At 68.7% G+C, this 56,718-nt stretch carries 53 protein-coding genes and 2 pseudogenes (1 of these 55 running past the window's edge); 30 read left to right on the top strand and 25 right to left on the bottom strand.

Features of this window, described 5'->3' with window-relative positions; translation table 11 throughout:
• The 10 genes from SPOPO_RS27230 to SPOPO_RS0102280 form a co-directional block, all read right to left on the bottom strand.
• Positions 1–557: the 5' portion of a TerC family protein gene (locus SPOPO_RS27230; protein ID WP_033384872.1), read on the bottom strand. The gene continues 478 nt to the left of window position 1, outside the view; only the first 557 of its 1,035 coding nucleotides appear in the window; it begins with the start codon at positions 555–557; its stop codon lies off the left edge, out of view.
• Positions 554–1,096, bottom strand: coding sequence for a LemA family protein (locus tag SPOPO_RS33490; protein ID WP_084671623.1), 543 nt, complete (start codon positions 1,094–1,096; stop codon positions 554–556). The genes SPOPO_RS27230 and SPOPO_RS33490 overlap by 4 nt, the downstream gene beginning before the upstream one ends.
• Positions 1,097–1,306: 210 nt before the next feature.
• A complete protein-coding gene (locus SPOPO_RS0102315) occupies positions 1,307–2,938 on the bottom strand; it encodes an ABC transporter permease (protein ID WP_019873168.1) in 1,632 nt (543 codons plus the stop codon).
• Positions 2,935–3,639: an ATP-binding cassette domain-containing protein gene (locus SPOPO_RS0102310; protein WP_019873167.1), complete on the bottom strand. Its 705-nt coding sequence runs from the start codon at positions 3,637–3,639 to the stop codon at positions 2,935–2,937. The genes SPOPO_RS0102315 and SPOPO_RS0102310 overlap by 4 nt, the downstream gene beginning before the upstream one ends.
• Positions 3,640–3,721: 82 nt before the next feature.
• Positions 3,722–4,405, bottom strand: a complete 684-nt coding sequence (locus tag SPOPO_RS27225) for a methyltransferase family protein (RefSeq protein WP_019873166.1) — start codon at positions 4,403–4,405, stop codon at positions 3,722–3,724.
• Positions 4,402–6,975, bottom strand: coding sequence for a heavy metal translocating P-type ATPase (locus SPOPO_RS27220; RefSeq protein ID WP_019873165.1), 2,574 nt, complete (start codon positions 6,973–6,975; stop codon positions 4,402–4,404). Before SPOPO_RS27220 ends, SPOPO_RS27225 begins: the two co-directional genes overlap by 4 nt.
• Before the next feature lie 27 nt (positions 6,976–7,002).
• Positions 7,003–7,413 carry a hypothetical protein gene (locus SPOPO_RS27215; protein WP_211210837.1) on the bottom strand — a complete coding sequence of 137 codons (411 nt, stop codon included), beginning with the start codon at positions 7,411–7,413 and terminating at the stop codon, positions 7,003–7,005.
• A 41-nt stretch (positions 7,414–7,454) separates the two neighbouring features.
• Positions 7,455–7,763 (bottom strand): metal-sensitive transcriptional regulator, encoded by a 309-nt coding sequence (locus SPOPO_RS35815; RefSeq protein ID WP_033384870.1) that lies wholly within the window; start codon positions 7,761–7,763, stop codon positions 7,455–7,457.
• Positions 7,760–8,011, bottom strand: coding sequence for a DUF2933 domain-containing protein (locus SPOPO_RS34110; protein WP_156869498.1), 252 nt, complete (start codon positions 8,009–8,011; stop codon positions 7,760–7,762). The genes SPOPO_RS35815 and SPOPO_RS34110 overlap by 4 nt, the downstream gene beginning before the upstream one ends.
• Positions 8,012–8,057: 46 nt before the next feature.
• A complete protein-coding gene (locus tag SPOPO_RS0102280) occupies positions 8,058–8,318 on the bottom strand; it encodes an SHOCT domain-containing protein (RefSeq protein ID WP_019873161.1) in 261 nt (86 codons plus the stop codon).
• A gap of 698 nt (positions 8,319–9,016) precedes the next feature.
• Between SPOPO_RS0102280 and SPOPO_RS27200 the strand changes: the two genes are divergently transcribed.
• From SPOPO_RS27200 to SPOPO_RS34995, 11 genes and pseudogenes are all read left to right on the top strand, one after another.
• The gene (locus SPOPO_RS27200) at positions 9,017–9,211 is read left to right on the top strand and encodes a DUF2933 domain-containing protein (protein ID WP_211210835.1); all 195 of its coding nucleotides are present in this window, start codon (positions 9,017–9,019) and stop codon (positions 9,209–9,211) included.
• A 145-nt stretch (positions 9,212–9,356) separates the two neighbouring features.
• A complete protein-coding gene (locus SPOPO_RS0102270) occupies positions 9,357–10,967 on the top strand; it encodes a multicopper oxidase domain-containing protein (protein ID WP_051098261.1) in 1,611 nt (536 codons plus the stop codon).
• Positions 10,968–11,154: 187 nt separating this feature from the next.
• Positions 11,155–11,547, top strand: a complete 393-nt coding sequence (locus SPOPO_RS32230) for an antibiotic biosynthesis monooxygenase family protein (protein ID WP_019873158.1) — start codon at positions 11,155–11,157, stop codon at positions 11,545–11,547.
• A gap of 154 nt (positions 11,548–11,701) precedes the next feature.
• Positions 11,702–12,860, top strand: a pseudogene (locus tag SPOPO_RS31895) (heavy metal translocating P-type ATPase); the annotation flags it as partial.
• Positions 12,861–13,996: 1,136 nt separating this feature from the next.
• On the top strand, positions 13,997–14,467 hold the full coding sequence (locus tag SPOPO_RS27185) for a L,D-transpeptidase (protein ID WP_019873157.1): 471 nt from the start codon (positions 13,997–13,999) through the stop codon (positions 14,465–14,467).
• Between the two features lie 182 nt (positions 14,468–14,649).
• Positions 14,650–15,123: a L,D-transpeptidase gene (locus SPOPO_RS27180; RefSeq protein WP_019873156.1), complete on the top strand. Its 474-nt coding sequence runs from the start codon at positions 14,650–14,652 to the stop codon at positions 15,121–15,123.
• Between the two features lie 356 nt (positions 15,124–15,479).
• Complete coding sequence (locus SPOPO_RS35000; RefSeq protein ID WP_211210834.1) at positions 15,480–15,830, top strand: DsbA family protein; 351 nt, start codon at positions 15,480–15,482, stop codon at positions 15,828–15,830.
• Positions 15,827–16,831 (top strand): ABC transporter ATP-binding protein, encoded by a 1,005-nt coding sequence (locus SPOPO_RS32225; RefSeq protein WP_019873154.1) that lies wholly within the window; start codon positions 15,827–15,829, stop codon positions 16,829–16,831. The genes SPOPO_RS35000 and SPOPO_RS32225 overlap by 4 nt, the downstream gene beginning before the upstream one ends.
• A gap of 170 nt (positions 16,832–17,001) precedes the next feature.
• Complete coding sequence (locus SPOPO_RS0102230) at positions 17,002–18,876, top strand: ABC transporter permease subunit (protein ID WP_245541684.1); 1,875 nt, start codon at positions 17,002–17,004, stop codon at positions 18,874–18,876.
• Between the two features lie 167 nt (positions 18,877–19,043).
• A complete protein-coding gene (locus SPOPO_RS0102225; RefSeq protein ID WP_019873152.1) occupies positions 19,044–19,457 on the top strand; it encodes a hypothetical protein in 414 nt (137 codons plus the stop codon).
• Between the two features lie 165 nt (positions 19,458–19,622).
• Positions 19,623–19,964 carry a hypothetical protein gene (locus tag SPOPO_RS34995; RefSeq protein WP_019873151.1) on the top strand — a complete coding sequence of 114 codons (342 nt, stop codon included), beginning with the start codon at positions 19,623–19,625 and terminating at the stop codon, positions 19,962–19,964.
• A 13-nt stretch (positions 19,965–19,977) separates the two neighbouring features.
• Here the strand turns inward: SPOPO_RS34995 and SPOPO_RS0102215 are convergent, their stop codons facing one another.
• Entirely contained in the window at positions 19,978–22,353 is a 2,376-nt protein-coding gene (locus SPOPO_RS0102215; RefSeq protein WP_019873150.1) for a transglutaminase TgpA family protein, read from the bottom strand.
• Positions 22,354–22,475: 122 nt separating this feature from the next.
• Here SPOPO_RS0102215 and SPOPO_RS0102210 point away from each other — a divergent pair, with 122 nt between their 5' ends.
• The 3 genes from SPOPO_RS0102210 (at position 22,476) to SPOPO_RS33485 (ending at position 25,457) form a co-directional block, all read left to right on the top strand.
• Positions 22,476–23,990, top strand: a complete 1,515-nt coding sequence (locus tag SPOPO_RS0102210; protein ID WP_019873149.1) for a multicopper oxidase family protein — start codon at positions 22,476–22,478, stop codon at positions 23,988–23,990.
• 143 nt (positions 23,991–24,133) lie between these two features.
• Positions 24,134–24,682 carry a flagellar basal body-associated FliL family protein gene (locus tag SPOPO_RS35455; RefSeq protein WP_245541683.1) on the top strand — a complete coding sequence of 183 codons (549 nt, stop codon included), beginning with the start codon at positions 24,134–24,136 and terminating at the stop codon, positions 24,680–24,682.
• 382 nt (positions 24,683–25,064) lie between these two features.
• Positions 25,065–25,457, top strand: a complete 393-nt coding sequence (locus SPOPO_RS33485; RefSeq protein WP_245541682.1) for a M23 family metallopeptidase — start codon at positions 25,065–25,067, stop codon at positions 25,455–25,457.
• A gap of 94 nt (positions 25,458–25,551) precedes the next feature.
• Here the strand turns inward: SPOPO_RS33485 and SPOPO_RS0102195 are convergent, their stop codons facing one another.
• On the bottom strand, positions 25,552–25,779 hold the full coding sequence (locus SPOPO_RS0102195) for a hypothetical protein (protein ID WP_019873147.1): 228 nt from the start codon (positions 25,777–25,779) through the stop codon (positions 25,552–25,554).
• Positions 25,780–26,085: 306 nt separating this feature from the next.
• Between SPOPO_RS0102195 and SPOPO_RS32220 the strand changes: the two genes are divergently transcribed.
• A complete protein-coding gene (locus SPOPO_RS32220) occupies positions 26,086–26,541 on the top strand; it encodes a cupredoxin domain-containing protein (protein ID WP_084670849.1) in 456 nt (151 codons plus the stop codon).
• A 5-nt stretch (positions 26,542–26,546) separates the two neighbouring features.
• Positions 26,547–27,893, top strand: coding sequence for a hypothetical protein (locus tag SPOPO_RS0102185; RefSeq protein WP_019873145.1), 1,347 nt, complete (start codon positions 26,547–26,549; stop codon positions 27,891–27,893).
• A 117-nt stretch (positions 27,894–28,010) separates the two neighbouring features.
• Here SPOPO_RS0102185 and SPOPO_RS27160 read toward each other — a convergent pair whose 3' ends face one another.
• The 3 genes from SPOPO_RS27160 to SPOPO_RS33480 are packed head-to-tail and all read right to left on the bottom strand — an operon-like array spanning position 28,011 to position 29,916.
• Positions 28,011–28,973: a M56 family metallopeptidase gene (locus SPOPO_RS27160; protein WP_019873143.1), complete on the bottom strand. Its 963-nt coding sequence runs from the start codon at positions 28,971–28,973 to the stop codon at positions 28,011–28,013.
• Entirely contained in the window at positions 28,970–29,422 is a 453-nt protein-coding gene (locus tag SPOPO_RS0102170; RefSeq protein WP_245541680.1) for a BlaI/MecI/CopY family transcriptional regulator, read from the bottom strand. Before SPOPO_RS0102170 ends, SPOPO_RS27160 begins: the two co-directional genes overlap by 4 nt.
• On the bottom strand, positions 29,419–29,916 hold the full coding sequence (locus SPOPO_RS33480) for a TlpA disulfide reductase family protein (protein ID WP_245541679.1): 498 nt from the start codon (positions 29,914–29,916) through the stop codon (positions 29,419–29,421). Before SPOPO_RS33480 ends, SPOPO_RS0102170 begins: the two co-directional genes overlap by 4 nt.
• A 566-nt stretch (positions 29,917–30,482) precedes the next feature.
• Here SPOPO_RS33480 and SPOPO_RS27155 point away from each other — a divergent pair.
• Positions 30,483–31,457, top strand: coding sequence for a cytochrome c oxidase assembly protein (locus tag SPOPO_RS27155; RefSeq protein WP_245541678.1), 975 nt, complete (start codon positions 30,483–30,485; stop codon positions 31,455–31,457).
• Here the strand turns inward: SPOPO_RS27155 and SPOPO_RS33475 are convergent.
• Complete coding sequence (locus SPOPO_RS33475; protein ID WP_281168145.1) at positions 31,454–31,732, bottom strand: WhiB family transcriptional regulator; 279 nt, start codon at positions 31,730–31,732, stop codon at positions 31,454–31,456. The two genes, SPOPO_RS27155 and SPOPO_RS33475, sit on opposite strands and share 4 nt — an antisense overlap.
• Before the next feature lie 203 nt (positions 31,733–31,935).
• Here SPOPO_RS33475 and SPOPO_RS0102155 point away from each other — a divergent pair, with 203 nt between their 5' ends.
• Complete coding sequence (locus tag SPOPO_RS0102155) at positions 31,936–32,952, top strand: C40 family peptidase (protein WP_028984450.1); 1,017 nt, start codon at positions 31,936–31,938, stop codon at positions 32,950–32,952.
• A gap of 34 nt (positions 32,953–32,986) precedes the next feature.
• Here the strand turns inward: SPOPO_RS0102155 and SPOPO_RS0102150 are convergent, their stop codons facing one another.
• The 6 genes from SPOPO_RS0102150 to SPOPO_RS0102125 form a co-directional block, all read right to left on the bottom strand.
• Entirely contained in the window at positions 32,987–33,901 is a 915-nt protein-coding gene (locus SPOPO_RS0102150; protein ID WP_019873137.1) for a cation diffusion facilitator family transporter, read from the bottom strand.
• Entirely contained in the window at positions 33,898–34,278 is a 381-nt protein-coding gene (locus tag SPOPO_RS0102145; RefSeq protein ID WP_019873136.1) for an ArsR/SmtB family transcription factor, read from the bottom strand. The genes SPOPO_RS0102150 and SPOPO_RS0102145 overlap by 4 nt, the downstream gene beginning before the upstream one ends.
• 9 nt (positions 34,279–34,287) lie before the next feature.
• Complete coding sequence (locus SPOPO_RS27145) at positions 34,288–36,318, bottom strand: bifunctional copper resistance protein CopD/cytochrome c oxidase assembly protein (RefSeq protein ID WP_245541676.1); 2,031 nt, start codon at positions 36,316–36,318, stop codon at positions 34,288–34,290.
• Positions 36,319–36,433: 115 nt separating this feature from the next.
• The gene (locus tag SPOPO_RS0102135) at positions 36,434–37,123 is read right to left on the bottom strand and encodes a DUF305 domain-containing protein (RefSeq protein WP_245541675.1); all 690 of its coding nucleotides are present in this window, start codon (positions 37,121–37,123) and stop codon (positions 36,434–36,436) included.
• Positions 37,123–37,710, bottom strand: a complete 588-nt coding sequence (locus tag SPOPO_RS0102130) for a thioredoxin-like domain-containing protein (RefSeq protein ID WP_084670847.1) — start codon at positions 37,708–37,710, stop codon at positions 37,123–37,125. Before SPOPO_RS0102130 ends, SPOPO_RS0102135 begins: the two co-directional genes overlap by 1 nt.
• 166 nt (positions 37,711–37,876) lie before the next feature.
• Positions 37,877–38,395, bottom strand: coding sequence for a thioredoxin-like domain-containing protein (locus SPOPO_RS0102125; RefSeq protein ID WP_156869494.1), 519 nt, complete (start codon positions 38,393–38,395; stop codon positions 37,877–37,879).
• Between the two features lie 537 nt (positions 38,396–38,932).
• Between SPOPO_RS0102125 and SPOPO_RS27140 the strand changes: the two genes are divergently transcribed.
• Complete coding sequence (locus SPOPO_RS27140; RefSeq protein WP_245541674.1) at positions 38,933–39,883, top strand: multicopper oxidase family protein; 951 nt, start codon at positions 38,933–38,935, stop codon at positions 39,881–39,883.
• Positions 39,880–41,790 (top strand): copper resistance CopC/CopD family protein, encoded by a 1,911-nt coding sequence (locus tag SPOPO_RS0102115; protein ID WP_019873129.1) that lies wholly within the window; start codon positions 39,880–39,882, stop codon positions 41,788–41,790. Before SPOPO_RS27140 ends, SPOPO_RS0102115 begins: the two co-directional genes overlap by 4 nt.
• 67 nt (positions 41,791–41,857) lie before the next feature.
• Here the strand turns inward: SPOPO_RS0102115 and SPOPO_RS27135 are convergent, their stop codons facing one another.
• Positions 41,858–42,460 (bottom strand): DUF305 domain-containing protein, encoded by a 603-nt coding sequence (locus SPOPO_RS27135; protein ID WP_019873128.1) that lies wholly within the window; start codon positions 42,458–42,460, stop codon positions 41,858–41,860.
• Between the two features lie 106 nt (positions 42,461–42,566).
• On the opposite strand from SPOPO_RS27135, the gene SPOPO_RS27130 reads away from it, so the two are divergent.
• The 8 genes from SPOPO_RS27130 to SPOPO_RS0102070 all read left to right on the top strand — a co-directional run bounded on the left by SPOPO_RS27130 (position 42,567) and on the right by SPOPO_RS0102070 (position 52,439).
• The gene (locus tag SPOPO_RS27130) at positions 42,567–42,962 is read left to right on the top strand and encodes an ArsR/SmtB family transcription factor (protein ID WP_051098260.1); all 396 of its coding nucleotides are present in this window, start codon (positions 42,567–42,569) and stop codon (positions 42,960–42,962) included.
• Positions 42,959–44,923 (top strand): heavy metal translocating P-type ATPase, encoded by a 1,965-nt coding sequence (locus SPOPO_RS0102100; RefSeq protein WP_019873126.1) that lies wholly within the window; start codon positions 42,959–42,961, stop codon positions 44,921–44,923. The genes SPOPO_RS27130 and SPOPO_RS0102100 overlap by 4 nt, the downstream gene beginning before the upstream one ends.
• Positions 44,920–45,432, top strand: coding sequence for a signal peptidase II (locus SPOPO_RS0102095; protein WP_028984447.1), 513 nt, complete (start codon positions 44,920–44,922; stop codon positions 45,430–45,432). The genes SPOPO_RS0102100 and SPOPO_RS0102095 overlap by 4 nt, the downstream gene beginning before the upstream one ends.
• 879 nt (positions 45,433–46,311) lie before the next feature.
• Entirely contained in the window at positions 46,312–47,319 is a 1,008-nt protein-coding gene (locus SPOPO_RS0102090; protein WP_019873124.1) for a TerC/Alx family metal homeostasis membrane protein, read from the top strand.
• Positions 47,320–47,730: 411 nt separating this feature from the next.
• The gene (locus SPOPO_RS27125; RefSeq protein ID WP_084670845.1) at positions 47,731–48,741 is read left to right on the top strand and encodes an ABC transporter ATP-binding protein; all 1,011 of its coding nucleotides are present in this window, start codon (positions 47,731–47,733) and stop codon (positions 48,739–48,741) included.
• A gap of 2 nt (positions 48,742–48,743) precedes the next feature.
• Positions 48,744–50,861 carry an ABC transporter permease subunit gene (locus SPOPO_RS0102080; protein ID WP_019873122.1) on the top strand — a complete coding sequence of 706 codons (2,118 nt, stop codon included), beginning with the start codon at positions 48,744–48,746 and terminating at the stop codon, positions 50,859–50,861.
• Positions 50,854–51,498, top strand: coding sequence for a hypothetical protein (locus SPOPO_RS0102075; RefSeq protein WP_245541672.1), 645 nt, complete (start codon positions 50,854–50,856; stop codon positions 51,496–51,498). Before SPOPO_RS0102080 ends, SPOPO_RS0102075 begins: the two co-directional genes overlap by 8 nt.
• A gap of 191 nt (positions 51,499–51,689) precedes the next feature.
• On the top strand, positions 51,690–52,439 hold the full coding sequence (locus SPOPO_RS0102070; RefSeq protein WP_019873120.1) for a cytochrome c biogenesis CcdA family protein: 750 nt from the start codon (positions 51,690–51,692) through the stop codon (positions 52,437–52,439).
• A 48-nt stretch (positions 52,440–52,487) separates the two neighbouring features.
• Here the strand turns inward: SPOPO_RS0102070 and SPOPO_RS32215 are convergent, their stop codons facing one another.
• Together SPOPO_RS32215 and SPOPO_RS0102060 are read right to left on the bottom strand one after the other, a co-directional pair.
• Positions 52,488–53,459, bottom strand: a complete 972-nt coding sequence (locus tag SPOPO_RS32215; RefSeq protein WP_019873119.1) for a lytic transglycosylase domain-containing protein — start codon at positions 53,457–53,459, stop codon at positions 52,488–52,490.
• A gap of 197 nt (positions 53,460–53,656) precedes the next feature.
• Positions 53,657–55,039: a multicopper oxidase family protein gene (locus SPOPO_RS0102060; RefSeq protein WP_019873118.1), complete on the bottom strand. Its 1,383-nt coding sequence runs from the start codon at positions 55,037–55,039 to the stop codon at positions 53,657–53,659.
• A gap of 872 nt (positions 55,040–55,911) precedes the next feature.
• Here SPOPO_RS0102060 and SPOPO_RS0102055 point away from each other — a divergent pair.
• On the top strand, positions 55,912–56,091 hold the full coding sequence (locus SPOPO_RS0102055; RefSeq protein ID WP_019872882.1) for an RGCVC family protein: 180 nt from the start codon (positions 55,912–55,914) through the stop codon (positions 56,089–56,091).
• Between the two features lie 260 nt (positions 56,092–56,351).
• Positions 56,352–56,718 (top strand): annotated as a pseudogene (locus tag SPOPO_RS34690) (hypothetical protein); the annotation flags it as partial.

Genomic DNA, 56,718 nt, shown 5'->3' with positions numbered 1-56,718 from the left:
GTCTCGCGGACGAAGAAGGCCGACCCGGCGTAGGTGTCGCGGACGGGCACGAGCCGACGCAGTAGGCGGATGCCGAGGCTTCGGGCGGGGTCGAACTGCTGTTTTTGCCCGCGGCTGAGCCTTGCCGCGCTCCAGATAAGCAGGGCGGCGAAGACGAACAGGATCACGGTGAACCGGGACACGACGGCGACGCCGAGGGATAGGAAGACCGCGCGGAAGACCAGTGCGCCGAGCACGCCGAAGAACAACACGCGGTGTTGGTACTGCCGTGGGACGCCGAAGTGGGCGAAGATCAGGGCGAAGACGAACAGGTTGTCCACTGACAGGCTTTTCTCCAGCAGCCACGCGCTCGTGTATTCCACGCCGGCGTCGGTACCGCGCACGGCCGTGACAAGCCCGCCGAAGGCGAGGCCTGCGCTCACCCACACGATGCTCCACCGGGCCGCTTCGGCGAAGCCGATGACTCGATTCCTGCGGTGGGCCAGCAGGTCCACGGCCAAGGCGACGGTGACGACGGCGACGAAGGTGACCCACAGCCACAACGGTGTCGATGTCATCGGCAGGTCGGCTGACGCGCCATGCAGGGTGTCTGCGATGTCGGGCCGTCCGGTCGGCGTGATGTCGACTGCCGCGCGAGAAGGTTCTGGTTCGCCTTCAGGCCGGGGCAGGCCTCCGCCACGGCGAACAGGGTCTTGAGCGTGTCGGTGAGGATGTTGTTCGTTACGGCGGACTTGGCCGGGTCACCTCTCCCTTGGGTGTTCATGGCGCCTGACCGTGCCGCGGTCACTGCCTCGAAGGTGGCCTTCTCGTGTGCCGCATAAGCCTTGTCCGTTTCGACCAGGTTGGCGATCAAGTCGTAGCGCCGCCACAGCTGCACAGTGATGTGCGACCACGCTGCATCGACCCGGTTGCGGGCGCGGACCAGCCCGTTGTCTGTCGAGACCGCCCCGGTCCCGACGATCAGGGCGGCGCCTACGATGACGAGTTGTGGACGCGTTCGGCTCCTCGGGTCGTGCACGACCACCACGCAGCGCGGCTGGCGGGAACTGGTGGCGACCGCCGACGCTGGTGCTGGGGCGTTCGCCGCGGTGATCATGAAGCAGGTCTGGTGACCGCTTGTGGACGCCTGAGCTCCTTCAGCCATACCTGCTGTCGCGCCTTTCGTCATCCAGCATGGGGGACCCAGCCGGGCACGCGTTAGGGGCGGACGCCCCTAGATGCCTGCGGGCGCCGCGTTCGTCACGTGCACCGCCCCGGATTTGGTGGCGGCCTGTGCTTGCGCGAGCGGCACCGGGCCCATTCACGGCTATCGGCTACTCACAGGTGCTCGCCTTTCGTCTGGACGCGGGGCGCCGGGAATTCGGGCGTGGGTCATCGGAGTGGACGAGTCGTCGGGGTCGGTCTGTCGTGATCCGTCGCCGGCTGCTCGTCCTCGGGTTTCGGAGCCCGGTTCGCCCGGACGGGCAGGGGCTGTCGGCATGGATCGGTGGAACAGGGCGGTGGCGGTGAGGGCGAGACCGACCAACCAGGCCAGTGCGGCGAGTAAGGGGCCGGTCTGGTCGAAGTGGTTGGTCAGGCCGGTGTCGAGCAGAACGCGGCTGGCGCCGTAGCCGGGCAGCACCGATGCCCAGGGTTCGGGTTCGGGACGGAGCATGGGGCTTTGGCCGAGGCCGAGGTCCAGGAACGGGACGAGGAAGGCGATGAAGACTCCGGCGACGCGGCCGAAGATCGCGCCGAGGACCACCCCGACCAACCCGTAGGTGGCGGCCACCAGGACGCTGGCGGCGATGAAGCCGGGCCACTGGCGGGGGTCGAACACGAGTGCGGTGACCGCGAGGGCGGCGACGGTGATCAGCAGCACGGCCATCGCGAGGGTTCCGAGCCGGGCGGTGAGCAGGGTGCGGGCGCGGAACCCGGCGAGCACCAGCCGCCGGTCCCCGGCGCGGGCATCGGTCAGGACGAACAGGCCGGCCAGGGCGGACAGCGCGCCGAGGGCGATCGGGACCATGGTCCCGGCGTGCACGTCGGGCAGCCAGAAGGTGTACTGGACGGTCTTGCCGTCCTCGGCCAGGGGCAGGGTGAACGGACCTGGCTGGGTGGTCGCCTTGGCGAGCAGGATGAACACCACCGGCACGATGACCAGCAGGATCCCCAGGACTGGGTTGCGCCGGTAGCCGATCAATCCCATCCGCAGCGCGGTGCCCATCTGCCCGGTCGGGCGGGGGGCGGGGCGGGCGCGGCGGGTGGTGGCGGCGAGTACCGCCCACGCGATTGCCACGGCAGCGAGGGTCACGCCCAGGGCCCAGCCGAGGTCACCGGGGCGCCCGCCGTGGCGGGAGGGCAGGTCGATCATCCACAAGGTCACGAAATGGGTGGGGAACCAGCGGGTGGCCACCCGGTCCGGTGAGCCCATCGCCGGGCCGAAGACCACGTCGAGGAGCCAGATGAAGAGGATGGTCACCATCGCGTTCGTCGGGTTCGCGACGAGGACTCCGACCAGGGCGCCGACCGCCAGGTAGATCACCGCGAACATCACGGTGCCGGCGATCACCCGCCCCGGGTCCTCGATGCCGGTGCGGGCGGCCAGGGCCAGCAGGGCGGCGGTGGCGGCGCCGAGAGCCAGGATCAGGCCGGTCCCGGCCCGGGCGGCCACCAGCTTCGCGGGGGCGAGCCCGGCCAGGACGAGGCGGCGATCCGCGGACCGGGCGGCGCGGGTCTGGAAGTACATGGCGACGCCGGCCAGGAACGCCGCCGCCCAGCCGGCACTGGCGGTCTGCACTCCCGACCCGCTGCTGCCGGTGAGTACCCGGGCCGCGTTGGCCATCGACCCGGCGGCGACAACGACGAAGATCACCGGTACCACCACCAGGACGACCAGGTTGACCGGGTTGCGGGCGTAGTCGGCCAGGAAGCGGCGGATAAAGGGTGCGGCGCTCATCGCGGGACGGCCAGCCCGTCGCGCAGGTCGATGATCCGGTCGAAGCGCTGCTCGTCGGCGACGAAATGGCTGATGATCAGCACCGCGCGCCCGGCGGCCCGCCGCTCGGCCACGAGGGTCCAGAACTTCTGATAGGTGTCCCAGTCGAAGCCCGCGTACGGCTCGTCGAGCAGCAGCAGGTCGGGGTCGGCCAGCAGAGCCAGCGTCAGGTTCAGCTTGGCCAGCGTGCCGCCGGAGAGCTGGTCGGCGCGGGTGCGGGCGTAGCGCTCGAAGCCGAGCGCTGCGTAGAGCTCGGCCCGGGAGGCCCGCTCCGCCGCGCGGCTCATCCGGTACGCGCGGGCGAACAGCTCGATGTGCTCATCGCAGGTCAACCGCTCGTAGACGACCGGCTGCTGCGGGCAGTAGCCCATCCGCCCGGTGTGCGTCACGGTGCCGGCGTCGGCGCCCAGCTGCCCGACCAGGATCTTCATCAGCGTGGACTTGCCCGACCCGTTCTCCCCGACCAGACCGACGACCTCTCCCGGGCGCACCGTCAGGTCCACCCCGCGCAGCACCGGCTGGGCGCGCCGGAAGGGCCACATCCCCCGCTGGTAGGACTTCTCGATCCCGGCTGCGGCCAGCACCGTGGAGCCGGCCTGGGCCGGGGTGTTCGCGCCGGCCAAGGTTCCCCGGGTGGTGGTCGGGGTGCTGATCGTGCTCATCTGAGGTCTCCGTCTGGAAGTTCGGTGCACGGGTGGCAGGGTCTGGCTTCGACCCGCTGGTGCCCGCAGGAGCCGGGTGGGTCTAGCGGGTGAGCGGGGCGTCGTCGTCTCGCCGGGCTGTCGGTCCCTGCGCTGCGGGCGGGGCTGGGGGGCGGTGTGGGAAGTAGGGACGGACCCGTGCGGTATAGGCGTCCCATTCCGCGCCGAAGTGGGCGGCAACTTCGCGTTCTTCGCTGCGAGCGAGGCGGGCGTAGACGTAGGCCAGGACGGGGAACATCACCAGGGTGGGGATGGTGGGCCACTGCAGCAGGAACCCGATCATGATGAGCAGGAAGCCCAGGTACTGCGGGTGGCGCAACCACGCGTAGGGCCCGGTGGTGGCCAACTCGTCGTGCTGGGCGGCGGCGTGCAGCACCTTCCACCCGGCGGAGATGAGCATGAAGCCGCCGATCAGCACGGCGTAGCTGGCCAGGTGGAACGGGGACACGTGCGGGTCGCCGGACCAGCCGATCAGGTCGTTCCACAGGTGCCCGCCGGAGTGGGTGGCCTCCAGTTGCGGGAACCGCGAGCCCAGCCAGCCGGAGAGCAGGTACACCGTCAGCGGGGCGCCGTACATCTCGGTGAACAGCGCCACGATGAACGCGGAGTACCCGCCCATCGCCCGCCAGTCCCGTTTGGTGCGCGGGTGGAAGAAGCTGGCCCCGAAGAAGATCATCAAGGCGCTGTCGAACACGACGAGGAACCACAGGCCGTAGTCCTGGTTCATGAGGCACTCCTTGCCGGCGGGGCGGTGAGGACCGGCCCATCCTGATCGGGTTGGCGTCCCGCGACCTGGCCGCCCTGGTGGGGCAGGCCGGCGGGGGCGGGAGCGGGTGGGCGGTAGCGGCCCAGCCGGTTGGCGTTGCCGACCACCGACAGGGACGAGGCGGCCATGGCCCCGCCGGCGATCATCGGCGAGAGCTGCCAGCCGAAGGCCGGATAGAGCACACCGGCGGCGATCGGGATCCCGACTCCGTTGTAGACCAGGGCCAGGAACAGGTTCTGACGGATGTTGCGCATGGTGGCCTTGGACAGCGCGATCGCCGTGACGACACCGTGCAGGGCCCCGGAGATCAGCGTGATGTCGGCGGCCTCGATGGCGACGTCGGTGCCGGTCCCGATGGCCAGGCCGATGTCGGCCTGGGTGAGCGCGGGGGCGTCGTTGATGCCGTCGCCGACCATGCCGACGCGGTGCCCGGCGGCTTGGAGGCGGGCTATCTCCTCGGCCTTGTGCTCGGGTAGCACCTCGGCGCGGACGTGGTCGATGCCGACCGCCCGGGCGATGGCGGCGGCGGTGCGCGGGTTGTCCCCGGTGAGCATGTGCACCTCCAGGCCCATGGCGCGCAGCGCGGCGACGGCTTCGGCGGCGCCGGGCTTGAGGGTGTCGGCGATCGCCAGCACCCCGGCGGGCGCGCCGTCGACGGCGACCAGGACGGCGGTCTTGCCCTCGTCGGCCAGGCGGTCCGCGGCGGGGGCGAGCGGGGCCGGGTCGATGCCGTTCTCCGTCAGGAGGAGCCGGGTGCCGACCAGGACGTCGCGCCCGTCGACCCGGCCGCGGATGCCGCGGCCGGTGACTGAGGCGAAGCCGGTCACCTCGGACGCGGCCAGGCCACGATCGTGCGCGGCGGCGACGACGGCGCGGGCCAGGGGATGCTCCGAGCGGGCCTCGATAGCGGCGGCCAGGCGCAGTATCTGGTCCGGGTCCTGGCCGGGTAGTGGGTCGATGTCGGTGAGGGTGGGGGCGCCGACGGTGAGGGTGCCGGTCTTGTCCAGCACGATCGTGTCCAGCCCGCGGGCGGTCTCCAACGCCTCGGCCGAGCGGATCAGGATGCCGGACTGGGCGCCCTTGCCGGTGCCGGCCATCACCGACAGCGGCGTGGCCAGGCCCAGGGCGCAGGGGCAGGCGATGATCAGCACCGACACCGCGGAGACCAGGGCCAGGGTGAACGCCGGGGCAGGACCGGCGACGTACCAGACCGCGAACGTGCCCAGTGCGATGAGCATGACGACGGGGACGAACACTGCTGACGCGGCGTCAGCCACCCGCTGGATGGGGGCCTTGGACGCCTGCGCGGACTGCACGAGCCGCACGACCTGGGCCAGCACGGTGTCGGCGCCGACGCGTTCCGCGCGCATCCGCAGCGACCCGGTCTGGTTGACGGTGGCGCCGATGACCTCGTCCCAGGACCGCTTGGTCACCGGCATGGACTCCCCGGTCACCATGGACTCGTCCACCGCGGAGGAACCGTCCAGCACGGTGCCGTCGACCGGAATCCTTTCCCCGGGCCGGACCATCAGGACATCGCCGGGCGCCACGTCGGCGACGTCGACCTCGACCTCGATCCCGTCCCGTTCGAGGTGTGCGGTGCGGGCCTGCAGGCCCAGCAGGGCGCGGATCGCCTCGCCCGTGCCGGCCTTGGCTTTGGTCTCGATCAGCCGGCCGAGCAGGATCAGGGTAAGGATCACCCCGACCGCCTCGTAGTACACCTCGCGAACGTCCTCGGGCACGGCGGCGGGGGCGAGGGTGACCAGCAGGCTGTAGCCGAAGGCCGCGCACGTGCCCAGGGTGATCAGGGTGTTCATGTCCGCGGCCCGGTGCCGCAGCGCGAGCCAGCCGGTGCGGTGCACCGGCCACCCGGTCCAGAACATCACCGGGGCGATCAGCGCGAGCTGCCACCACCGGTTCAGCAGGAGCGCCGGGACCCAGTCCGCGCTGAAGACCTCGTGCGCCATCACCGCGAACAGCACGGGCGCCGTGAGCACAGCGCCGAGGGTGACCCGGCGGGACAGGTCGGCGATCTCCGCGCGGACGGCCGCCGCGTCGGCGGCCTCGACCTCGGCGGCGTCAGGCACCTCGACAACGCCCTGCTTGATGGCGCTTTGCTCGGTGGGCGGGGCCGGGGCCGGCTCGCCGTCCGGGGCGGGAGCGACGACGAGGGTGCCATGGATCATGTTCATCGCGCAGGAGAAGCCGTAGTGCCCGGCGGCGAGCGGCCCGAGGTCCACGATGGTCTGCTGGTGCGCCGGCAGGGCGCGACTGATCCTGAGATCGCCGAACACGACCCGGCCGGTGCAATCCCCGGACTCCCGGCGCTCAAAGACAATGCGCAGCGGGACCCCGGCAACGGCCTCGATGCGGGCCGGGGTGTAGCCGCCGGCCACAACTACGGTCACCTGCTGGGCGCCGTCCCGGTGCTCGGTCCGCGCCGCGGGGCGGCGCGAGCCGAAGAAGAACCACACCAGGCACAGGCTCGACACGGCGACGAGACCGATCACCAAGACGTCGGAGGCGTTCATGGCGCTGCTCCATTCAGACAGGATTCGTCAGTGCCCGTGTTCGTCGGTGGTCACCCCGGGCGCCGACGGCGCGGGCGAATCCGATCCGCCGCTGATCGCCGGTCCCAGGACGAACGCGGACAGCGAGAACATCACCGCAAACACTCCGAGGCCGATCGCCGGCGCCCGCCACGACCCGAACCGCCGGTACAGGCGGAGCAGGAACGGCACCGAGGCCGCCAGGCCGATCGCGCCGAACAGGGCTGTGCCGCCGGAGCCGGCCACCAGCGCCGTTCCTGCCAGCAGCCCGATGTGGTGCAGCACGTGTGGGGCAAGCCCGAGGACAGCGCCGAGGGCGCCGGTGACCGCGTTCCACAGCGCGCGCAGGCGGTTGGGATGATCTCCCGCGAGGGGTGCCGCCCCAGAAGGCGTGACGGCGACAGGCGTCGGTGCAGACATTGCTGGCTCCTTCGTCGACGACCGGCCGGTGAAGCGGTCGGTCAGTGGTTGCGCACGTAGCGGCGGAGCGCGGCGAGGAGCTCGGCGACCTTCTCCTCCGGGTCGCCGGCCTCGATCGCTTCGCGCACGCACGAGTTGACGTGGTCGGTGAGCACCAGCAGCGCGACCGCGTCCACGGCCGCGCTGACCGCCGACAGCTGGTCGAGCACGTCCACGCAGTACCGGCCATCGGCGTGCATCCCCGCCACCCCGGATAGCTGTCCCGAGGCCTTGCGCAACCGCGCTTGAATCTCGGCCTCGTGATCGGCCCCCGGCCTACGGAGCCGGCTGGTCGGGGCCGTCTGGGTCACCGTCGGTGCCCGTCACCGCGCACGGCGTCGGGTTCGGCCGGGTCGTCCTTGCGCAACGAGACGATCTCGTGCTCCAGCTCGGCAATGCGCCGGTCCCGTTCGTTATCCGAGGCCGGGTCACGGACGTGGTCGTCGTGCCCGGTGCCCGCGTGCCCGGCCTTGTCACCCCCGCCATGCATCCCGCGCATCATGAAGACCATCATCAGCGGGCAGGCCAACAGGAATAGCAACGGCCATAGGTTCTGCATCGTCCTCACGTCCCTTCGTGTCGAGAGTTCGTCAGCTGACTGTCCGTCAGGCTGTCTTGCTGGTGCCGTGCAGCACCGCGCGGCGACGGACGAACTCGTCCTCGTCGATCTCCCCGCGGGCGAACCGTTCGGCGAGGACCTCATCCGGCGTCGGGGTAGCCGAGCTCGCCCCGATGCCGCGAGAGTTGCGCCCGTCACCGGCGCGGGCCAGATAGACCACCAGGGCGATCAGGCCGCCCCAGAAGAGCAGCATCATCAGGGTCATCGCGGTCCAGTCCCGCGTGCTCCAATCGCCGCCGTGCCACATCGGGCTCACCTCCCGGTTCCCCGGAATCTCCCGGGAACTGTTCGATTCACTCTGTTCCGCCTACCCCTACGGGGTTAGAGCAGGACGCCCTCACGGGGATGGGCCGATGGTCCGCGACCTGACATGCCACCTGGCCCGGCATCGGGGCGTGGGGTGCCTCGGCGGGTAGGCGGCGGACCGTCGCGGCACGCACGCGCCGGGCGGTTGCCGAAGGCAGGCGGCGTACCTTGCGGGCGTCGCGGCACGGGCGGCCGGACAACGATGCGTCGAGCCTTTCCCCGCGCGTCGGCCACCTTCGCCCTGCTCTCGTCGCTCATGACCATGCACGGGCTCAGCGGGGATCACGACCTGCACGGCTCGTCAACCACGGCCGCCCTCGCCCACGCATCGACTTGCGCGGGCGGGCCGAAGCTCTCGAGGTCATCGTGCCCTCCGGCCGCGGCAGCTCAGGGTTGCTTCCACCGGTTGAACCCGGTCAGTTTCGCGCCCACGCCTTCGCTCGATCCCGTCGACTGAACCCTGGGCAGACCCCACATCACATCTCGGGCCTAGCGGCATTGGGCAGTCATGCCGATCGGCCCTGAGCGGCGGGGGTAGGGGAGAGCGAGGCTTGCTGCAGGCCGGAAAGACCGGCGCTCGGCACGCGTGGATGAGAGATACCGGAAATGATGACCAGGAACGCCTACACCGTCTATGCAGTGGCGCTCACAATCGGGGCTGTGGTGGCCGTGTGGGCGGGTCTGCCCCCGGCGTTACTCCTCGTGCTGCTGGTGTGCCCGCTGATGATGTTCGCCATGCACGGCATGCACGGCATGCACGGCGGTCACGCGGGGACGCGCGGTGAAGGCCATGGCCGCGACCACGCCGATGACGGCGCCCGACGCCAAAATTGACGGTCGGCGAGGGGCCATCGAACGGTGTCATCGACCGCGGCCTCCCGCTGCGCCGTGGCTCCCTTGGCCAGCGCTTTCCGCGTGGCGAGATCGACCCCGACGACTACAAGCCCGCCGCACATGCTGCCCGCGGGTCCGCTGAGCGATGCCCCAGCCACCGCGCGGGCATGATCGAAGGAAAGGGAATCACGTGAACGCAGTCAGCCGGCGGACGGTTCTTCTGGGGTTGGGCAGCGTGGGAGTACTCACCGCCGGCGGGCTCGGGGTGCTGAAGGCGACCAGCGACTCGTCGTCCGGGGGCCTGGTGGCCGCCGACGGGGAGGACGTGCGTCGTGCGGAGAAGGACCGCCGCCCGGCCGGGCAGCGGGTGGTCACCGCGGATCTGCGGGTCCAGCCGGCCAGGGTTTCCCTTGGGGGCCTGGTGGTTCCCACCTGGGTGTACGGGGACTCCGTTCCCGGACCGGTGATCCGGGCCAACGCCGGCGACCTGCTTCAGGTGAAGGTGGACAACAGACTCGAGACCGAGACCAGCGTCCACTGGCACGGAATCGCGCTGCGAAACGACATGGACGGCGTGCCCGGGATCACCCAGAGCCCGATCAAGGCCGGGTCCGCGTTCACCTACGAGTTCACCGCACCCGACCCGGGCACGTACTTCTACCACCCGCACACCGGCGTGCAGCTCGACCGCGGCCTGTACGGGGCGCTCATCGTGGAGGACCCGGCCGAGCCCGGCGCCTATGACCTGGAATGGATCGTCGTGCTCGACGACTGGATCGACGGCACCGGCACAACCCCCGACGACGTACTGAAAGAACTGCAAGCCCCCAACGGGTCCCCGAACGCCGGCGACATGGGCGGCATGGACATGGGTGACGACTCGGCTGGCATGGACGGGATGGACAGCGGCTCGATGGGCGGCATGGGCGGCATGGGGAGCAGTGGCGAGACCATGCAGTCCGATCTGCTCGGAGGGGCCGGGGACATCGCCTACCCGCACTACCTGGTCAATGGCCGCACGCCCGACGCGCCTGCCATCCTGACCGGCAAGGCCGGGCAGAAGGCCCGCCTCCGGGTCATCAACGCTGCCTCGGACACCGCGTTCCGACTTGCCCTCGGCGGTCACAGACTGAGCGTCACCCACAGTGATGGCTTTGCGGTGGACCCCCAAGCGACCGACGCCGTGCTGGTCGGCATGGGCGAACGGTACGACGTGGTCGTGACCCTGGCCGAGGGGGTCTTTCCGCTGGTGGCCTCGGCCGAGGGCAAGAAGGGTCAGGGCCTCGCGGTCGTGCGCACCGGGGGCGGCGGCCTGCCGCCGGCGGAGGTCCAAGTACCGGAGCTGAGCCGGCAGGTCGTCCTGAGCAGCGATCTGGTCGCCGCCGAGGCGGTTCGGCTGCCCGCCAAGGCGCCCGACCGGCGCGTCGAGGTCACCCTCGGCGGCACCATGGCACCGTACCGGTGGACCATCAATGGCGAGACCTTCCCCGACGCGAAGCCTCTCGAGATCTCCGAGGGGGAGCGAGTGCGGTTGCGATTCCAGAACCGCACCATGATGTTCCACCCGATGCACCTGCACGGCCACACCTACGGCCAGGTGCGCGGCGGCGCTCGCAAGGACACCTCGATCGTGCGACCGATGCAGAGCGTGGAGGTCGACTTCGACGCCACGAACCCCGGTCAATGGGCGATCCACTGCCACAACATCTACCACGCCGAGTCCGGGATGATGACCACCGTCTCCTACCGCAGTTGACGGGCCCGAAGCACGATCCGAATCCGTACGCCGTGCCTGAGTTGCAGCACGCCTGGTGCCGGTGAACGCGGGGGCCCGGATCGATCCTTTCCGATCACGCGACGCGCGGTCGCCCGCTCACCGCTCACTGCTCACTGCTCACTGCAGCGACGATCCACCAAGCGCACAGCCAATGAAGGAGGCCCCAATGTTCATCGCTCTCATCCGATTTCCAGAGGTACCCGTCGACCGTGACGCGGACTTTCAGGCCTGGTTCGCCTGGTCGAACCGGGAGTTGGCCGGCGCCGACGGACTGCGCAGTCGGCGGCTCTTGCGCACCGCCGCGGGCCAGTACGCCGGATTGGTCGAGCACGAGTCCTCGGCCAGTTTCGCCGCCATGCACGCGGCACCGGTCGTGACCCAGATCCAGGCTCGGCTGCACGAAATCGTGCCGGTCCCGCCCCAGGCCACGGAATTCGAGGTCCTCTCCGAACCGGACACCGGCGGTTGCTGCGGCGACGCGGGAACAGATCACCACCACGGGTCCTTCGAGACAGGCGAAGCCGCGGCCGCGGGATGCAGTTGCTGTCACGCAAGTTGAGGCGGCCCGCCCCGCACCACGGTCCCCGGGAACGCTCTGACGGCGGGTAACAGTCGGTTAGGAAGGAGAAGTCGTCGTGACGCAGAACGTCGAAACCGCGGTCCTGCAGGTGGGTGGTGTGCACTGGGCGACGTCCACCAGGGTCGTGGAAGCGATGCTGCGGCGGCGACCCGGGGTCCTCACGGTGCGGGCCAATGCCGTCTCCCAGACCGCGACGGTCACCTACGACACGACACGGACCTCGGTCGCCGACTTGGCGCAGTGGGTCCGCGACTGCGGCTACCACTGCGCAGGCCGTGCGGTGCCTGATCACGTCTGCGACCCGATGTCGGAGCCGGCGGCGCGTGGCGTCAGCCACCAGGGGCACGCATCCCATACCGAGGCCCACCCCGGCGACGCGACGCATGCCGGTAAGGAGGCGCACGCCGGTAAGGAGGCAGCGCCTGCCCGCCACGAGGCGCAGGCCCGCCACGAGGCGCAGGCCGGCCACGAGGCGCAGGCGGGCCACGAGGCGCAGGCCGGCCACGAGGCGCAGGCGGGTGAGCGGGCGCATGCCGGTCACGCGGCCCGGTCACCGCAGGAGGCGATGGGTCATGGCGGCGGACACGCGGGGATGTCCATGGCCGACATGGTCCGCGACATGCGTAACCGGTTCCTGGTCGCGGCGCTGTTGTCGGTACCGATCCTGTTGTGGTCGCCGATCGGTCGGGACGTCCTCGGGTTCTCCGTCGGCGCGCCGTTCGGCCTCCGCGATGATGTCTTTTCGCTGCTGTTGAGCCTGCCGGTGGTGTTCTACTCGGCCTGGATCTTCTTCGACGGCGCCTACCGGGCGCTCAGGGCGCGGACCCTGGACATGATGGTTCTGGTGGCGGTTGCGATCGGCGCCGGCTGGCTGTACAGCCTTGGCATCACCCTGACCGGTGGCGGGGAAGTGTTCTACGAAGCGGCCTCGGTGCTGGCATCGTTCGTGCTGTTGGGCCATTGGTTCGAGATGCGTGCCCGTGGCGGCGCCAAAAGACGCGGTCCGTACGCTGCTCGAGCTTGCGCCGCCAATGGCGCTGGTGCTGCGCGACGGTGAGCCGGTGCAGGTGCCTACCGCTGAGGTGGCCGTCGGCGAGCTGCTGCTGATCCGGCCCGGTGGGAAGATCCCCGTCGACGGCACCGTCGAGGACGGCGTCTCCGAGGTGGACGAGTCCATGGTCACCGGCGAGAGCCTGCCGGTGGGCAAAACGGCCGGGTCGCAGGTGATCGGCGCGTCTATCAACACCACCGGCACGTTGCGGGTGCGGGCCACCAAGGTGGGATCCGACACCGCCAGGTGCTGTCGGTCGGTGTTCCTGGTGGCGGAGCTTCTCTGGGACATGATGGTCCGTCAGGACACAAACCCACCTGGCATTGTCCGTGGGCGGACGTGACTGGACGTTGCCGGACGCGGCCGCCGTCCGGGGGTCAGTTCCGATGCCGTTGACACCCTCTGCCTCAACCGCAGGATTGCCCCGAAGCCAGGCCCGGCGGCTGGTGGCGCAGCTCGAAGTCTTCGGGCCACGCGGTCACGCTCGAACTGATCGCTGAGTCAGCATCACTGAGCATCCCCGGAGCCAGCGCAGACTCCCGGGCCGAGCACGACCCGTTGACATTCGGGTGTGCCCAGGGTTCGGGTGATTCCTTCCACTGCGAGCCCACGGTCTCGGGGACGGACCGAGCCGCGGACGTTCGAACGGAAGTGCGTTATAGCGCTGCCCCTGGGGATGCTAGGGCTCCGACTGGTGGCGTCGCCGGGCCAATTCCTTAGGCATCCCGGCGAAGAGGTACGTGACACCCAGCAGCAGGATCACGGCGAGGATCAGCGCCCACCGGACGCCGCCCTACCAGGTCGCGAGCGCAATCAGCGCGGTAACATCGATCCCGAGCGTCCAGGCGAGGAAGCGCGTTATCGTGCGGCGGTCTTCAGGGTGCATGGCTCAAGCAAACACCGCCAAGCCCGCAATGTCGCCGCACTCCCAGCCGATGATCGGGTGCCACCTCAGCCAGGAGACCACCGAGCACGTCGACGAGGCAGCCTCAGCCCGGTGGCCTTGTGGACCGCCTGGCAACCGCCATCACGCGTCAGGAGGGGCAACGGCCACCGACCCAGACGTTCATCCCGCCGACGTCCCGGTGCCCGGGCTGATCGGGCGGCGAGGTGTGGGCCGACAGGGTGGCGACGCGGCGCGGCATCACACCGCTGACCGGTAGGACGCGCACCCGTACGCCTCTGCGATCAAGGTCTGGACCCGCCGGGACAACCGCGGAAGATCTTCGCGTCTTCGGGTCAACCGGACAGCGTCGCAAATCGTCGTACCGCATGTGGACGAAACAACAGATCTGGTGCAAATCGCACATCCGGCATAGCGTGGCTGTCCCCAGACGCGAACATAACTCTGGTTTTGGATCATCAAGGAGTCGGTAAATGGCTTCCAACCGCAAGCGCGCCGCGGGCGTCGGGCTCGCAGCAGGCGCCCTGATTGGCGCTTCGTTCATCGCCATACCGTCCGAGGCCTCGGCTCGCCCGTCGGTCTGCAACACCGGACGCGTCATTTGCGTCAACAAGTCGACCCGCCAGCTCGCGCTGGTCGTGAACGGCCGGACGGTTATCGCGATGTCCGCCCGGTTCGGTTCGGTGAGCCGTGGGCTACCCACCCGCGAAGGCCTGTTCCGGGTGTACTGGAAGAGCGTCGACCACGTCTCGAGCCTTTACGGCACGCCGATGCCGTTCTCGATGTTCTTCAGCGGCGGCCAGGCGATCCACTACTCCGCGGACTTCGCGCGCAACGGGTACGCCGGCGCGTCCCACGGGTGCATCAACACCCGCGACTACTCCGCGACCCGTGCGCTGTTCAACGCTGCGCCGACCGGGACCAAGGTCTACATCCACTGGTGATCAACCAGGTCACCTCGCCGGTGATCTGGGATTGATCCTCAGCTCAGCGACACGCCAGCCGACCGGGCAAGGGCTGAGTGATCGTTAAAGCCGTGCCGGACATTTGGCAATAACAGCTGAGTCGTCTGTTCCGGTGAAGAACACTCGGGTGGTCTGACGACCACCCGAGGAGCACACCGCCCATGGTGTCGAAGTCCTTCCGCGCGACGGTCGCGGGCTTGGCGTGTACCACCCTGATCGGCGCCGGCCTCGTGACCGCAAGCCCGGCCGAAGCCCGGCCCAAGATGCCGCGGCCCTGTTACACGGGCAAGATCATCTGCGTCGACAAGTCGCAGCGGCTCATCCGTCTGCTGGTCAACGGCAAGACGATCGTGCGTCTGGACGCCCGCTTCGGCGCCCGCAGTACGCCGACCAACAACGGCATGTTCCGGGTGTACTGGAAGAACGCCGACCACGTCTCGAGCCTCTACGGCAGCGCGATGCCGTTCGCCATGTTCTTCAGCGGCGGCCAGGCGATCCACTACTCCTCGGACTTCGCCCGGCGCGGCTACTCCGGCGCCTCCCACGGCTGTGTGAACACCCGCGACTACAGCCGGATGCGCACGCTGTTCAACAACACCCCGACCGGGACCCGGGTGTACATCTACTACTGGTGATCATGGCGGACCCTCAGCGCTTTCCTCCAGTAGGAGCGGCGGAGAAGTCCTCGTTGAATCGGCATCAGCCGTCCGTGTTTGCGGACGGCCGATGCCCTCTCCGATAACGACGGAGATCACGGCGCGCACCGCTGGCCCCATCGCACTCGGTGCTATTGCTCTGGCCTGGGCGCTCACCGTCGGACACCCCGGCCCGGGCCGACGGCTCCGGGGCCGCGCGACCCTAATCAGCCGGCTCCGACCGCCAGACGAAGGTGGTCGCTCGCGGAAATGGGGCGCCCAAATGCCGGGCGGTCGGCGGTGAGGCTTTGAACTACTATGCTCCATAGCAGCTGCCCGGGCCGGTGTCTTGCGTCATGGCCGTCTCGTTGCCATCGAGGAATTTCGTGAAGTCGCATGAAGATGTCGGTCGGGTTGGTGGCGGCTTTCGTGCTCGCGATCGGCCCTTGCTCGTCGAGGAAAGATCGGCGGCGATTCCGACGCGAGCCGGACGGGGTGGCGTGCGCGTTGTGTATTCCCCGCTGCCGGTGCACCTCAACGCCCAACGCGCGGCGGAGGCGCCAGCGCGGCCCGGCAAGTTCGAGCACGCGTACGTGCTGATGTACGTGAACCAGAGCCAATGGGGTGAGCGACGCGTCCCCCACGAGGCCAGCTTCCGTGCCGGCCTGGAGGACGTCTTTCTTACATTGCCCGGGTGCTCAGCATGAATACCGCGGCGAAGGCCTCCCAGTCCGCCTCGGTCGGCGCCGACGCTCGTGGCGCCCCGCTGCTGACGGTCCGGAACCTGACCCGGCGTTACGGCACGCGCACCGCCGTCGACGACGTCTCGTTCACCCTCGGGCCCGGCATCACCGGTCTGCTCGGCCCGAACGGGGCGGGCAAGTCCAGCTTGATGACCTGCATGGCAGGGATCGCCGCGTGGGATTCCGGGTCGATCCGCATCGGCGACGCCGACGTGGCCCGCAATCCGCGCGCGGCCCGCAAGCTCCTCGGCTTCATGCCCGAGCGGGTCGCGTTCCCGAACGAGATGCGCGTGACGGAGTACCTGAATTTCGCGGCCGAGGCCAAGCGGATCCCGCGCGGCGAACGAAGTGCGGCCGTGGAGCAGGCGATCGCCAGGACCGGGCTCGGCGCGGTGCCGGACCGGATCGTCGGCAACCTGTCCAAGGGCAACAAACAGCGGGTCGGCATGGCGCAGGCGCTGATGGGCGACCCGCTCGTGACGATCCTCGACGAGCCGATGAACGGCCTCGACCCCCTCAACATCCTCGACATGCGGGCGATGCTGCAGGAGTACGGCCGCACCCGGTCCGTGATCGTCTCCACCCACCTGCTCACCGACGCCCGGCTGATGTGCAACAACGTCCTGGTGATGGCGCGGGGCAAGCTGGTCTACCGGGGAGCCCCCTCGGAGATGGCCGAGGGTAGGGGCCACGCGGTCCGCGTCCGCGTCCGTATCCACGACAAGGTCGAACCCGCCGCGGAAGACCTGATCGAGGGCACGTCGCTCATCGATGTCGCGCTCGACGAACGAGGTTGCACTGCGCTGGTGCAGGCCCGCGACGACGTCGCGGTCGCGGCGCTGGTGCAAGCGTGGTCGGCGAAGTGGCCGGTGACGACCGTCGAGTCGACGGCGGACAGCCTCGAGGAGGCCTTCCGTGAGGCCGTCCTGGGCTCGGTCGTCGCTGGTGTGGAGGAGTCGGACTGATGCGCACCCTGCTCAAGCGCGAGCTCATCTCGCTCGCCCTCTGGCCCGCGACGTACCTGATCGCGGCCGCCTACATCGTGATCTCCGGGATCCTGTTCATTGATCTGGTGAGCTCGAACGACTCCGCGGACCTGGAGTCTTACTACGCGAACACGGTCAACACCCTGCTCGTGCTGTGCCCGATCCTTGGTGCGCGGTCGATCGCGGAGGAGCGGGCGAGCGGGGCGCTGCAGATCTCGCTGGCCTGGCCGATCTCGCGGTGGGCCATGGTCGCCAGCAAGTTCATCGCGAACACGGTAATCACCTGGCTGATCGTCAGCGTCTCCTGGATCTACTACGTACGGCTGGACGCGATCGCCGAGCCCGAGTTCGCCCGCTCGCTCGGCGGCTGGCTCGGCTTGCTGCTGCTCTCGGCCATGTTCAACGGGGTCGCGCTGGCGATCTCCTCGCGGATGAACACCTCCGTCGGGGCGGCGTTCCTGTCCTTCGTCGTCCTGCTCGTGCTGCGGCTGATCTCGTTCCTGCCAGAGAACCTGCGGGGCAAGGTCGACCAGTTCAGCCCACTCGACCGGCTGAACCCGATGCTCGACGGTGTGCTCCCCGCCGAGGACATCGCCTACTTCCTGGTGCTCGCCGTCGCCGCGCTGTCCATCGCCGTGTACAGCCTCGGCCGTCGCCGCGCCGGTTCCGACCGACGGGTGATCGCCCTGCGGGTCGCCGCGGCGATCGGCGTGACCGCCTTCGTGGTCGGGACTCCCGCCATGGCGGGTTCGACCTCTGGCGAGATCGATCTGACCCCCGGCAAACGGGACAGCGTTTCGACGGCCACAAAAGAGCTTCTCGCCCGGATCGGCAATGTCCCGATGACCCTCACCGCGTTCTCGCCGTCGGCCGGCCTGGAGGCGAGCCAGGCCCGCGCCACGGTGCAAAAGTACGCGGCGGCGGGCGCGAACATCGAGATCAAGATCATCGACCCGGACATCTCGCCGGGGCTGGCCCGGGCATCGGGGGTGGTCGACTACAACGACTATGTGCTGACCGTGGGCGGGACGTCACAAGAGATCGACGCCCTGGTCGAGACCACGCTGACCGCCGCGATCGCGCAATTCTGGGAGACCGATCCACCGCTGGCCTGCTTCACCCAGGGCCATGGCGAGCGCCGGATCAACGACGTCCAGCCCGAGGGCCTGACCTCCTTCGCCGCGCGTCTGCGCTTCATGGGCTGGAAGACCGGGGAGGTATTCCTCTCGGCGAAGGGCGCAGCCGAGTTGCTCGGGGGATGCGACGTCGTCCTCGTCCTGGGCCCACGGTCGACGATGCCGCCCGCCGATCTGCGGCTGCTGCAGAACTACGCGCGGGCCCAGGGCCGGCTCATCGTCGCCGCAGACTCTGTGCGGGGTGACATCGCCCAGCTCAATCAGCTCCTCACCCCGTGGGGGCTGGAGTTCCTTACCGAACCGCTGCGCGACTCGGATTCACTGGCCGACGACCCCGCCGCGATCATCTCTTCGCGCTACCCGCCGGCATCCCCTGTAGTTGACACCTTGAACTCGGATGGCACCCCAGTGGTGTTCAGTAACACGCTGGCCATCGACCAGGTCGGCCCCGGCGGGGCCGAAGGTCCTCAGATTGCGCCGCTTGTCCAGAGCAGCCCGAAGAGCTACCGGGTTGACGCGGATGGCACGCGGATCCCGCAAACCGAGGGCGTGCACACCCTCGCCGGGTTCACCGACCTCCCGGAGCGGAATGCACCCGGTCAGACACCGACGCTGAACGGCAGCCGGGTCGGCGTGCTCGGCACCGCGGACGTCGCCTCGAACGGCTATCAGAAATCGTTCGGCAATCAGGAGCTGTTGATCCGCCTCACTCAGTTCATCGCCGGCGAGGACGTGATCATCTCCGCCTACCGCGAGGTCGGGCAGAAGGCGCAGTTCCAGATCACCGGGAGGCAGCGTAGTTCGTTGATCCGCCAGACGGTTGTGGTGCCGACGCTCGCCGCGCTCGCGTTCGTTCCGCTCGTGTACTTCCGGTTGAGGCGAGGATGAGGCGCGGTCTTCGGCCTCGCCGCCCTCAAGATCCTGCTCCTCCGGGTGTCGGCTTGCGGCCTTCGTTGGGGAGCAACGGTCTGATCGGGTTCGCGAAACAAAGCTCAAGTACCGTCACAAGCCGGTGGAGACCGCGAACGCGATCCGGATCGTCGGAGGTTGAGTCGATGCGGTTCTTGCGGGGTGCGGCGATCGGCGTCCTGATGGTCGGTCTGGCCACGCTCGGACCCGCTGCGGCGCCGGTCTCGGCGCACAGCGGCGGCAAGGCCGTGGTCCTCGTCGCCGATGTCACCCTCAGCCCCGAGGGCAGCGGTTGGAAGGCCAGCACGACCGTGGCGGACGGCGATTCGGGCGAGCCGCTGCGCGGGGTGGGACATCACAAGGCGTTGCTCGGATCGCCGGTGAGAACCGTGAGCCTGACCCAGGGATCAACGTTGGGGAATTACGTTGCCTCGCTGGGCCCTCTCCCTCCCGGACCAACTCACCTCGAACTCAAGGTGCGCACCCTTCCAGGTGCCGAACCGGTGATCCCCGGTTGGTGGCGATCGAGACCGGTCTCGGTGCTCTCGTCCTCGCGGTGACCGCCACGCTGGTCAGCACGCAACCGGCCAAGGCCGCCCATCGAGGCCAGCAGGCGGCCGCTGCGGCCGAGGCGGCTCCGGTCATGCTGGTGGCCTCCGCCGTCGAGACCACCATCGGCTTCCGGTTGGCTCCGGTGGTGGCGAACGCTGAGCCGGCTCCCTTTCATGACGACGCTGGTGATTCCGCCCGGACCCGCGAAGGGTCGAGGTTTCGTGGAAGCGGTCATCAGTCCTGCCTTCGGTGGCCTGCCGAACGAGCTGCACATTTCCGTCACCGACGACGGTGGAAAGCCCTACGAGATCGCGGTCGCGACCGTCGACCTGCGCGCCGTGGGCGGGCCCGAGCGCTCACCTCGATGCGGTTTGCGCAGTACGGGCGAGGGTCACTTCGCGGCGGCGTTCACGGTGCCCAGCGCCGGAAAGTGGCAGCTCGGCATCACCGTCCGCGACTCCGATGGCACGGAAGCCCTTGTCCTCGTCCCCTTCGACGCGGGTATGTCGGGGTAGTACTGACGGACCGTCAGTCGACCAGCGGCGGCCTGTAGGAACGGGGGCGAACCGGCCATCTGTTTCCTCCGGCAGAACGTCGAAGGTACAGTGACCGGGGCAGCAGCGCGGCGCGCAGTCGGGTGGCGGGGGAGACCGCAGCCGCAAGTGCGCCCACCAGATCGTCAACTGTGCTCCGGAGTTCGGCGGCGCCCGGGGCGTGCGGCTCTGCTGCAAAGCGATTTCGTTCCACTGCGCCGGTCAGCGACGACAGCTGCTGGAGGTCTTGCCGGCCCAGGGTGACGGTCCGAGCCATCGCCGCTGCGCATTGGCGCGGGGTCCCGGGCGGCCATCGATATCCGAGATCCAGGGCTCGGTCGCGCAACTCCGACCAGGCGAGCTCAGCTCTCTCGCCGGGTCGGGTCTCCGGAGTGCGTGCGCGCCGCCAGCGATGACGGCTGATCCCGGAGCGCACCAGCCGAGGGATGGTCAGCGCGCCGCTCAGGGCAATGGCGATTCCGGCGATGGACACCCACGAATTGCTCGGCGGTTCGGCTGCGGACTGCGGCTGGTCCTCGACGGGGTTCGGCAGCTCCGGCCGAGACTCGGGGCGTGTGGGCGGCTGCGAATCGGGGATCGCGGCCGAATCGGAGGCCTCTGAGTCGGGTGCCTCGTTGCTGGGATTCGCTGCGTCCGTGTTGTCATTGGCGCTGCTCGGCGCGGTCGGCGACTGCGGGGTGAGCCACCCAGGCGCTTGGGGCGTGGACGAGGCCGAGGCGGGCGTGGGCTCGAAGCGGGTCCACCCCACCCCCGCGAGGAACAGCTCCGGCCAGGCATGCGCGTCATGGGCGCTGATGATCCGGGTCAACTTGTCGAGGCCTGGCTGCCCGGCGGTAAAGCCGACGTTCACTCGGGCGGGGATGCCGAGGTGACGCGCCATCACGGCCATGGTGGAGGCGAACTGCTCGCAGTAGCCGCGGCGGTCGTCGAGGAAGTCGAGGATGGCCTCTTGTCCCGTGCCCGGTTGCTGGCGCAGGTCGTAGGTGAAGTTGGCGGGGTCGCGGAACCACTGCTGAAGCGCCAGGCCTTGCGCGAGGGGGCCGGCCACGCCCTCCACGACCTCCTGCGCGGTCCGCCGGACTTCTGCCGGCAGGTCCGCCGGCAAGCTCAGGTACGGCTCGAGATCGGCTCCTGGGGCCTCGGAACGGACATCCGAGGGCGAGGGTGACAGCTCCAGCCCGTCGACGCGGTACGACCGACCGGCGATCTGGTCCGGCCCGGTCCGACTCACGACATTGCCGGTCCGCGGGTCGACCCGCCACGACCCGTCGATCTCCAGCCGGGTGGCGGGGTAGGGCAGTGGCGCGTAGTCGGCGCGGAAGGTGTCCAGGACCTCGATCGTCGTTTGCACCTCAGCGGCCGGAACGGTCGAGGCCAGCCCAGGCGGTTGAGGCAGCGCGCTGTCGAAGTCCTTGACGACCCGCCGACTCGCTCGCCACTCGGTGCCGTCGAAGGTGTCGAGAGTGATCGCCCGCAGGTACAGCTCCTCCGGCCGCGATGCGCTGGTCCGCACCACCATCACATCCACGTCCTCCGGCCGGACCAGATCACGGCGCAGACTCACGAGAGGATTCAACGTGGCGATCGACCCGCCGCCGGTCTTGCCCAAGCCGCCTTCGCCGATTGCCCCCGCCGACAGCTGCGGCGCCAGCGCCGGGAGAGCGACCGAGACTCCCAACACGATCAGCCCGACGTGGCGAACCATGCGGCGGCCTTGGCGGCCGTGGCCTCGCCGGCCACGGTTCTCGCTCGACGCCCCGGTCTGCGCCCCATCGCGCAGGCGCTGGCCCCCGTCGCTGATCAACAGGATCAGATACCCGGCCGCCGGGAGCACGAAGAGCCAGCCCGGTAACCCCTGGGGCAACGCCAGCGCAGGGATGGCGTACACCACGAGCAGGGGGACGCCGGCCAGGGCGGGGAGACGGTAGGCGGCGAGGAGGTCGACGGCGATCGCGACTAGGGCGAGTCCCGCAGCCGTGACGAAGATCAACGACGCTGACGGCGTGAAAGGCGGTACCGCGGCGTTGATCTCGTCCAGCGCCAGCTCGTAGTGCGCCTGCAACGCGCCCGCGGTCGCTGCTCCGGGGAGCCAGCCGCCATAGGCGGTCTGCGGCGCGTAGATCGTGGTGAAGAGGACCGTCACGGCGGTGAGTTGCAGGACGGGCACCAGGAAACGGGAGATGCCGACGAGCCGCGCGGCTGCCCCGACGGCCGCGACCAGCGCAATCGCCGTCGCCGACCGGATAAACCACTCAGTCCCCTGGAGAACGGCGAACAGCAGAAAAGACGTCAAGCCAGACGCCAGCAGCGCGCTGGCGGTGACGCGCAACGTCAATCCCACCTCCGCCATACGCCCTCCACCGTGCACGTCGTCGCCGCCCCGGATCCACGATACGTTCAGAAACTACGACCCGTAGTAGGGACCAACCTGTGGGCATTCCATGACTTGCAGGGGGCGGAGTTGGAGCAGGGATGATTCGCCGCCACGAGGCCTGGCCGGCGGAGCTGGCGTCTGCCGGAATCAGTCGTCGTAGCGCGATCACGCTGGGCGCGCTCGGCCTCACCGCCGGCTGGGGCGTCACCCACGAGCGAGGCAACCGGGCCGGTGTGAGCGACCACGTCGCGCCCCCCGGCAAGTCAGGTGCCATGCTGCTTCAGCCGCAGGTACTGGCCAGCCGAGGCGGTCGGCTCCGGATCGACCTCACGGCCGCCGGCGCAGTGCGCGGCAAGCAGCGCACCGGGATGTTGACCTTCAACGGCGGCTCGCCGGGGCCAACTTTGCGCGTGCACCCCGGTGACGAACTGGCGGTGCGGCTGATCAACCGCCTCGACGAACCCACGAACCTGCACACCCATGGGTTGCGCGTCTCGCCGGAGGGAAACAGCGACAACCCGTTCCTGCACATTCATCCTGGTACCTCATTCGACTACCGCCACCGGATCCCAGCCGATCATCCGATCGGGACGTTCTGGTACCACCCGCATGCGCACGGTAAGGTCGCCGACCAGGTCTTTGGTGGGCTCTTCGGTGCGCTCCTGGTGGAGCCCCTGCCGGGGGAGGGTCCCGATCTCTCGACGGTGCAAGACCGGGTCCTCCTGATCTCGGACATCAGCTCTGATTCCGCTGGTCGCATCGCCCAGCCCACCGGCATGGAGAAGATGATGGGCCGCATCGGGGAGTCGGTCCTGGTCAACGGCCAGCACCAGCCGAGCATCGCCGCTGCTCCTGGCGCCCCGCAACGCTGGCGGATCATCAACGCCTGCACATCCCGCGTGCTGGTAATCCGGTTACAGGATCACGACCTCGTCCAGATCGCCGTCGACGGCGCCTACCTGCCTGCTCCGGCCACGAAGAAGCGGGTGGTGCTCGCCCCCGGCAACCGGGTCGACGTTCTCATCCACCCCACCGAGGCCGGCCGCTACGACCTCACAGCCGAGCCCTATCGCGACGCCATCGACACGGTGCTGAACATCGGCGCTGAAGATCAGACCGTCACCCTCGCGACCATGACCACGGCCGGGCCGCCCGCGGCCACGCCGGCGCTGCCGCGCTCCCTGCCCGCCGAGAGACTCGGCGAGACCCCGGCCTCCGTCCGACGGCGGATCACCTTCGGCATGGGCATGAGCGGCACGGAGTCCGGCGATATGGGCCACGGCGGAATGACCTTCACCATCGACGGACGCTCCTTCGACCCGGATCGCGACGACCAGATCGTCGCCCTCGGCACCATCGAGGAATGGATCGTCGTTAACGAGGACTCGTTCTTCTACCCGTTCCACCTGCACACCTGGCCGTTCACCGTGCTGGCGACGAGCGATCTGAGCCCCCTGTCCGGCGTGCCTCAGGACGTCGTGCTGGTACCCCCGAACGGCTGGGTCCGCTTACGCATCCCGTTCACAACCCACGCCGGGCGCAGCGTCTTCCACTGCCACATCCTCGACCACGAGGACGCCGGCATGATGGCTACCGTCAACGTCCGCCGGTAGGGCGGGTGGGGCTCAAGAAGAGTCGAGAGATGCCCCTGGCCGATCTCAGATTGCCGTGCGGCGCCTCACATCGAACCACGGGCGGCCGATAGGACTGACCGGCCGACAGATCGGCCGCTGGCGAACTGAGGGCGGCACCCACGATGGCAACTCCGACGGCATCACGGCCCGCCAGCGCTGACGGCGTCCGCGACGCTCAGCCAGATCGCGGCGCTTCACGCACACCGAGCGAGCCAGCCGAGTCAGAGCCTGCCGGTCGCAAGGGTTCCACCCCGAAATCGAAGAAGAAGCTCTTCATCGTCCTCGCGGTCGTCCTGGCCCTTGGCGCGGGCACTTACACCTTCCTGAAGCCGGCGCCGGCCACCAGCGGGGCGCCGGAGCCCGGGGCCGTGGTAAAGCTCGACCCGGTGACGTTGAACCTTGACGCCGGGCGCTACCTGAAGGTCGGCCTAGCCCTGCAGTTCACCGCCGTAACGTCGGCAGGCGGTGGTCACGGCGGGGGAGCCGACGGGGAGCCCGACGGGTCCAAAGCCCTCGATCTGGTGATCGAGCAACTGTCCAACCGCAAGGCTGCAGAACTGAACACCGCAGTGGGCCGAGAGGCGGCCAAGGACGCCTTGCTGGCCGCCGTCGCTGAGGCGTACCACGGCGACGTCATGGACATCTACTTCACCCAGTTCGTGATGCAGTAACAAAGGCGTAGCGCGGCGACGCGCCCGAGCCTGCGCCGCTCCCTGCCGACATTCCCTTGGGCACTCCGCGAACTCCTCAGCATTGCCGTGCACCGCCCGATAAACGGATGTGGAAAGCGTTAGTCTCAACGACATTCCTGGGTTTGTAGCCGTTCAGCAGCGGATAGCGCAGCTCGATGCCGGCTTGAGATCCCTGCGGCCGGCGAGCGCCGCTACCTCCCCTGCAGGGGACGGAGGACGCTCCGCATTCGCCGAGGTGCTGGACGCGGCGCTGAGTGCGCATCGCGGGAACGTCCCAGACCTGCCGCCCACCAGTTCAACGAAGCCCGACGCGCCGGCGATATCACGAAGCCCGAACCCGGCGGACGCAGATGAGCGGTGGGTGTCTCCTCTGCAGGGGAAAGTGACGAGCGAGTTCGGCATGCGCACGCACCCGGTTACGGGGGAGTACAAGCTGCATTCCGGAACCGACGTCGCAGGGACGCGAGGAACACCGATCCGTGCGGCCAGTTCGGGGGTCGTACTCCGTGCCCAGTGGGAAGCTGGCAACGGCAACACGGTCACCATCGATCACGGCGACGGTGTCATCACTCGGTACGCGCACACATCGCAGATGCTGGTGGAACCGGGAGAACGCGTCGAGCCTGGTGATGCGGTCGCACGGGTGGGCAGCACAGGTCTCGCCACCGGGCCGCACCTGCACTTCGAGGTCCGCCGCCGCGATGCCGCCGTCGACGCGGCTACCTGGTTAGGAGCTCGGGGGGCGAGCTTCTGACTGCGGCGTTGGTGATGACAGCGCGCCGGCACGTCGCAGCACACGTTCCTGCGAGGAGAGGAGGTGAGGCGAGCTCTCACAGCGGGAAGCCCGGCTACTCCGAGTGAAGATCTTCGATGAAGACAAGCGCGACCAGACCGATGACCGCCGCGAGTGCCAGCTGGATTGCCACACCCAGCAACGCCGCCTGCAATAGGGCTCTCGCCGAAGGCCGATTGCGGGAAGCCGTCGCGGGCGGCAGCGACTGGATGTAAGTCAGCGCGAACCCAGGTTCCGGCGGCCGCTGGATCTCGACCACCTCGTGGTCAGCGGTTGATGACATGCCCGCCCTTCTGCGACTGGTCCGGAATGCGATAAGGCGACACTACTACGGACCATCGTAGACAGTGCTCGTTGCCTTCAGGCACCCACTCGTATTCCGCGTTGACGAAGCAGGTCCTTGACGCCGGTGTGAATCCACGCCATGCCTCAGCGTTGTTCGCCGAGGTTTCCGGCGAGGATCGCCGCCGTTGCCAGAACATCACGGTCGAGCGGCGCAACGCCCTTGGCCTACTATCCGGTCTAGTACTGCGCGGGGACGCGATCTGACGCGCAGAGGCGTACCCGATAGCGAAAGGTCGAGATACGAATGCCCAGGAGCCCACGGTTCACGGTGGTGGCGGCCGGGGTCCTGTTCCTCGTCGCCGGCTGCGGCGACGACGAGGACAGCGCCTCGCAGGACCCGACTCCCGTCGTCACGGCCGGGGTCAGCCCGTCGGACACACCGAGCGTCGAGCCATCCAGGTCGGAGACTCCGAGCGCTTCCGCGGACGCCGAGGAGGGCCAGACTGTCGAGATCGACATCGTCAACGGCAAGCCGTCGGAGAAGATCGGGACGATCACCGTGAAGAAGGGCGAGAAACTCACTCTGGTGGTCACGTCGGACGCCGAGCACGAAGTCCATATCCACGCGGGAGACATCTCCTTCGAGCTCCCCGCTGGTGAGACTGTCCGGAAGACGGTCACGATCGACGCTGCGGCGGGCTCGTACGAGGTCGAGCTCGAGGACACCGGCACGCTGCTGTTCACCCTTCAGGTCCGGTAACCGCGATGGGCCCGGTCCCGTTGAACGGCGGATCCGACCTTCTGCTGGTGCACGGAGTGGGTGCGCGGCAGGACCTGCCGTTGCCTTTCGGGTATGTGCTGACCGGCGCGATCCTGGCGCTCGCGGTGTCCTTCGGGGCCCTCGCGATTCGCTGGCGGAAGTCGAAGCTGACCGGTGTGGCCTCCGGCCGCACCCTGGCCGGCTCGCTCGGTGAGTTCGCCGATTCGCCGGAGCTGCGGTGGACGCTGCGCATCCTCGGCCTGGCGATCACCGGGTTCGTCGCGTGGTGCGCGCTCGCCGGCCCGGACCTGGCGAAGAACCCGACCGCGGGCTTCGTCTACGTCCTGTTCTGGGTCGGGCTGGTGCCGGCCTCCCTGTTGTTCGGACCAGTGTGGCGACTGCTCAACCCGTTGCGGACAATCCACCTGGCGATCTGCGCGGTGGCGCGCCTGGACCCGGACGACCCGCCGTACCGGCTCCCCCGCTGGGTGGGGTACTGGCCGGCCGCGGCGGGACTCGCGTCGTTCGTGTGGCTGGAGCTGTGCGCGAACAACCGGGACTCCACCGGGACACTGACCACGTACTTTTCGATGTACGCCGGAGCCAACCTGCTCGGGGCGATGGCGTTCGGCCGGCGGTGGTTCACCCGCTGCGACGGCTTCGAAGTCTTCTCCGCCCTGATCGGCCGGCTCTCGCCGCTGGGCCGGCGCGCCGACGGGGCGATCGTCCTGCGCAACCCGCTGAACAACCTCGACGCCACACCCGAGGGGCCTGGCCTGTTCGCGATGGTCGGGGTGATGCTCGGTTCGACCGCTTTCGACTCGATCACCTCGACCACCTGGTGGTACGACCGCACCTTCGACTCGACCATGTCCCCGCAGACGCTGGCCTCGATCGCGCTGGCGATGTCCATCGGCGGAGTCACCGCCGCGTTCTGTCTCGCGTCCTGGCTGGCCGGAATCCTTTCCGGCCGCGGACCGCGGGGTAGCGCCACGGCGTTCGCGCACTCGGTGATCCCGATCGCGGTCGGCTACCTGATCGCGCACTACTTCTCGTTGCTGGTCTTCGCCGGCCAGCAGACGATCATTTACGCCTCCGACCCCATGGTCGACGGCTCAAACATCTTCGGCACCGCCGACTGGACGGTGAACTACACCGTCGTCACGATCGGACAGATCGCGACCATTCAGATGATCGCAATCGTGACCGGGCACGTATTGGGGGTGTTCGCCGCCCACGACCGCTCGGTACGCCTGTTCCCGACGCGCGGCGCGGTGATCGGACAGATCCCGATGATGGTGCTGATGATCGCCTACACCATCGGCGGACTATCACTGCTGTTCAGCGAATGACCTAGTTGCGGACTGCACCCAGGACGATCACGACGACGTAGACAATGGCGACCACACCGAAGACCAACATCGTCAGCTTGTGTGGGCGCCCGGGCTTGGACGGTTCACCCTGTGGGCTCATCGAGCCGCGAGGGCGACGGTCGTGCAGCACTCGACGAGCGCCCCTGATGCCCAGGAGGCGATCACCACCGCGATTGCGGGCATCGCGAGCAGCGTCACCACTCCGAGCGACGCAAGAGCCAGGCTGAAGGCGCTGGCCGACGTGGGCATCAGCAGCCGACGGATCCGGAGCGCGATGTCTCCACCGGACGCGGCCAGAGCCGGTCCGGCGACGGGCACGTGGGCCAGGGTCAGCAGTGCCGAGGCGACGCGGCCGGCGTCGGTCTCGCGTGCCGCCGCGTCGTCGGCCGCCATCTCCACCAGACCCGGGACGGCCGCCGCGGCCGAACGGAACAGCGGAATGAAGAAGAAGGCGTTTCCGAGCCCGTTCGCCGCGACGACCACCAGGTGGTGTCGGGCCCGCACGTGGGCGCGCTCATGGGCGAGGACGGCCTCGAGCTCGGGTCGCGCAAGAGAGTGCACGGCTGCGCTGGTGATCACGATGGCTGCGTTGCGGCCCGGGAGGCAGTACGCATGGGGCACCGGGTGGTCGACGACCAACGCCCCGATCTCGTCGTCGTGGTGTGCCACCAGCGCGAGTCGAAGGCCGTGATGTCGACGACGCCGCGACGCCGACGCCAACCCGGTGCTGAGGAACCACACGGTTCGCCCGGCGACGCCCAGCGCCAGCACTAGCCCGCCCCCGACGACGACTGCACCTTCCGGCGTGCCGAGCGCCGACCACACGGCCCCCGCACACGAGAGGAACGGGTGGGTGAAGGCCTGCGGAGACACGCTGTCGGGGTCCGCCAGGGCCACGCCCGCGAGGATTGCCGAGACGATGAACGAAGCGCTGGCGGCCTGCCACGCCGCAAGCGCGAGGCGCGGGCACCGGGTTGGCCACGCGGCATCCCGGAGCAGACGCGGGACCCCCACCGCCACGACGACGGCCCACAGGACCAACAGGGCGCCGGTGGTCATCGCCGACGGCGCCGGGCTCGTGGCGGCGGCTGGTTTGCCGCCACCATGTCGAACGCGCGCCGTAGCTCGGCCGCTTCCGCCGCGTCGAGCCGTTCCAGGAAGGCGACGAGCGTGGCACTGCGATCCGAGCTCGCCGAGAGCGCCTCGCCCATGAGATCGGCGGTGTACTGCTCCCGGGTGATCGCGGGGCGGTACTCGTAGGCGCGGCCCACCGGCTCGCGCAGGAGCCAGCCCTTGCGGTGCAGCTTGTCCATCACGGTCATCACGGTGGTGTAGGCCAGGGAGCGTTCAAGATTGAGATCGGTGTGGACCTTGCGCACCGTCATCGCTTCGTCCGCGGCCCACATCCGGTCCATGATCGCGGCCTCAAGGTCGCCGAACCCTCGCACAGGAATCCTTTCCGGCCGAGGCCCGTCGCCAGCGCCGTTGCTCGCGAGCATGGTACTCATGCGGACTCCGCCAGCACGTCCTCGACCAGGCCCACAAACGTGCGCATGGTGCCGGCCCCCACGATGCGGGCGGCGACGCGTCCTTCGCGATCGAGAATGATCGTGCTGGGTATCGCGCGGGGAGGCAGGGTGCGCCGGAAGGCCAGCTGGAGGCGTCCGTCCGGGTCCCGCAGGCTGGGGTAGGAGATTCCGTACCGCCGTTCGAACGCCTCGGCCGCGCCGGCGGCGTCGTCACGAGTGTTGAGGCCGAGGAACTGCACGCCGTATCGCTTGAGCCGATTCCACGCCGCCTCCAGCTCGGGACCCTCCTTGCGGCAGGGGGCGCACCACGAACCCCAGATGTTGATCAGCACGACCTTTCCCCGCAGGCTCGCCACGTCGAGCCGGTCAGTGCTGCCGAGGAGAGGCCCTTCCAGCGAAATCGGAGAGCCACGCTGGGAGGGGCCGATGATGGTGACGGCCCCCGACCCGGAAACGAATCCGGACTCACTCACCGACGAACCTGGTGAGGAGCCGCCCCCGCCGCACCCGGCGAGCAAACTCGCGGCGGCGGAAACGGTGAGAAGCGCCCGCCTGCGTGGATGGGTCCCTTGGAGCACGTTCACACCACCCTCCAGGGAAGCCTCCGACCGGCAACTACTATCGTACATAGGAGTTAGGTGAAACGGTCCGGCTACCGTGCGGGGTGCGAGACAAGTGGGGTTCGGACTCGAACGGCTCCTGGCGCATGCGTCTACTCCGCCGCCCATCCCCCTCGACGAGTCGAAGGTGTCGCCCGGCGTGCTCGGCCTGGGTTTCTTCCTCGCCAGCGTGGTCGCCGTGGGTCTGCTGGGCCGGTCCATCATCGGGCGGATGAAGCGGTTGGACGCGGCACGTCAGCCAGGAGGCTGGGCGGAACGTAATTCGGGGGCACCCGAGCCTGCCGTCGCCACGTCGGAAACCGCGGCTCCCGCGTCTGTGCCGGCGGAAGCCCTGCGACCGCACCCTGCCGTTGACGACGATTGACATGATCCAGGTTGGGGTGGCTCAGGTCGGGGTGATCCCGGTCTGGCTTGTGCCAGTGTCCGCGGATTTGGAGCCGCTGACGTCCACCACCGCCGCATGGCGGGGCTGGACGACCGACTGGCCGATGCTCGCCGTCGCGGTCGGCCTGTCCCTCGCCTATCTCGCGGGCGTGCACCGCGCGAAGCGGCTCGGTGCCCGCTGGCCCTGGTACCGGACCGCCGCATTCCTGTCCGGAACGGGCTCGCTGGTGCTGATCACGCACTCGTTCCTGGGCGCGTACGCCGACACCCTGTTCTGGGCGCGGGCCACGATGGTGTCCGCGGTGTTCATCGTCGTGCCGCTGCTGCTGGCGCTGGGGATGCCGCTATCACTCGTGGCGGCCGGGATGTCGCCGTCTCACCGTCGAGCCGCTGCCGACCTGCTGCGCAGCTCGGCGGCTCGACGCCTCGGGCACCCGTTCTTCGGGGCGGCCCTGTTTCTGGTGTTGCCGTGGATCTACTTCTTCTCGCCCTGGTTCGAAGCGACGCTGCGCCACGAGGTCGCCGACGTGCTCAGCCTGACGACCTTGCTCTTTCTCGGCTTCGTCTACTACTGGACCCGGCTGCAGCTCGACCCCGTCCCGGCTCGCTATCCCCAGTTGCTGTCGATGTTCATCGGGATGGGCGAGGTGATCGCGAACGCTGCGCTCGGGCTCGCGCTGATCACCGGCGGGGGAGTCATCGCGCCTGACTTCTACGCCGAAGTCGCCCGGGACTGGGGGCCGACCCTGGCTATGGATCAGAAGATCGGCGGCGGCTGGTACTGGCTGGTCGGCCACATCGCCGGCATCCCGTTCATCATCATCGCGTTCTGGCTGGCGCGGCTGGCTGATGCGCAGACCGCCCGCGAGGTCGATGCGGTGCTGGACGAACTGCACGTCGACGAGGGCCCGATGGTCCGACCCTGGTGGGAATCGGATCCTCGCTTCACGCATCTGCGCACCGGAGGGCGCCCGGGCGGCGCACCGCTGCGGACGGGTGAGGGCGACTAGGGCTGCCAGGACCGGCGGCCCCGGCGGAGCAGGAGCTCCCGCTCCTCTTCGGTCGTGCCGCCCCAAACCCCGAACTCCTGCCGGGAACGGAGCGCCCAGTCCAGACAGGCTGCTGTGACCGGACAACGACGACAAACCGACAGGGCACGGCTGGCATCACTAAGCGCCGGGCCCGCCGTTCCGATGGGGAAGAAGATGTCCGGATCCATGGCAGCGCACTCCGCAGCGGTGCGCCAATCGACCGCTTCTGCCGATGGTCGGTGTGACGCCTTCACCTGCGCGTCCCTCCCAGGGTCGTGCCTTGTACTATCGTAAATAGTAGTATCCTTCGACCTGCGAACCAGCGACGGATCGGTTCAAGGGCAGGTCAACACCGGGCAGACGGCGTGCTCGTCCTGTGTCCACCAACTAGCGTCTCCTATCAGGGTTAGTAGTGCATGTGCGCGTCGGTGCGCTGACCAGTTGCGGAGGGTGCGTGATGATTCGTCGCCGACGCCCGCGCGGGCTGCGACCGCTTCTCGCTGCGGGCGCCGCCAGCGCTGCCGCTGTCGTCGCCGTGACCGGTCTGACGGGCTCCGTCCGGGCGGAGCCACAGCTCGACGTTGCCGAAGCGCGTCGCCAGGTCGAGATCCTCTACCACCAGGCCGAGCAGGCGACCGAGCGCTACAACGATGCCCGGATCTCCCTGCGTGAGGCGGAGGGCAACTTCGATCGCACCCAGCGGCGTGCGGCCAGCCAACAGGCGGAGGTCGCCGCGCTGCAGTCCTCGGTCGGCGCGTTCGCTGCTGCGGCCTATCGCAACGGCGGCCTCGACCGGACGCTGCAGCTCGTGTTCGCGGACGATCCCGACGCCTTCCTGGAGCGGGCCACGTCGCTGGACGCCCTCACCACCCGCGAGGCGGCGTCGTTGCGGAAGGTGGTCGAGGCCCGGCGCGAGCTGGTGGCCGATCAAACTGCTGCCGCCCAGCATCTGGCCGCAGTCGAAGCGCAGCGTAAGACGCTCGCGGTGGAGAAGTCGCAGGTCGAGCAGAAGCTGCGCGCCGCCCGTGAGGTCCTGAACCGGCTGACGGCCCGTCAGCAGTCCCAGTTCGACCGCGCTTCCCGTAGCGATCCGCGCACGATGCTGGCGAGCCTTCCGATTCCGGAGACCGCCCGCGCGGCCAAGGCTGTCGACTTCGCGATCAAGCAGCTCGGCGACCGCTACGTATGGGCGGCCGCCGGGCCCGACGCCTGGGACTGTTCCGGCCTGACGATGATGGCGTGGCGGGAGGCCGGCGTCTCCTTGCCGCACTCCTCGCGGCTGCAGTTCCAGACCGGCCGAAAAGTCTCGCGCGCGGAACTCATCCCGGGCGACCTGGTGTACTTCTACAGCCCGATCAGCCACGTCGCGATCTATGTCGGCAACGGGCTGATGGTGGATGCGCCCAACCCGCGCGACCGCGTGAAGATCCGACCGGTCACGGACATGCCTTGGGCGGGCGCCACCCGACCCTGACCCACCGTCAGGACCTGCACCGGCCTTTCCGCCCTCACGCGTGTGCGTGTCGTTCGTGGGCCGAGTGCGATGCGGCTTCGAACTGAATCGTCGAGTGCTCCACGTCGAAGACCCCCGCCAGCCTGTCCTGAGCCTCGTCGAGCAGCGTCATGAGGTGTCCGTCGTGGAAGCAGTCGTCGTCCACCACCAGGTGCACGGTGAGCACGGGTAGCCCCGTTCCGACCGTCGATGCGTGGAGGTCGTGCACGGCCTGCACATGGGGGAGCTCCAACAGGTGGCGCCGGACCTCGGTCATGTCGAGGTCGCTCGGCGTGGCTTCGAGCAGGATGTTGACCGCCTGGCGCAGGATCCGCCACGTCCGCGGCACGATCAGAACGCCGATCAGCAACGACACGACGGCGTCGGCGCGCGCCCACCCGGTCAGGGCGATGACCGCCGCGGCGACGAGCACCGCCACCGAGCCGAGGGCGTCGTTGATCACCTCGAGCATGGCGGCCCGGGTGTTCAGGTTCTCGCCGTGCGTACGGCGAGCACGGGCGAGCAGACCGATCGCCACCGCATTGCCCAGGAGGCCGACCACGCCGAAGACGACCATCACACCGGACTCGATCTCGCCCGGGTCGAACATCCGGCGGACTGCCTCAACGAGAATGTAGCTCGCCACCGCAAGCAACACCGCCGCCTGCGCGGCGGCCGCCAGGATTTCCGCGCGCCGGTAGCCCCAGGTGAGCCGGTCACTCGGAGGCCTCTGCATCAACACCGCGGCGAACAACGCCAAAGAGAGCCCGGCGGCATCGGTGAGCATGTGCCCGGCATCCGCGAGTAGGGCGAGACTGCCCGACCAGAGGGCGCCGACAACCTCGGCGATCAAGACCACGAGGGTGACACCGAGGACGCTGGCCAGCACAGTCTTGGGTGCACTGGCCTGGTGGTCGTGGTCGTGGCTCATCGCAGACTGCCCCGCTTCGGCGTCACGGCCTCCGCGGTCACGCAGAGCACGACCTGCTCACCGGTAGCTGCGAGGAAGGATTCCGCGGCGGTCAGCAGGTCGAACAGCTCCGGACGGGACAGGCAATACCAGGAAGCCCGGCCCTCGGGACGGACCGTCACCAGACCGCAGTCCCGCAGGCAGGCCAGGTGCTCGGACACCGTGGACTGGGCCAACCCGAGGTGGTCGACGAGGTCGACGACGCGGTGCTCCCCCCGGGTCAGGTGCTGCACAATCGCGAGCCGGTTGGGTTCCGACAGCCCCCGGAACAGGCACGCAGCGGCCATCAGCTGCCGGTCCGAAGACGCGGCCCGGGGGGCAGGGGTCCTCATCGGCATCTACCGATGTTATCGGTGATCGCCGATTTTTGGAACCCATCCGTCCGTCCGCGGCGCCGGGGCGCCCTCGGCGAGCCGCGCCAGGTACGCGTTGTACGCCTGCAGATCCGCGTCACCGTCCCGGTCGGCGCGCCGATCCAGACGTCGGGCCTCCCGTCGATCGGCCGTCAGCCAGGCGCGACCCAGAGCCAGCGCCATCACTACTACGGGAATGTCGCCGAAGCCCCAGGCAAAACCCCCGCCGCGCTGTTGGTCGGCCAACAGGCTCGGTCCCCACTCGCGGGGAATCGCGGCGAACCAGGACTCGGCGAGGACCGTGGTGCTGCTCATCTGCGCCAGGCCGAAGAAGGCGTGGAACGCGAATGTGCCCAGCAGGAGCATCACCCGGAACACGTATGGCGGGCGCTCCGGCCCGGGGTCCGGCCCGCAGATCACCCACGCGAAGACGTAGCCCGCGAGGAGGAAATGAGCTGTCATCAGAACGTGGCCGGCGTGGGTGCGCAGCGCCAGTTCGAACAGGCCGGTGTTGTAGAACAGCACCAGGCTGATGACGAAGTTGCCCGCGGCCACCGGCGGCCAGGCGAGCAGTCGAAACGCCCGCGCGTGCACCAGGACCAACAGCCATTCCCGTGGACCCCGGCTCCCGTCGGCCCGGCTGGGCAGGGTGCGCAGCGCCAGCGTCACCGGCGCCGCGAGCACGAGGAGTACCGGCACCAACATGGCGATCGTCATGTGCGAGACCATGTGCATGCTGAACAGGACGCGGCCGTAGGCTCCCGGCGCGCCGTTGGTGGCCCAGACCAGGAGGACGCACCCCGCCACCCACGACAGGAGGCGGAGAACCGGCCAGCGGTCTCCGCGCCGGTGCAGCTGGATGACGGCGCGCACGTACCAGCCCGCCGCAAGTCCGGCGACGCTGAGCCACATCAGGTCGGTGCGCCATGCGGTCAGCCACCCCAGGCGTGTCAGCTCGGCGGGGACGGGATATCCCAGCGGCGATTCAAACGCAGGGAGGAGCTCCGATTCGTCCGTCGATCCGGGGCTGGTCCGGGAGAGTGCGACACCCAGCCCGACAGCCGTCGCCAGGAGAATCACCTCGACGCGGGCGAGATGCAGGAGTTGCCCCGTGGTCACGGCATCGACGGCAGTGGACAGCAGCGCCCGACGTTGGCGGACGGCGATCGCGGCGATCACAATGAGGACGCACACCTTCGCGATCAGCAGCGCTCCGTAGTCCGAGCGGAGACCGGACCAGCCGTCCAGTCGCAACACCGCGTTGCCGACGCCCGAAATCGCCACGACCGCGAAGCACCACCCGGCCAGTCGCGAGTAGCGGGTGGCGACGACCCGCCCGGCCGCGCCGAGGTGTGGGCGCAGAAGCAGCAGGGCCGCAAGACCCCCCACCCAGACGCTGACTCCGACCACATGTGCGGCCTGGAGCGTTACTCCGTTGCCGTGGTTGGCGTCACCGGAGGAATGACCGGTGAGAGCCAGCGGGAACAACGCGACCAGCGCGGCGAGAGCGAGCAGCCCGGCGCTCGAGACGCGGATCACAAGGAGGCAGCCGGCGGCCACCGCGCCCGCCATCAGCGCGCTGACGGCGTAGGACCGGCCCAGATCGAACTCGGTGATGAAGAAGCGGAGTTGCCCGGTAAAGCCTGAGGAGAACGGGGACACCCCGGACAGGTCCGCGTAGCTGAGGACGAGCACGCCGAAGCCGGCACCTGCCCACACGAGCGCGCCCGCCCCGGCTGCGCGTGTCGCCCGCAACCCGGTTGCCCCGAGGTCACGTCCGCGGCTCCCCGGCTGGGCGGGCACGAGGACAGCGGCGAGCACCAGCAGTCCGATGGTTCCCGCCGCCGCAACATCGTGCATCGCTTTCAACATGGGCAGGCCCCAGCGCGCGAGGGAGCCCGGGTCGGGGACGCCGGCGGGAAGGGCTGCTGCTCCGCCGGTCAGCAGCACCGCGCCGCAGGCGACGGCGATCGCCGTCAACGGGACCGCAAGCCCGACCACCGATTTCGGACCGGAGCGCGTCATCGTCCGCGGCTCCGCCCGCGGGGCCGTCCCCGTCGGCGTCGGCCCATGACCAGCAGGAGGGCGAGCACAGAGACCACCGGTGCCAGCGCAAGGAGAGCCAGAAGGGCGTCGCCCGTCACCGCGTGCCTGTGCGTTGGGCCAGCAGCGCGTCGAGCGCCTCGATCTCCGCGGACTGGGCTTTGACGATTGTTTCGGCCAGGCGCCGCACGTCGTCCGGGAGTTCGAAGGTCAAGGCCGCCTCGGCCATCGCCACCCCACCGCGGTGGTGCTCAATCATGCGATTGAGGAACCACGCCTCGGCCTGGCGGCCCCGCAAGGTGGCTAGCTTCTGGACGTCTGCGGCCGGGACCATCCCGGGCATCGCGTGATCCATCGCCGTCGTGCCGCTCCCGTCGTCGCCGCCGGACCCGGGATGGGCCGCGGCCGCCCACGCCATCCGCGGGCCCTCCCCGGTTTGAGGGAGGTCCCACAGCTGGAGCCAGGCGAACATCTGCCCGATCTGGTGCTGCTGCCCCAGGGCGATGTCGTAGGCGAGGGTGCGAATCTCCGGGTCTTGCGTGCGGTCCCGGATGATCATCGACATCTCCACCGCCTGCGCGTGGTGGGTCTGCATGTCGCGGGCGAATCCGGCGGCCGCCGAGTCGTCAGCCGGCGCCGTGGACGAGTCGCTGTCCAGCCGCAGCCCGAGGAGCACCCCGGCGGCAGCAACCAGCAGAACGACGCACAGAGCGAGCGGCCACCGCTGCCCGCGGCGTGCGCCGGCCCGATTGGGCGAACTGGTGACGGCCGGGTCGATGTCGACCATCACGAACTGCCTGGGGAGCCGCTTCCGTCGATGCCACCTGTGCACGGCGCCCCGGGCTCGGGTGCCTGCTCGCCCAGGCGGAAGGCGCGGATGAACTCAGCGAGGCGGGGATCGTCGGGGGCGTCGAGCGGCAGCTGGCGGCCCCACGCTGAGGCGACCACCGGACTCGGCAGGCCCGGGTACGGCGACAGGAGGCCGAAGGAGTCGGGCATCGCCTTCTTGAGCGTCGCCACTTGGGCGGCCGGCAGGTCGGGGCGGTAGGTGAGCCAGACCGCGCCGTGCTCCATCGCGTGCACGGCGTTCTCGTTCGGAACCGGCGCGGTGTAGGTCCCGCAGTTGAGCCAGGCCGCGGCGTGCTCACCTCCGGCCGGCGGAGTCTGTTCGTACTTCACAGGAGTCGCCACGTGCCCAGCTTTCGGGGAAGACGTCAGCACCCCCGGGATCTCTTGGCTGGCTGCGGTTGTGTTGTCGTCGTCCTTACTCACGGCCACGGCGATGACGGCGATGAAGACGGCGACAGCCCCCACTCCGGCCGCGGAGCCCGCAATGGTCCGGCGGCGCTGGCGGCGGGCCTGCTCGCGCCGCATGGCCTCCACCTTGGTGCGCCGATTCTCCGGGGCGTTCGTGGGGCGCGGCGAAGTCGACTTCGCCTTGCTGCTGGAGCGAGCCTTCTGGGTCAACGCGAACTCCCGGGCTGCAGTGTCGATGGCGGACCCAACCTACTACGAACGATAGGAGTGAGGCCCGGCGGCGTCAGCCGCCGACGCCGCCGGCGCACGGTGCTCCAGCCTCCGGCGCTTGGGGGCCGAGTCGGAAGCGCCGGATGAATTCCAGCAGTCTCGGGTCCGCCGGATTGGAGATCGCGAGCTGGCGGCCCCAGGCAGAAACGACGATCGGACTGGGAAGGCCCGGGTAGGGCGAGAGAATCGTGTAGTCCAGGGGGGCGAGATCGAGCAGGCGTTTGAGGTCCGGGACCGCGAGCTTGGGGTGGTAGGTGATCCACACCGCCCCGTGTTCGAGGGAGTGGACCGCGTTCTCATCGGGAACCGGCCGTGTGTAGGTCGCGCAGTTCAGCCAGGCGGGCGCGTGGTCTCCCCCGGCCGGCGGCGTCTCCGTGTACCGCACCTTCCCGTCGACGTGGCGGGCGGTGGGTGTGGTGGTCACCGTGCCGAAGAGCTCGCTGGGCGGCCCCCCGGCGTCACTACCGGCATCCAGGCCCTGGAAGGCGAGAGCTCCGACCGCGCTCGCGGTCAACACGCCGGCGGCGAGCATCAGTACCAGCATTACGGGATCGCGAGCGGGCTTCCCGCGGCGACTTCCGCGCTCCGAGTTCGGCGTCAGGCAGCTCACCTCGACTCGTCGGATACATCAGTCACCACGGTGCGACCTACTACTCGAATTAGTAGCCCGTGCGGGGCAGGCTACTAGGCCGGTGGATCCGCCGAGGACGGGCGCGGGATCCGTGACCCGAAGCAGCGAGACGGTTTGTTGATCGGCCGGTAACAGTGATGAGCCGTCTCCGAAACGACGGCTTGTACTAATCGCCGTAGGAGACGCCTCGCACCGGTCGAGCGGTCCGCGCGGACGAGTGCCGACGGGCGGGCACGACTACCCATTCAGAAGGGAACCACCGTCGTGGTCGGACGCCCCCGTACCCCCCGGCTGTCGCCTCGCAGGACAGGCGACGGGGACGCGCGTCACGTCGCCCTCGCCACCGCGGCGGCGTTGCTGATCCTCGCGGCGTTCCCGGCGCTAGCCCTATTGGTCCCTGGGTCTGAGGCTTCGGCATCCGTCTCGCAAGCGGGGTCTGTGTCCGACGCCGCACCGGCGCTGCCCGACCTCACGCAGACCTCTCAGGAACCGAAAGACCTAGGGGACGGCACAACGCTGGCCGCGTGGAGACTGGTCGATGGAGTCAAGGTGTTCGATCTCGTCCTGGCGCCGAAGAAGCACGAGACTGAGCCGGGGCGGGTCAAGGACGGCCTGTCCGTCAACGGCACAATCCCGGCGCCGACGATCCGCGTCAACCAGGGCGACAAGCTGAGGTTCAACGTCGTCAACAAGATGGCCGAGGGGACCTCGATTCACTGGCACGGCATGGACTTGCCGAACGAGCAGGACGGTGTGCCGGGCGTCACCCAGAAGACGATCCCCCCGCAGGGCAACTTCGCCTACGAGTGGACCGCGATCAGCACCGGGACGCACTGGTACCACTCCCACATGCACGGCGACCAGGAAGGTCGCGGCGTCTTCGGACTGCTTGACGTGGTGCCGCTCGTCGGTGACATCGCATCTGATCGCGACTACACGATGATCTTCTCCGACGGCGCGCTCGGATTCGTCATCAACGGCAAGAGCTTCCCGGCCACTACCCGGATGGCGGCCCGGGTTGGCGAGCGCGTCCGGATCCGGCTCATCGGCGCCGGACCCGAGATGATCCACTCCATTCATCTGCACCTAGGCTTCTTCGAAGTGGTGGCGCAAGACGGGAACAGGCTGCCTCAGCCGTACAAGGCCGACACCCTCCTACTCGGGATCGGACAGACTTTCGACCTCGTCTGGGTCCCCACGCGCGAAGGTGCCTGGATGATGCACTGTCACATCTTCAGCCACTCGGAAACGAAGGCCGGGATGACCGGCATGGCCACGCTGTTCGACGTAGCGCCGGCGAACCCGGTCACAGCTCCCCGCATCCCGCTCAGTGTTTCAGGTGCAGCCGCCACACCGGCTCACGCGACCAGAGAACAGCACACCGGATGAGAGCTCAGCTGTGGCGTGCGATCGCGGGCCTGCTCGTCGCGACCGTCCTGGCGAGCATTGCGGTGGTGATCTCGGCGGGACCGGCGGCCGCCCACGCTGACCTCGTGAGCACCTCGCCTCGGGCGGATCAGGTCTTGGACACTCCACCCGGCGGTATCGAACTGATCTTCAGTGACAGCATCGATCTCGACACGTCGGTGGTACGGGTGGTCGAGCCCAACGGCGCGGTGACCGACGGGCTGGGCGCCCTGACCCACGTCGGAGACAACGCCGCCTCGATCGCCGTAGACCTGCCGGACTCCCTGAGCCGCGGAACACGATCGGTGGTCTACCGCGTGGTGTCCACCGACGGACATCCGGTCCAGGGAGCCTTCCAGTTCAGCGTCGGGGTGGCGACCGCCTCGGCAGCCCCAGACGTGCTGGGCGAAACCGACGACCTGCTCGGCCTTGGTCTCGGTATCGCCCGCTGGGTCGCGTTCGTCGGCTTGGCGCTTGCCCTCGGAACGTTGCTGCTGGTGTTCACCGCCTGGCCGGCCGGACTGACCGTGTCGTCGGTGCGAAGGCTGCTCTGGATCGGCTTGGGTTCCCTCTCCCTCGCATCCCTGGCGAGCTTCGCCCTCTACGGCCCCTACATTTCCGGGGCGGGAATCGCCGACAGCGTCGATCCGGAACTCTTCGACCTGTCGCTCGGAACCCGGGTTGGTCAACTACTCGTGCTCCGGTTGACCGTGCTGGCGCTCGTCAGCGTGGGCCTCTATTTCTGGCTGCGGCGATCGCGCACGCAATCACCTCCCGAGGTTCCCGACGCGAATCCGCGGGAGTTGGCCGGCGCGCGTCCCGCGCTCGCAACCTTGCTCATCGGCGGAGTGCTGGCTTTGACCTGGAGCTTGGCCACCCACAGTGCGGATGGCGGCGGGTCAGTCCTTACCTTGCCGGTGGATCTGGCTCACATGCTGGCGATGAGCGCTTGGCTGGGAGGAATGCCAGCCTTGCTCGTACTTCTGCTGCGGGTGCGGGAGTCTGCCGCGTTGTCTCGGGCTGTTCCGGTGTTCTCCCGCACGGCCACCGTGTGCGTGCTGACGCTGGTGGCAACCGGGGTGCTGCAGACGTGGCGGCAGGTGGGTTCGGCGGATGCACTCACCTCCACGGCCTACGGCGGCTGGCTGATCGTCAAACTCGCCTTGGTCGCAGGGATCCTGGCCCTGGGTGCCCTCGCCCGGTGGTGGGCCGCCCCTCACCTGTTGGCCACTCTCAAGACCGACCGGAGGCCAAAGGGACGTCGGGCCACCTCGGTGTCGACCTCACGTCAGCCTGCGGCCGTCACCGCTGCCGGCACAGGCCCGTTCGGCCGCCTGGTGGCGATCGAGACCAGTCTCGGTGCGGTCGTGCTGGCTGTGACCGCCACGCTTGTCAGCACCCAGCCGGCGGAAGCGGCGCATCGGTCCAAGCAGGCCGCGGCCTCTGCCGAGGCAACGCCTCTGATGCTGGTCGCCTCGGCCATCGAGACGACCGTGGGATTCCGGCTGGCCGCACTCACGCCAAACCAGGAGCCCAGCGCTTTCGTGACGCCCTTGGTCGTCCCGCCGGGACCAGCCCAAGGCCGAGGCTTCGTGGAGGCTGTGATCAGTCCCGCGTTCGGTGGTCTACCCAACGAACTACACATCTCCGTGACCGACGATCTCGGTAAGCCGTATGAGATCGCGGTGGCGGCCATCGACCTGCGTGCAGTTGGAGGGACGGAGCGTTCGTCCCGCTACGGGTTGCGCAGTACTGGACAAGGCCACTTCGCGGCGGCCTTCACCGTGCCTAGCGCTGGCAAGTGGCAGCTGGGCATCAGCGTCCGCGACGCCGCCGGAATGGAAGCGCTCATCCTCGTGCCATTCGAAGCCAGCCCATCCATCATCTGACCCTGACACGGCCGCGATGCATGAGGTCGCCGTCGGGCCTGAGAGGCGTCACCTTAGGGCAACTCCCTCAGGCGCCGACCTTGACGCCGCGTTGGCGGAGCAGATCCTTCAACAGCGTGATCTCGTCCCGCTGGACACGAAGAATCGTCGTCACGAGATCCCGAACGGCCGGGTCGTCAGTCTGGGCCAACACCTTCTCGGACATGACGACGCCCGCCTCATGATGCGGAATCATCAGCTCGAAGAATCGAATCCCGACCGCCTTGCGCGAGAGCGTCCCGAGCTTGTCGATCTCGCCCTGGCTCACCATGCCCATCGCGGCCGGGCCCATGGTGTGGTTACCGTTGGCGTCGTCCATGAAGATCGGCCCCACGGACGGCAGTCCCCATACGACGAGCAGGGCGCGCATCTGTCCGATCTCCTGCTGCTGACTCAGCGCCAGGTCCGAGGCGATCTCCCGGATCTGGGGATCCGACGAGCGATCCCGTGCGATGACCGCCATCTCGATCGCCTGCGCGTGGTGGTTCTGCATGTCGCGGGCGAATGCCGCCTCGGCGCTGGTTGTTGACGGGTGCGCCGATCCCGCATCGGAGTGATCGAGGTTGAAGATCGTCAGCGCCCCGGACATGAACGCAGCCGCCCCGATGACCGTCGAGTGCACCCAGCCCATGGATCGAAAGCGTGCGCCATTGATGTTTCGACAAATGGTCATCGGCGTTGCAGCTCCATCACTGGCATGCCGCTGACCTACCGCCCTACTTTGCTATCATCGTCTTATGGCGATTGATCGACGAGCGGCTTGTTCACCGGGAGGCGCCGAAGACGCGGCCCTGAGCGCGGCTGGGGCGTTGTTCCACAGCCTCGCGGATGTCACCCGTCTGGCGATCGTCACCCGTCTGGCGGGTGGCGAGGCTCGGGTCGTCGATCTCATGGAGCAGCTCGGCCTGGCGCAGTCCACGGTGTCGGCCCACGTGGCGTGCCTGCGGGACTGTGGCCTGGTGATCGGGCGGCCGGAGGGGCGGCAGATCTTCTACAGCCTGGCCCGCCCAGAGCTTTTCGACCTGCTGGCGGCCGCCGAGACCCTGCTGGCGGCGACGGGCAACGCAGTCGCACTCTGCCCGGTGTACGGCACGGCCGACCCAGAAATCGGAAGGAAGGATAAGCGGCGATGAGCGACGCGTGCGGCTGCGGTGGCGGCGACACTGCCGACGGTGAAGAGCGGGAGCCCGAGGCCTTCTGGCAAATCCGTGAGCTGCAGTTCGCGGTGATCTCGGGTGTACTTCTGGTCTCAGCCTGGCTCACCGGGCGCAGTTCCGGCGGCGCCGACGCGGCGACCGCCGCGATGGAGTGGCTGGCGCTCATCGTGGGCGCTTACACCTTCGTGCCCGCGACGCTGCTCCGGCTGGTCGAGCGCAAGATCGGCGTAGGGACGCTGATGACGATCGCCGCGGTCGGTGCCGTCCTTCTCGGGGAGGTCGGCGAGGCCGCGATGCTGGCATTCCTGTTCTCGATCAGCGAAGGGCTGGAGGAGTACTCGCTGGCGCGCACCCGGCGCGGTCTGCGTGCGCTGCTGTCCCTCGTCCCCGCGGAAGCGACGGTCGTGCGGAACGGGGTGGAGACCGTCGTGGCCCCTACTGAACTCCGGGTCGGGGACCGCATGCTGGTCAGGCCCGGGGAGCGAATCGCCACCGACGGGGTCATCACCGAGGGTCGGACCGCGCTGGACGTCTCGGCCATCACCGGCGAATCCGTGCCGGTCGAGGTCGGCCCGGGCAGTGAGGTCTTCGCCGGCTCCATCAACGGCACCGGTGCGCTCACCGTCGAGGTGACCACGACCGCGGAGGACAACTCTCTGGCCCGCATCGTCAAGATCGTGGAGGCCGAACAGTCCCGCAAGGGGGCGAGTCAGCGGCTCGCCGACAGAATCGCCAAGCCGCTGGTGCCGGGGATCATGGTCGCCGCGGCAGTGATCGCGGCCCTGGGCAGTCTCTTCGGGGACCCGTCTACCTGGATCGAGCGCGCCCTAGTCGTGCTGGTCGCGGCCTCGCCGTGTGCGCTGGCCATCTCCGTGCCCGTCGCCGTGGTCGCCGCGGTCGGCGCGGCCAGCCGGATCGGCGTGCTGGTCAAGGGGGGCGCCGCGCTGGAGGCCTTGGGCCGGGTGCGCGGAGTGGCGTTCGACAAGACGGGGACGCTGACCGCGAACCGGCCGACCGTCGTTGATGTGGCCGCAGCTGACGGGGTGTCACGCGGAACCGTGCTGGACGTGGCCGCCGCCCTCGAGGCCCGCAGCGAACACCCCCTCGCCCGCGCGATCCTCGCGGCAACCGACGATGTCCGTCCGGCCGAAGGGGTGGAGGCGGTGACCGGTGCCGGGCTCACTGGGCGCCGGGACGGGCAGCTCCTACGCCTCGGCCGTCCGGGATGGCTCGACGCCGGATCACTGGCCGGGGACGTCGAGCGGATGCAAGGCGCCGGGGCAACTGTCGTGCTCGTCGAGCGCGACGGAACGTTGCTAGGTGCGGTCGCGGTCCGGGACGAGCTGCGCCCGGAGGCGGCCGATGTCGTCGCGCAGCTGCGCCGCGACGGCTACGCGGTGGCCATGCTCACCGGTGACAACCGCACCACCGCCGCCGCGCTCGCTGCCCGAATTGGAATCGAGGCGGTGCACGCCGAGCTCCGTCCGGAGGACAAGGCGCGGCTGATCGAGGAGCTGGGCCGCTCCCGGTCGATGGCCATGGTGGGGGACGGGGTCAACGACGCCCCGGCGCTGGCGACGGCGGACCTCGGGATTGCCATGGGCGCCATGGGATCGGACGTTGCCATCGAGACCGCCGATGTCGCCCTCATGGGTGAGGACCTGCGTCACCTGCCGCTGGCGTTCAGGCACGCTCGACGCGCCCGGCGCATCATGCTGCAGAACATCGGGCTGTCCTTGGCCCTCATCACCGCGCTGATGCCCCTGGCGCTGCTCGGGGTGCTCGGCCTCGCGGCCGTGGTTCTCGTGCACGAACTCGCCGAGGTCGTCGTCATCGCCAACGGAGTCCGTGCCGGGCGAACCAAGCCGGTTGGCCTGCCGCCGGCGCGGCACCCGAGCGAGTCTGCCCGGCCGGCGCTGGCCGGTACGGCGTCGTGACGGTCGGAGATCCGACGCCTCGTGCCGTCGCAGTGACCCGGGTGCGTGCCCTCGCGCTCACCGGCGCCGGGGTGTTGGCCGCGCTCGATCTGAGCCTCAAGGCCTGGGCCGAACGCGATCTCTCCGACGGCCAGGCGGTCGACCTCGCCCTGATCGAGCTTCGCCTGGTGTTCAACCCCGGCGTGGCCTTCGGTCTGGGCAGCGCTCTGCCGAGCGCATTGGTGCTGGCGGTGACCGGAACGATCGTCGCCGGTCTGGCGGTCTTCGTGTGGCGCACGCCCGGCACCGGTGCACCCGTCACGGCATTCGCCCTGGTGGTGGTGCTGGCCGGGGCGGTGTCCAATCTCGCCGACCGAGCGGCGGACGGGGTGGTCACCGACTATCTGCACACCGGCTGGTTCCCGACCTTCAACGGGGCGGATGTGCTCATCACCGTCGGCGGGTTCGCCTTAGTTCTCGGCAGCCTTCGTGCCCCGTCGCCGCGGTCGGGCCCCGCGGCCTCGCCGTGACGGACGCGGACGAGCTGGGTGAACTATGCGTAGTAGTAGGTTGGAGTGGCAGGGGCAGGGTGGGTTCTCGTGCTGATTGGGCCGGCGGCCGCGACCGTTGGACGGTGGCACGAGGATCCATTCGGCGCAGCAAGTCGTCGACATTGCGGAGCGGGCATGAGCTGGTGGCAGGTACTGGCCGTGTTCATCGGGATTCCTGTCGCTGTCGTCGCCTTGATTAGCACCGCCGTACTCCTAGGCTCCGGCCGAGAACCGGAATCTCTCGATGCTGCACAGAACGCTTCGCCTGTTGCCGAGGTTGAGGCTCCGCCTAGTGGCGATGACCCGGATTCGGCCGAACTGCCGGAGGCTACCGACCGAGGGGAAGGCTCCAAGTAACGCGAGTTTGCAGATGTTGAGTCTGGTGTACCGAATCCCCTCACGGAGAGTGGGCTCCCGGCTGCTGGTACGGCATCTCGTGCGGTGCTCTGGCACACGGAGTTGAGATCGGAGCGACCTTGCGAGAGCCCTCGTCCTGGGGTTCTTCGATGAAGTCGCTCGCGACAAGTGCGAGTACCCCTTCGACCTAGCAGTCCCTTCTTCGTGCGTGCCGGAGGGCGGGGCGGAGTCAATGCCGCCGGATAGACACCGTCAGATGGGGAACTGCTTCACTCTCTCTGGTGCCGGTCCTCCACCGGTGCGAACCAAAGAGCCCGTCTCGGGCCCGGACATATCGACTACTAGAGACCGTAGTAGTAGGCTGCCCGTCAACGCGCCACGTCACGGTTGCGTGACCTGCTTCACGCGGCGAATGGCTCGTCCTCGCCGCGGGAAGCGGAACGTTGCGGCGGTCCGGGTCGTAGTCCGTAGAGGGCGAGGGCGCCCCGAGAAGGGGCGGCGTTGGACCTCGAGATCAGTGCACTGACCTGGACGCTGACGGTGGCCCTCGTGCTGGGGCTGCTGGCGTTCGATCTCGTCCTCGGCGCCCTTCGCCCGCACAAGGTCGGTTTCGCCGAAGCGGCGGCCTGGACTCTGTTCTACATCGGCGTCGCGATCGCGTTCGGGACCTGGTTCACGATCGCCCACGGCAGCGACTACGGCACCGAGTTCTTCGCCGGCTACATCGTCGAGTACAGCCTGTCGGTCGACAACCTGTTCGTCTTCGTCATCATCATGACCACCTTCGCAGTCCCCGAGGCGCACCAGCAGAAGGTGCTGACCTTCGGCATCGTGCTCGCCCTCGCGATGCGGGCCGTCTTCATCCTGCTCGGCGCGGCGCTGCTCGCCGTGTTCTCGTTCATGTTCCTGCTGTTCGGGCTGCTGCTGATGTTCACGGCGGTCCAGCTGTTCCGCCACCGTGACGAGGACCCGGACATCGAAAGCAATGGCGTGGTGCGCCCGGCCCGGCGCCTGTTGCCGGTGACCGACACCTTCGTCGACGGCAAGCTCGTCACCAAGGTGGACGGCCGGAAGATGGTCACGCCGCTTCTGATCGTGCTGCTCGCGATCGGCTCGATCGACCTGCTGTTCGCCCTCGACTCGATCCCCGCGGTGTTCGGCGTCACCGAGGAGGCGTACATCGTCTTCGCCGCGAACGCCTTCGCCCTGATGGGCCTGCGGGCGTTGTTCTTCCTGGTCAAGGGCCTGCTCGACCGGCTGGTCTACCTGTCCACCGGCCTGGCGATCATCCTCGGTTTCATCGGGGTCAAGCTGATCCTCCACTGGCTGAACGAGGACGTCACCCACGACCTGCCGGAGGTCAGCACGCCGGTCAGCCTCGCCGTCATCGTCGTGATCCTCACCGTCGTGACGGTGGCCAGCCTGATCAAGACCCGCAACGACCCGACGGCCAAGGCGCACGCCGGGGCGGTACTGGGCTCGACCGCGAAGTCGCACTCCGAGCACTGAGTCCTCCCGCCCTGACGCGAGGGGGGCCTGGAGATACTTCTGCGTGGTCTGGATCTGGCTGGTCCCATGCGGTCCATCACCGTCTTTAGATCCTCCGCCGGTTAGCAGCCAGGATGCGTGAGTGTGGCGGGGCCGGCGGGGCCGGCGAACCGGCGGGCGCTGGAGCCAAGAGGCGAGAACTACTATGCTCCGTAGCAGCCGTCTTCCGCCGGGGACGGGTCTAAAGGTTCGGGCGGTCCAGCCATCGTCGTCACCCGACAGCCACGCTTCCGGTCGCGGAAAACGAGCAACGTACCGTCCGCGCTAGGTCGGAGGGGTCCTGAGCGCGCGGGGAGGTCGCGAAACGGTGACAGATGGCTGTGCCTCACCCTGGGTGCAACAACGGTCTCTAGCGTCGCCCGGATGCCCGACATGAGCGCGCCTGCCGACACTTCTCGGGCCGTCTCGGGAGCTCGGGAATCCGACGGCAAGTCGTTGCTGGCCGTCAGCCAGCTGACCCGCCGTTACGGCACGCGCACCGCCGTGGACGACGTGTCCTTCACCCTCGGGCCGGGCATCGCCGGGCTGCTCGGGCCCAATGGCGCCGGCAAGTCCTCGCTGATGACCTGCATGGCGGGCATCGCCGCCTGGGACGCCGGGACCATCCGGATCGGCGACGCCGACGTCGCCCGTAATCCTCGCGCGGCCCGCAAGCTGCTCGGCTTCATGCCCGAGCGGGTCGCCTTCCCGAACGAGATGCGGGTGACCGAGTACCTGGCATTCGCGGCCGAGGCCAAGCGGATCCCACGCGCGGAACGAAGTGCTGCCGTGGAACTCGCGATCTCCCGGACCGGACTCGGCGCCGTACCGGACCGGATCGTCGGCAACCTGTCTAAAGGCAACAAGCAGCGCGTCGGCATGGCCCAGGCGTTGATGGGCGACCCGCTGGTCACGATCCTCGACGAGCCGATGAACGGCCTGGACCCGCTCAACATCCTGGACATGCGCTCGATGCTTCAGGAGTACGGGCGGACCCGCTCGGTGATCGTGTCCACGCACCTGCTCACCGACGCCCGGCTGATGTGCAACAACGTGCTGGTGATGGCGTTGGGCAAGCTGGTCTACCGGGGTGCGCCCTCGGAGATGGCCGAGGGCATGGGCCACGCGGTGCGGCTGCGGATCCGGATCCACGACCCCGGGGTCGAACCCGGGGACCCCGGCGATCTGGTGGAGGGAACCTCGTTGATCGCGGTCGAACCGGACGCCCGCGGGGTCACCGCGCTGGTCCAGGCGCGCGACGACGCCGCGGTGGCGGAGCTGGTGCGGGCCTGGTCGGCGAAGTGGCCGGTGACGACGGTGGAGTCCACCGCGGACAGCCTCGAGGAGGCTTTCCGGGAAGCCGTCCTGGGGTCCGCGACCGTGCCTGTGGATGTGGCGGAGTAACCGTGCTGACCCTGCTCAAGCGCGAGCTCACCTCGCTGCTCCTCTGGCCCGCGAGGTACCTGATCGCGGCCGCCTACATCGTGATCTCCGGGATCCTGTTCATCGACCTGGTCAGCTCGAACAACTCCGCCGACCTGGAGTCGTACTACGCGAACACGGTCAACACCCTGCTGGTGATGTGCCCGATCCTGGCCGCCCGCGCGATCGCGGAGGAACGCGCCAGCGGCGCGTTGCAGATCTCGCTGGCCTGGCCGGTGCCGCGCTGGGCGATGGTGCTGAGCAAGTTCGTCGCAAACACTTTGATCACCTGGCTGGTCGTCAGCATCTCCTGGATCTACTACGTCCGCCTCGATTCCATCGCCGAACCGGAGTTCGCCCGCGTGCTGGGCGGCTGGATCGGGCTGCTGCTGCTGTCGGCGATGTTCAACGCGATCTCGCTGGCGATCTCCTCGCGGATGAACACCTCGGTCGGCGCGGCCTTCCTAGCCTTTGTTGTGCTTCTGGTGCTGCGCCTGATCGAGTTCCTGCCGGACAACCTGGAAGGCAAGGTGGACCAGTTCAGCCCGCTGACCCGGCTGAACCCGTTGCTCGACGGCGTGCTCCCCGCCGAGGATGTCGCGTACTTCGTGGTGCTCGCGGCCGCGGCGCTCGCCATCGCGGTGTACAGCCTTGGGCGGCGGCGCGCGGGCTCGAACCGCCCTGTAATGGTGCAGCGCGTCGCCGCCTTCATCGGCGTGACCGCTTTCGTCGTAGGCGCGCCCTCGGTGGCCGGTGCCGCCTCCGGCGAGATCGACCTGACCCCCGGCGACCGGGAGACCGTCTCGGCGGCCACGCAGGAGATCATTGACAAGCTCGGGAAAACTCCGATCACCCTCACCGCATTCTCGCCGAGTCTCAGCTTGCAGGCGAGCCAGGCCCGGGCGACGGTGCGCAAGTACGAGGCTGCGGGCGCGAAGATCGAGCTCAAGGTCATCGATCCGGACATCTCGCCGGCTCTGGCACGGGCGTCCGGGGTGATCGACTACAACGACTATCTGTTGACCGTTGGCGGCAAGTCCCGGGAGATCGACGATCTGGTCGAGAGTGCGCTGACCGCCGCGATCACGCAGCTCGGGGAGACCGATCCACCGCTGGCGTGCTTCATCCAGGGCCACGACGAGCGCCGGATCAACGACGTTCAGGACGAAGGGCTGACCTCGTTCGCCGCCCGTCTTCGGATCATCGGCTGGCGGACCAGCGAGGTGTTCCTGTCCGGAACGGACGCTCCCCAGCTGCTCCGGCAGTGCGAGGTCGTGCTTGTGATCGGCCCGGGCTCGAGGATCCCGATCAAAGAGCTACAGATTCTGCAGGACTACACCAGGAAGCAGGGCCGGCTCGTCGTGGCCGCAGACCCCGTGCGAGGCGATATCGGACAGCTCAACCAACTCGTCACCCCGTGGGGACTGAAATTCCTGCCCGAGCCGCTGCGCGACCCGCAGTCCGTGGCCGGCGATTCCGCCGCCATCATCTCCTCGCGCTACCCGTCGGCATCCTCCGTCGTTGACACCTTGAACAAGGACGACACTCCAGTGCTGTTCAGCAACACCCTGGCGATCGATAAGGCCGGCCCCGACGGCGACGAAGGTCCCCAGGTCGCGCCGCTGGTTCAGAGCAGTCCGAAGAGCTATCGGGTCGACAAGACTGGCAAGCTGATCCCTCAGACCGAAGGGGTGCACACCCTCGCCGGCTTCACCTACATTCCGGAGCGCGAGGCACCCGGGGAGACCCCGCGACTCACTAGCACTCGGGTGGGCGTGCTCGGCACCGCGAACGCCGCGTCGAACCTCTACCAGAAGTCCTTCGGCAACCAGGATCTGGTGGTCCGGTTGACGCAGTTCATCGCCGGCGAGGACGTGATCATCTCCGCGTACCGCGAGGTCGGGCAGAACGCGCAGTTCCAGATCACCGGCGCCCCAACGCACCTCGTTGATCCGGCAGACCGTCGTGCTGCCGACGCTCGCTGCGCTCGTGTTCGTGCCGTTCGTGTACTTCCGGCTGAGGCGAGGGTGAGGGCGCAGTCGCGGCCCCCGTCTGCATCGCCCTCCTGCTCGTTTGGATTTCAGGGACGTGATGGTGGGTGAGGCAAGCGTGACGAAAATTGGCGTAACAATCCTCAACTACTGTCACGAGCCGATCGAGACGGTGAACGCCCCCCGAATGCTCGGAGGTAAATCGATGCGGTTTCTGCGGAGTGCGGCGGCCGGGGTGCTGGCCGTCGGCCTGGCCACCCTCGGACCCGGCGCGGCGCCGGTCTCCGCCCACAGCGGTGGCAAGGCTGTGGTGCTCGTCGCGGATCTCACTCTCAGTCCGGAGGGTAGCGGGTGGAAGGCCAGCACAACCTTGGTCGACGGCGATTCGGGTGAGCCGCTTCGTGGGATTGATATCAAGGCGCTGCTCGGATCGCCAGTGAAGACCGTGACCCTGGTCCAGGGATCAACGCTGGGGAATTACGTCGCGCCGCTGGGCGCGCTGCCGGTCGGCCCGACGCACCTCGAGCTCAAGGTTCGCACTCTTCCGGGCGCCGAACCGGTGGTCCCCTTCGACAAGGGGTGGGACTTCACCCTGACGGCCGGTCAGCCCGTGGAAGTGGCGAGCGAGACGGTCGGCGAGAGGAGTGGCAACGTAGCGCTGATTCTCAGCGCGGCTGGTGCAGTGATCCTGATCGCGTTGCTCTACGGTCTGTTCTCCATGCGTCGCAGAACCCAGGGCCTCACCTAGCTCCACTAGTCGTAGCGGCGTTTCCACCGCCCAGACGCCACGCGCGACCGCGCGCGCCCGGCCGCCCCAGCGGCCCAACTACGACCGGCCGTAGTATTAGCCGCCCTGTCACTGCTCGAAGCGGACGCAGGCGCGGGAACATCTGCTGCCGCGGAATTTGCAGTGCGCGGCTTCTTCGGACGGGATGGGGCATGGGCGAGTCGTTCGCCGAGACCGTGACCTCGGGCTCGCTGCTGCTCGCCGTCCCTGTGGCTCTGCTGGCCGGCCTCATCTCGTTCGCCTCACCGTGCGTGCTGCCCCTGGTGCCCGGCTACCTGTCGTACGTCACCGGCATGGCCGGCGCCGATCTCGGTGAGGCCCGCCGCGGAAGACTTCTTCTCGGCACCAGCTTGTTCATCCTCGGCTTCGCGGCAGTGTTCGTGTCCTTCGGAGCGCTGTTCGGCTATGCCGGGGCCGAGCTCATCGAGCACGAACGCACGATCAACCGCGTCCTCGGAGTGCTCACGTTCGTCCTCGGACTGAGCTTCCTCGGGTTCCTGCCAGTCATGCAGCGGGACCTCCGTTTCCTGCACCGGGCACCGTCGGCGAGCCTGCTGGCGGCACCACTGCTGGGGGTGCTGTTCGGTGTCGGGTGGGCGCCGTGCATCGGGCCAACACTCGGCGCCGTCCAGGCGTTGGCGTTCGACAGCGCGAGCGCCGGGCGCGGCGCGTTCCTGACCTTCGTCTACAGCATGGGTCTCGGGCTGCCGTTCATCGGCGTGGCCTTGGGAATGCGGCGTCTGCTCGGGGCGGTCAGCTGGGTCCGCGCTCATAATCTCGTGGTGATGCGAACCGGGGGCGTGATGATGTGCCTGCTCGGCGTCCTGCTGGTCAGTGGGATGTGGACGGAGTTATCGATCCAGATGCGCATCTGGACGGCCAACTTCGCGACCGTTGTGTAGGAAGCGCGGCACGTCCGCGGACCGAGCGTGTCGGGCCTGAGGGACGCGCTACACGCCGTCCGGGAAATAGGGAGGCGTCCAGCCGAGGTAGCGCGCGTTCCACGTCTCATCGATCGTCGACGCGGGGACAATGCTGATCCGTCCTGGGGTGATGACGTCGTTGGTGGCGACGTAGCCGTCGCCCAGCGAGATCGCGACGTGGCCGGCGCGCAGGCCGGTGTCCCAGAACATCAGTGCACCGGCGGGGGCGTTGCGCTGCCGGTGGTGGCGTAGCGAGTTCGGCGTGAACAGCCAGTGGTCGATGGCGTAGCGGGTCCCGGAGTGGTCCCACCCGTAGGCTTGGGCGGTGAAGTTGAGGCACAGGCTTAACCAGCCGTAATCACCCGCCATCGAGCGCGCTGACTTGACCGCGTTCGTCGGCGTGCGCGGGTTTGGTAGCGGCGTGTAGAGCGAGCGGGAGGAGTTCGCGACTCCGAGACCCTGCGCGTAGGCCGGTGCGAGCGCCTTGATCTGCGCGATGTACTCGCGCGCGGCGGGCAACTCGGCGAGGCCTCCGACCTTCGCCAGGTAGTTCCATCCCAGCCGGTACGCGGCGAGCGCAAGGGAGAGTCGGTCACCCTTCAGCGGAGACTGCACCGCGGTCCGGTAGTAGTCGCAGAGCATCCGGGCCTGCGCGTCGATGGCGTCGGCGGAGTCCAGGGGACTGTTCGTCCCGTCAGAGTCGGCGTCCTCGCCCCACGCGGCCCACATCCGGGGCGAGAGTTGCGCTAGGCCCTTGGTTCCGGTGTCCTCATCGACCTTGGTGGCGTCCCAGCCACTCTCCACGTCGATCAGCCCGGCCTGCAGGCCGGGCGGGAGGTGGGGACAGGTGTAGGCCGCGTCCTGCAGGGCCGCCCTGAACCGGGCAGGAGCCCCTGCGGCGCTGACCTCCGTCGGTGCGGCCGTGGCGACCGCGAACAGACTGGCAATCAGGGGCAACACCGCACCGCCGATCACAGCGCTGACACGGCGGTGGCGCATGTCTGCTCCTAGCGTGGTCGGACCGCCGGCGGCGGAGAGGGCGCACAGCAGAGCGAAATGGTACGAATCGCCCGCATGATCGTGCGGCGTTTCGTGATTATTCGTAGGGTGCGCTCGACTCAGCCGCAGTGGCGGGAATGCCCGGCTGAGCATCTCGCCGCTCGGGCCGGGAGAAGGTGGCTCACCCGTAAGTGCCGTCAGGCGTAGTCGAACAGGCGAGCCATGCCGTTTTCCATGTGGTAGTGGTTGTGGCAGTGGAACATCCAGGTTCCGCTGTTGTCCGCGACAAAATCGAAACTCGCCACCCCGCCGTTCGGACCCACCAGGGCCGTGTCCTTCAACGGCCCATTCGCGCCGGCCGTGACCACCCAGAACGGGTGGCCGTGCAGGTGCATCGGGTGGGCGAGCGTCGCGGTGTTCGTAAGCCGGATCCGCACCAGCTCCCCGGCCGCGACCTCGAGGGGTTCCGCGTCCGGGTACCGCTGGCCGTTGATCCTGCTGTTCGAGGACAGCGTCAGGTCGTGCACGCGGTCCGGCTCGCCGGTCGGCCGGGAGCGGGATCCGGCGTAGATGAGCTCGTCGTAATCGGCTTGGCGTCCGGTCAACTCGGCCGGGCGCAGGTCCACCGGGGGCGGTGTGCTGACTGCGGCTTCCGCGTACCGCACTACGGCGCGGGCGAACCCCCTCTTGGCCTCCGGCATCGCGGCCAGCTGCCACACGCCGGCATTGTTGGCGGTCACCAGGACGTCATAGCGCTCGCCCATGCCAAGGCGCACCGCGTCGACGGTCACCGGCTCGACCGGAGCGCCGTCGGTGTGCGTGATCGTCATCGCGTGACCTTCGATCGCGACCACGAAGCCGGTGTCCGCGGCGATATTCATCAGGCGCAGCCGGATCCGCTCGCCGGAGCGCACGTCCAGAGTCGGAGGGTCGGCGGCGGGCCGGCCGTTGATCAGGAACATCGGATACACCCGTCCGCCCAGCCGCTCCCCAGGATTCGCTCCGGCCTCCGCGGGGGCGTCCGCCTCCAGGTCGTCCGCCGGCGTCGCGCTCGGGTCCGCGGACGGCATGCTCTGACCGAAGTTGAAGCGCAGCGTAGGACCACGCCCGGACGGCGCACCCGTCGCAGTGCCGCCGTGGTCGCCGCCGTGCGTCCCGGGCTCGGTTACGGCGAGCCCGTCTCGCCAGTCGTCGATCATCAGCGTGAACTCGCGGTCGTAGGCGAGGGCCTCATCCTCGCTGGACTCGACGATCAGCGGCCCGTAGAGGCCACGGTCGAGCTGGTGTCCGACGTGTGCGTGATACATGTGCGAGCCGGCGTCCGGCGCTGTGAACTCGTAGGCGAACTCTTCCCCGATGCCCACCGGCGCCTGGGTGACATACGGCACCCCATCCATGCTGTTCACCAGGTTCACCCCGTGCCAGTGAACGGTGGTCTCCTCCGCCAGCGCGTTGGTCAGCCGCGCGCGCACCACCTCGCCGCGCCGGAGGCGGATCTCCGGCCCCGGCACCATGCCGTTGTAGGCCCACGTGCTGACCACGGTCCCTGCCAGGTCGATCTCGACCGGGGCCGCCGCCAAGGTGCCTGCGGCGCCACCGGGGAGCAGCAGGCCGGGAGGTGGAGTCGGCGCGCTGGTCGGGCTGCTCGTGCCCCGGGCGCCGGGGCCAGACGCATCCTCCGCGCAGCCTGCGATCAGCCCGAGACCGGCGCCAGTGGTGAGGCCGAGAAATCGCCGCCTCGACAGTCCCGACGGATCATCGTGGAGGGTCATCGGTCCTCGGGAGTCCGCCGCTGATTTGGCCCTGCCAACAGGTCGGCGTGAAGCGCAACAGCTGATCAATGGGGATGTTCCTGCCTACGATACTCCGTAGTACACGACGTGAACGCGATCGAGGTTGGCCGTAACGTGCCGACCGTGCGACCTCCAGCGTGCGGTTCCGGTCGTCGACAATCACGGCCGCGAGATCGAGGACCGTTTCTTCCGCGACAGCCTTCGTGCGGATTGCATCGGGCATAGGCAGCTAAGCCACGTGTTCATCGACCTGGGTGGCCGTAGTCTTTCAACTGTGCGTGCCCGTGCCAAAGTGGAGGGTGCGACCACCGGCGGGAGTTCCGCGGGTGACATTGGGCAATTCGGTGCGCTGTCCTAGTAGCAGTTCTAGTAGCAATTCGTCGGCGTGTGTACCTGTACGTCGACGTCCGCGAACCGGCCTGACCTGCAAAGATGGACCCTGACGGACCATCACGAACAGGATCTGGCGACCTTAAACCTCGCTGACCGCAAGGTCGTACGGGTTCGAGTCCCGTCCTGGGCACTGCGTTCTGTTCTGGGCAGTGCGTTCTGCGCGCGAGTCGCCGATCGCCCCGGAACTGCGAAAGCCACGTATGGTGCAAGGACAGGGGCGGTGCACCTGTACCTCCCCTCGCGCAGTCCAGGGGAAGGGAGCGCACATGATCACCTCGGTGAGCGCGTCCCCGGCGACCGAGCTGTGCCACTGCGGTCACGCCGAGGACGAGCACGACCAGATCGCGGCTCGCTACTGCCGCGCGACGGAGTCTGCGGGCTTGGAGCGTGGCTGCACCTGCCCGGTGGGTCCGGACGCGCCCCCGTGGACCTACAACCGGTCCTGACCGTCGCGTCCATGCACTGAGTGGACGAGTTGCAACAGCTGAGGCGATCCGGCCGCCTCACGAGTGATCTCGTGTTGCAACTCGTCCAGTGGCTCCACGGAGCATCTCGCAGCGAGGACGTCGGCCGTTCGGCCCAGGAAAGTCCGCCGGAACGGGCGAGCGGCTCCGCCGGTTCGGTGGACTCACCGTGCCGCGGTCCCCACCGACCCTGAAGAACGAGCGCGCCCAGGGGAGGCGCGCCCGTTCTGGGTGGGGACTTCATGCTCTGTGTTCGTCGTGCTGCTGCACGCCGTGCTGTCGCCGGCACGTTCACCGCAACGCTGATCGCAAGCGGCACGCTGCTGCTGGGGGCGCCGGCGGAGGCCGCGTCCGCGCAGCCCGTCACGACGACGGCCGTGCAGAAGGTGTCGGTCAAGCTGACGAAGGCGATCAGCGGTCTGCCGGTCGCGACCGAGACCCGCTCCGGGTACGCGCGGTCGAAGTTCTCCCACTGGACCGACGCCGACCGCGACTGCCAGGACACCCGCTCCGAGGTGCTGCGGCTGGAGTCGGCGAAGAAGGTCACCGGCTCCTGCACCGTCGTCAGCGGCAAGTGGAAGTCCTACTTCGACGGCAAGACCTGGACCA

The sequence above is a fragment of the Sporichthya polymorpha DSM 43042 genome (assembly GCF_000384115.1).
Taxonomy (GTDB): Bacteria; Actinomycetota; Actinomycetes; order Sporichthyales; family Sporichthyaceae; genus Sporichthya; species Sporichthya polymorpha.
This window is presented reverse-complemented; position numbering and strand designations above follow the sequence as displayed.

Bases quoted from the DNA above. Each gene is read 5' to 3' on its own strand.
- SPOPO_RS0102135 (WP_245541675.1), bottom strand. From the start codon at position 37,123: ATGGTCGACATCGACCCGGCCGTCACCAGTTCGCCCAATCGGGCCGGC.
- SPOPO_RS0102145 (WP_019873136.1), bottom strand. From the start codon at position 34,278: ATGCCGATGAGGACCCCTGCCCCCCGGGCCGCGTCTTCGGACCGGCAG.
- SPOPO_RS34995 (WP_019873151.1), top strand. From the start codon at position 19,623: ATGACGACGCTGGTGATTCCGCCCGGACCCGCGAAGGGTCGAGGTTTC.
- SPOPO_RS27145 (WP_245541676.1), bottom strand. From the start codon at position 36,318: ATGACGCGCTCCGGTCCGAAATCGGTGGTCGGGCTTGCGGTCCCGTTG.
- SPOPO_RS0102055 (WP_019872882.1), top strand. From the start codon at position 55,912: ATGATCACCTCGGTGAGCGCGTCCCCGGCGACCGAGCTGTGCCACTGC.
- SPOPO_RS0102185 (WP_019873145.1), top strand. From the start codon at position 26,547: ATGGGCCCGGTCCCGTTGAACGGCGGATCCGACCTTCTGCTGGTGCAC.
- SPOPO_RS0102195 (WP_019873147.1), bottom strand. From the start codon at position 25,779: ATGTCATCAACCGCTGACCACGAGGTGGTCGAGATCCAGCGGCCGCCG.
- SPOPO_RS0102280 (WP_019873161.1), bottom strand. From the start codon at position 8,318: ATGTGGCACGGCGGCGATTGGAGCACGCGGGACTGGACCGCGATGACC.
- SPOPO_RS0102225 (WP_019873152.1), top strand. From the start codon at position 19,044: ATGCGGTTCTTGCGGGGTGCGGCGATCGGCGTCCTGATGGTCGGTCTG.
- SPOPO_RS0102215 (WP_019873150.1), bottom strand. From the start codon at position 22,353: ATGGCGGAGGTGGGATTGACGTTGCGCGTCACCGCCAGCGCGCTGCTG.
- SPOPO_RS0102310 (WP_019873167.1), bottom strand. From the start codon at position 3,639: ATGAGCACGATCAGCACCCCGACCACCACCCGGGGAACCTTGGCCGGC.
- SPOPO_RS0102130 (WP_084670847.1), bottom strand. From the start codon at position 37,710: ATGCGGCGCGAGCAGGCCCGCCGCCAGCGCCGCCGGACCATTGCGGGC.
- SPOPO_RS27125 (WP_084670845.1), top strand. From the start codon at position 47,731: ATGAGCGCGCCTGCCGACACTTCTCGGGCCGTCTCGGGAGCTCGGGAA.
- SPOPO_RS0102155 (WP_028984450.1), top strand. From the start codon at position 31,936: ATGATTCGTCGCCGACGCCCGCGCGGGCTGCGACCGCTTCTCGCTGCG.
- SPOPO_RS27180 (WP_019873156.1), top strand. From the start codon at position 14,650: ATGGTGTCGAAGTCCTTCCGCGCGACGGTCGCGGGCTTGGCGTGTACC.
- SPOPO_RS33490 (WP_084671623.1), bottom strand. From the start codon at position 1,096: ATGATCACCGCGGCGAACGCCCCAGCACCAGCGTCGGCGGTCGCCACC.
- SPOPO_RS27160 (WP_019873143.1), bottom strand. From the start codon at position 28,973: ATGACCACCGGCGCCCTGTTGGTCCTGTGGGCCGTCGTCGTGGCGGTG.
- SPOPO_RS32220 (WP_084670849.1), top strand. From the start codon at position 26,086: ATGCCCAGGAGCCCACGGTTCACGGTGGTGGCGGCCGGGGTCCTGTTC.
- SPOPO_RS32230 (WP_019873158.1), top strand. From the start codon at position 11,155: ATGTTCATCGCTCTCATCCGATTTCCAGAGGTACCCGTCGACCGTGAC.
- SPOPO_RS27130 (WP_051098260.1), top strand. From the start codon at position 42,567: ATGGCGATTGATCGACGAGCGGCTTGTTCACCGGGAGGCGCCGAAGAC.
- SPOPO_RS0102150 (WP_019873137.1), bottom strand. From the start codon at position 33,901: ATGAGCCACGACCACGACCACCAGGCCAGTGCACCCAAGACTGTGCTG.
- SPOPO_RS27135 (WP_019873128.1), bottom strand. From the start codon at position 42,460: ATGGGCTGGGTGCACTCGACGGTCATCGGGGCGGCTGCGTTCATGTCC.
- SPOPO_RS0102270 (WP_051098261.1), top strand. From the start codon at position 9,357: ATGCCCCAGCCACCGCGCGGGCATGATCGAAGGAAAGGGAATCACGTG.
- SPOPO_RS27185 (WP_019873157.1), top strand. From the start codon at position 13,997: ATGGCTTCCAACCGCAAGCGCGCCGCGGGCGTCGGGCTCGCAGCAGGC.
- SPOPO_RS0102115 (WP_019873129.1), top strand. From the start codon at position 39,880: ATGAGAGCTCAGCTGTGGCGTGCGATCGCGGGCCTGCTCGTCGCGACC.
- SPOPO_RS32225 (WP_019873154.1), top strand. From the start codon at position 15,827: ATGAATACCGCGGCGAAGGCCTCCCAGTCCGCCTCGGTCGGCGCCGAC.
- SPOPO_RS32215 (WP_019873119.1), bottom strand. From the start codon at position 53,459: ATGCGCCACCGCCGTGTCAGCGCTGTGATCGGCGGTGCGGTGTTGCCC.
- SPOPO_RS0102210 (WP_019873149.1), top strand. From the start codon at position 22,476: ATGATTCGCCGCCACGAGGCCTGGCCGGCGGAGCTGGCGTCTGCCGGA.
- SPOPO_RS35000 (WP_211210834.1), top strand. From the start codon at position 15,480: ATGGCCGTCTCGTTGCCATCGAGGAATTTCGTGAAGTCGCATGAAGAT.
- SPOPO_RS0102170 (WP_245541680.1), bottom strand. From the start codon at position 29,422: ATGAGTACCATGCTCGCGAGCAACGGCGCTGGCGACGGGCCTCGGCCG.
- SPOPO_RS27215 (WP_211210837.1), bottom strand. From the start codon at position 7,413: ATGTCTGCACCGACGCCTGTCGCCGTCACGCCTTCTGGGGCGGCACCC.
- SPOPO_RS0102100 (WP_019873126.1), top strand. From the start codon at position 42,959: ATGAGCGACGCGTGCGGCTGCGGTGGCGGCGACACTGCCGACGGTGAA.
- SPOPO_RS27220 (WP_019873165.1), bottom strand. From the start codon at position 6,975: ATGAACGCCTCCGACGTCTTGGTGATCGGTCTCGTCGCCGTGTCGAGC.
- SPOPO_RS35455 (WP_245541683.1), top strand. From the start codon at position 24,134: ATGGCAACTCCGACGGCATCACGGCCCGCCAGCGCTGACGGCGTCCGC.
- SPOPO_RS34110 (WP_156869498.1), bottom strand. From the start codon at position 8,011: ATGCAGAACCTATGGCCGTTGCTATTCCTGTTGGCCTGCCCGCTGATG.
- SPOPO_RS0102125 (WP_156869494.1), bottom strand. From the start codon at position 38,395: ATGCTCGCCGCCGGCGTGTTGACCGCGAGCGCGGTCGGAGCTCTCGCC.
- SPOPO_RS0102070 (WP_019873120.1), top strand. From the start codon at position 51,690: ATGGGCGAGTCGTTCGCCGAGACCGTGACCTCGGGCTCGCTGCTGCTC.
- SPOPO_RS0102315 (WP_019873168.1), bottom strand. From the start codon at position 2,938: ATGAGCGCCGCACCCTTTATCCGCCGCTTCCTGGCCGACTACGCCCGC.
- SPOPO_RS27225 (WP_019873166.1), bottom strand. From the start codon at position 4,405: ATGAACCAGGACTACGGCCTGTGGTTCCTCGTCGTGTTCGACAGCGCC.